Annotated in this window: 21 protein-coding genes (1 of these 21 running past the window's edge); 11 read left to right on the top strand and 10 right to left on the bottom strand. The window is 61.7% G+C overall.

All coding sequences use genetic code 11. The annotated features are described in order from the left end of the window. Positions 1-106: the end of an alpha/beta hydrolase gene (locus ACW9IR_RS04885; RefSeq protein WP_102899157.1), read on the top strand. The gene continues 917 nt to the left of window position 1, outside the view; the window shows 106 of its 1,023 coding nt (coding positions 918-1,023); the start codon falls outside the window, past its left edge; its stop codon occupies positions 104-106. 85 nt (positions 107-191) lie between these two features. Here ACW9IR_RS04885 and ycaC read toward each other — a convergent pair whose 3' ends face one another. Next, positions 192-824 carry an isochorismate family cysteine hydrolase YcaC gene (ycaC, locus tag ACW9IR_RS04880; protein WP_007916011.1) on the bottom strand — a complete coding sequence of 211 codons (633 nt, stop codon included), beginning with the start codon at positions 822-824 and terminating at the stop codon, positions 192-194. Between the two features lie 211 nt (positions 825-1,035). On the opposite strand from ycaC, the gene ACW9IR_RS04875 reads away from it, so the two are divergent. Then, positions 1,036-2,622 carry a sensor domain-containing diguanylate cyclase gene (locus ACW9IR_RS04875; RefSeq protein WP_457461934.1) on the top strand — a complete coding sequence of 529 codons (1,587 nt, stop codon included), beginning with the start codon at positions 1,036-1,038 and terminating at the stop codon, positions 2,620-2,622. 135 nt (positions 2,623-2,757) lie between these two features. Continuing rightward, on the top strand, positions 2,758-3,504 hold the full coding sequence (locus tag ACW9IR_RS04870; RefSeq protein ID WP_457461932.1) for a response regulator transcription factor: 747 nt from the start codon (positions 2,758-2,760) through the stop codon (positions 3,502-3,504). A gap of 258 nt (positions 3,505-3,762) precedes the next feature. On the opposite strand, the gene ACW9IR_RS04865 is transcribed toward ACW9IR_RS04870, so the two are convergent. From ACW9IR_RS04865 to ACW9IR_RS04845, 5 genes are all read right to left on the bottom strand, one after another. Continuing rightward, the gene (locus tag ACW9IR_RS04865) at positions 3,763-5,721 is read right to left on the bottom strand and encodes a MacB family efflux pump subunit (protein ID WP_457461930.1); all 1,959 of its coding nucleotides are present in this window, start codon (positions 5,719-5,721) and stop codon (positions 3,763-3,765) included. A 2-nt stretch (positions 5,722-5,723) separates the two neighbouring features. Further along, complete coding sequence (macA, locus tag ACW9IR_RS04860; protein WP_102899161.1) at positions 5,724-6,872, bottom strand: macrolide transporter subunit MacA; 1,149 nt, start codon at positions 6,870-6,872, stop codon at positions 5,724-5,726. Between the two features lie 66 nt (positions 6,873-6,938). Beyond that, positions 6,939-24,785: a non-ribosomal peptide synthase/polyketide synthase gene (locus ACW9IR_RS04855; RefSeq protein WP_457461928.1), complete on the bottom strand. Its 17,847-nt coding sequence runs from the start codon at positions 24,783-24,785 to the stop codon at positions 6,939-6,941. Further along, a complete protein-coding gene (locus ACW9IR_RS04850) occupies positions 24,782-37,798 on the bottom strand; it encodes an amino acid adenylation domain-containing protein (RefSeq protein WP_457461926.1) in 13,017 nt (4,338 codons plus the stop codon). Before ACW9IR_RS04850 ends, ACW9IR_RS04855 begins: the two co-directional genes overlap by 4 nt. A gap of 246 nt (positions 37,799-38,044) precedes the next feature. Further along, entirely contained in the window at positions 38,045-44,455 is a 6,411-nt protein-coding gene (locus ACW9IR_RS04845) for an amino acid adenylation domain-containing protein (RefSeq protein WP_457461924.1), read from the bottom strand. A 477-nt stretch (positions 44,456-44,932) separates the two neighbouring features. On the opposite strand from ACW9IR_RS04845, the gene ACW9IR_RS04840 reads away from it, so the two are divergent. The 4 genes from ACW9IR_RS04840 to ACW9IR_RS04825 all read left to right on the top strand — a co-directional run bounded on the left by ACW9IR_RS04840 (position 44,933) and on the right by ACW9IR_RS04825 (position 48,397). Continuing rightward, positions 44,933-45,727, top strand: a complete 795-nt coding sequence (locus ACW9IR_RS04840) for a helix-turn-helix transcriptional regulator (RefSeq protein ID WP_102899165.1) — start codon at positions 44,933-44,935, stop codon at positions 45,725-45,727. Positions 45,728-45,760: 33 nt separating this feature from the next. Further along, positions 45,761-47,155 (top strand): efflux transporter outer membrane subunit, encoded by a 1,395-nt coding sequence (locus ACW9IR_RS04835; protein ID WP_457461921.1) that lies wholly within the window; start codon positions 45,761-45,763, stop codon positions 47,153-47,155. A 157-nt stretch (positions 47,156-47,312) separates the two neighbouring features. After that, a complete protein-coding gene (locus ACW9IR_RS04830; protein WP_008079652.1) occupies positions 47,313-47,918 on the top strand; it encodes an SCO family protein in 606 nt (201 codons plus the stop codon). Then, positions 47,918-48,397, top strand: coding sequence for a copper chaperone PCu(A)C (locus ACW9IR_RS04825; protein WP_102899167.1), 480 nt, complete (start codon positions 47,918-47,920; stop codon positions 48,395-48,397). The genes ACW9IR_RS04830 and ACW9IR_RS04825 overlap by 1 nt, the downstream gene beginning before the upstream one ends. A 79-nt stretch (positions 48,398-48,476) precedes the next feature. Here the strand turns inward: ACW9IR_RS04825 and ACW9IR_RS04820 are convergent, their stop codons facing one another. Next, positions 48,477-48,974: a hypothetical protein gene (locus ACW9IR_RS04820; protein WP_102899168.1), complete on the bottom strand. Its 498-nt coding sequence runs from the start codon at positions 48,972-48,974 to the stop codon at positions 48,477-48,479. Between the two features lie 234 nt (positions 48,975-49,208). Between ACW9IR_RS04820 and ACW9IR_RS04815 the strand changes: the two genes are divergently transcribed. Together ACW9IR_RS04815 and ACW9IR_RS04810 are read left to right on the top strand one after the other, a co-directional pair. Then, positions 49,209-49,583, top strand: coding sequence for a hypothetical protein (locus tag ACW9IR_RS04815; RefSeq protein ID WP_102899169.1), 375 nt, complete (start codon positions 49,209-49,211; stop codon positions 49,581-49,583). Further along, positions 49,580-49,786 (top strand): helix-turn-helix transcriptional regulator, encoded by a 207-nt coding sequence (locus ACW9IR_RS04810; RefSeq protein WP_095118435.1) that lies wholly within the window; start codon positions 49,580-49,582, stop codon positions 49,784-49,786. Before ACW9IR_RS04815 ends, ACW9IR_RS04810 begins: the two co-directional genes overlap by 4 nt. 26 nt (positions 49,787-49,812) lie before the next feature. On the opposite strand, the gene ACW9IR_RS04805 is transcribed toward ACW9IR_RS04810, so the two are convergent. Both ACW9IR_RS04805 and ACW9IR_RS04800 read right to left on the bottom strand, forming a co-directional pair. Continuing rightward, entirely contained in the window at positions 49,813-50,517 is a 705-nt protein-coding gene (locus ACW9IR_RS04805; protein ID WP_102899170.1) for a hypothetical protein, read from the bottom strand. A 116-nt stretch (positions 50,518-50,633) separates the two neighbouring features. After that, positions 50,634-51,650 (bottom strand): ABC transporter substrate-binding protein, encoded by a 1,017-nt coding sequence (locus ACW9IR_RS04800; protein ID WP_150794988.1) that lies wholly within the window; start codon positions 51,648-51,650, stop codon positions 50,634-50,636. Positions 51,651-52,084: 434 nt separating this feature from the next. On the opposite strand from ACW9IR_RS04800, the gene ACW9IR_RS04795 reads away from it, so the two are divergent. Continuing rightward, entirely contained in the window at positions 52,085-54,295 is a 2,211-nt protein-coding gene (locus ACW9IR_RS04795) for an LTA synthase family protein (protein ID WP_110719898.1), read from the top strand. 121 nt (positions 54,296-54,416) lie between these two features. Here ACW9IR_RS04795 and ACW9IR_RS04790 read toward each other — a convergent pair whose 3' ends face one another. Continuing rightward, positions 54,417-54,827, bottom strand: coding sequence for a hypothetical protein (locus tag ACW9IR_RS04790; RefSeq protein WP_102899173.1), 411 nt, complete (start codon positions 54,825-54,827; stop codon positions 54,417-54,419). Between the two features lie 274 nt (positions 54,828-55,101). On the opposite strand from ACW9IR_RS04790, the gene katG reads away from it, so the two are divergent. After that, a complete protein-coding gene (katG, locus tag ACW9IR_RS04785; RefSeq protein ID WP_102899174.1) occupies positions 55,102-57,372 on the top strand; it encodes a catalase/peroxidase HPI in 2,271 nt (756 codons plus the stop codon). The last annotated feature ends 299 nt before the right edge of the window (positions 57,373-57,671 follow it).

The following is a 57,671-nucleotide window of genomic DNA, read 5'->3' as shown; positions in this document are numbered from 1 at the left end:
AGAGCTGCTGATCATTCCAGGGGCCGGCCATGTCGACTTGTACGACCGGGTCAACCTGATTCCCTTCGCCAAATTGACCGAGTTCTTCAGCCATAACCTGAAGTAACGCCATCGCGGCGCTGCCAGCGCTTTAAAGCGCAGACACGACAAAAGCCTGCTTTGAGGGCAGGCTTTTGTCGGGTCGCGTTCGCTTACTTTTGCTGAGCTGTGAGCGCCGAGTAGCTGTTCATCAGGTTGCGGTAGTTCGGGATCCGCTGCGACAGCAAATTACCCAGCCCTTCAATGTCGTTGCGCCAGTCGCGGTGCAGCTCACAGGCCACCGAGAACCAGTTCATCATCTGTGCACCGGCCTGAGTCATGCGGCTCCAGGCGGCTTGTTGCACGGTGGTGTTGAAGGTGCCAGACGCGTCGGTGACCACAAACACATCAAACCCCTCTGCCAGCGCCGACAAGGTCGGGAACGCTACACACACATCCGTCACCACACCGGCAATGATGATCTGCTTACGGCCGGTGGCTTTGATTGCCTTCACAAAATCTTCGTTGTCCCAAGCGTTGATCTGGCCTGGACGAGCGATGTACGGCGCGTCCGGGAACATCTCTTTCAGCTCTGGCACCAGCGGGCCGTTCGGGCCTTGTTCAAAACTGGTGGTGAGGATGGTCGGCAGTTCGAAAAACTTGGCCAGATCAGCCAGGGCCAGCACGTTGTTCTTGAATTCGTTTGGAGAGAAGTCCTGCACCAGAGAAATCAGGCCGGTCTGGTGATCAACCAGCAGCACGATGGCGTCGTCTTTGTTCAGGCGGTTGTAGGTTGGAGTGGTCATGGTCTGCTTCCCTTTTGAGTTTTAGAAATTGTTGTTGCGTTCAAGTTGGGTACAGATTACTGACCCACAAGGACGGGATAAATCGGCTGAAAAGCGTTTCACCGTCCACTCAAACAGGACAATTCAACGACGGCGCGCGCTCTGTTCCGAACTTTTTGGCGATCCTTGTCATACTGTTGTGATGCATTACGTATGAGAAAAGGAGATGTTCATGCTCGGACGCCGTCCGCCAGAGCCGAACACCGAAGACCCGGGCAGAGCCGCTTCTGCCCGTAACGCCGTGCGCGCCGGCTCGACATTCCGCCTTACGGTCAGTTTTATGCTGGTGGTGGTGCTGGCCTTTTTGACGGTCGAGAGCTGGCGCACCTGGCGCGACTATCGCGCTGCATTCGCCTCCGCGCGCGATTCGGTGACCAACCTGGCCCGCGCCACTGCACAGCATGCCGAAGACACCATTCGGCAAATGGATGTGCTGACCGCCGCCCTGAGTGAGCGGATCGAAGGCGATGGACTGCAGAACCTCGACGTGCCGCGTATTCACAAACTGCTGGTGCAGCAATCGAAAATCATGCCGCAGTTGCATGGCTTGTTCATCTACGGCGCGGATGGGCAGTGGATCGTCACCGACAAGGAGGTCACGCCCGAGACCGCCAACAACGCCGATCGCGATTACTTTCAATATCACCGCAGTCATGATGATCGACAGGTGCGCATCGGTGAGGTCGTCGAAAGTCGATCGACCCATGATCTGATCATTCCCATCTCCCGCCGCCTGAACAATCCCGACGGCTCGTTCGCCGAGGTGCTGCTGGGCACGGTCAAGGTCAGCTACTTTGTCGACTATTACGGCGACTTCAGGATCGATGACAAAGGCGCCCTGGTGCTGGCCAGACGCGACGGCACCATCCTCGTGCGCCGGCCGTTCATCGCGTCGGTGATCGGCAAAAGCCTGGCCAACAGCGAGATCTTCAAGGTCTACCTGCCCAACTCCAACGCTGGCATCGCTCAAGTGCGCGCGGTGGTCGACGACACTGAGCGGTTGTATGGCTATCGCGCGCTCACCACCTATCCGCTGGTGGTCGAGGCCGGGCTTTCACGGGACTCGATCATCGAACCGTGGCAGCAGGATTTGCTGAAGAACGGCTTCGTGCTGGTGTTTCTGATTTTGGTGCTCAGCGGTTTCGGCCTGGTGGTGCTGCACCAGTTGCGCCAGCGCATGGCCATGGAGCGGGAAATTCGCTACGCGCACCAGACCATGCGTGACATGGCGCTGACCGACAGCCTGACCGGACTGGGCAACCGCCGACGCCTGGACAACGCGCTGATGGACGAAATCCGCCTGGCGCGGCGACAAGGTTCGGCGCTGTCATTGATCATGCTCGATGTCGACCACTTCAAACGCTACAACGACCAGTATGGCCATGCGGCGGGCGATGATTGCCTGAGCGCTGTCGGGCAGGCGATCCAGCAAGCGGTCAAACGACCGAGCGACCTGGCGGTGCGCTACGGCGGCGAAGAATTCACCGTGCTGCTGCCCGACACCGACAATGCCGGCGCCATTCAGGTTACCGAAGACATACTGCAGGCCATCCGCGCACTGAAACTGGAGCACGCCGGGCATCCATTGGGCTATGTCACCGCCAGCGCTGGGATTACCACTTGGCATCCAATCGATGACACGGTAACCCCGGCGACCCTGTTGAAAGCAGCCGATACCTGCCTGTATCAAGCCAAGCAGCAAGGCCGCAACCGCTGGTGCTCACAGGGCAAGCAACCCGACGTCGCGGTTATGAGCTAATAACACCTTCATTAAACCGTCGCTCAAACGTTGTACTAGGATAGGATCCAAGTCTGCGGTATTTCGTCGACCAAGGAGATCGTCGACAGTGCTGCAGACGTTTTTGAATTAACGCCTCTCAGGGATGACACGCATATGAACTCACACTTGTTCCCCCACATCGGCAAGGTCATTGCCAGCACCGGCAGCCGGCACTTTCCGCGCATGCTGCATGACCTGATCCTGACGCAACTGGCGGTAGACGCCACGCACATCCGGCAGATGCGTGTCGAACCGGTGGGCCGCGCGTCGAGCCGCAGCGAGCCTGAGCCGCTGAAAGAGCCGGCCCTGCTCGCCGAAACGGTGTTTTCCGAACACAGTGCAGCGGCCCACCATTTACAGAATCCGCCGGCCGCGACCAGCGCGGACGCCTCGCAACTGCACCTGACCCGGCGCAAGGACGGCTACCGCTACGTGATTTCGGTGTATCGCAACGACGAGTCGCAGCGCTTTTCCGCGCAGGAACGCAGCCTGTTGCAGGACATCTCCCCGGTGCTGCTGCCGATGGTGGAAAAACACATCAACGCCCTGCAACCGGCCAGCCCTGATCCACAAAGCCCACCCGAGTCAGCCGAAGGCAACGGCCTGGAAACCTTGCGCCTGCGCTTTGACGAGCGTCTGGAGCAACTGGGGCTGAGCCTGTCGAACCGCGAAACTGAAGTGTGTGTAGGCCTGCTCGCCGGGCGCACGGCGCCGGAATTGGCCGAGCAGTTGGCGCTGAAGGTCAACACCGTGGAGAGCTATCTGAAACGGGCGGCGATCAAGTTGGGTATCAGCGGGCGGCATTCGTTGATGCGCTGGATGTATTCGCCGTTGGAGGCGTTGGCGTCGAGTGCGGCGTGATACGCAGGGATAGTGAGAGTTTCGGTTTTTTGGGTGTGTCAGTGAGATTCCCCCCTCACCCCAGCCCTCTCCCCCCAAGGGGGCGAGGGGGAAAGGGAGCCGATCTCGGTTGAATTCGAAACTGAGTTCGACTTTTGAGCCGAACTTTGTGCTGTTCAAAACCTGAGTTCGACGCGATATCTCACGTCGGTGCATCTCGAAAGAACACCTCGGTCAGTCCCCTCTCCCCCTGGGAGAGGGCTAGGGTGAGGGCCGCTCTTAATCCCGCGCCAACGCCTCAATCGGATCAAGCCGCGAAGCATTCCGCGCCGGCACAAAGCCAAAAACAATCCCGATCAACGTCGAACACACCACCGCCGTCAACACCGACCCCAGCGAGAACACCATCTCCCACTCCTTGATAAACACCGAAAACAGATGCCCGATCGCATACGACAGGGAAATCCCGATCGCCCCGCCCAACAGACACACCATCACCGCCTCCACCAAAAACTGCTGACGAATGTCCGACTGCCGTGCGCCCACCGCCATGCGAATGCCAATCTCGCGGGTTCGCTCGGTCACCGACACCAGCATGATGTTCATCACCCCGATACCACCGACCACCAAAGAAATCACCGCAATCAGCGACAGCAACAACGCCAGCGAGCGGCTGGTTTTCTGCACGGTCTGCAAGACGCTGTCGAGGTTGTTGGTGAAGAAATCCTTGGTGCCGTGGCGTTGCAACAACAGTTGGGTGACGTGCTCTTCCACCACTTTGCTTGGCTGGCCGTCCTTCATGCGCACGCTGATGCTGTCCAGATAACGCTGGCCCAACACCCGCCCGGCGGCGGTTTCGTACGGCACCCAGACGTTGAGGGTTTTCCCCGAGGCGAACAGGCTTTTATCCTGCGCGGCCACGCCGATCACTGTGCACGGCAGGTTGCCGATCAGGATCACCTGACCCAACGGATCCACGTCTTGCCCGAACAAACGTTGGCGGGTGTTGTGATCGATGACCACCACCTGCGCCTGGCGCCGTGCATCGTTTTCGCTGAACGGGATGCCCGCGGCCATCTTGATCCCGCGCACTTTGAAATACTGATCGCTGACGCCGTTGACCTGCGCATCCAGGTCGATATTGCGATAACGCAACAACAGGCTGCGGCCGATCATCGGCGTGGCGCTGTCGACGTAATACAACTGATTCAGTGCGGTGACATCGGCCGGCGTCAGGGTTTCGATGGCGGCGGCACGTTTGTCGCCGTAACTGCTGCCGGGATAGACATCGATGGTATTGCTGCCAATGGCGGCGATGTCCTTGAGCACGTAGTTCTTCGCGCCCTCCCCGACCGCCGAAATCGACACCACCGAGGTGATGCCGATGACGATGCCGAGCATGGTCAGCAAGGTGCGCATGCGATGGGAAATCAACGCCACCCAGGCCATGGCGAACGCTTCTTTGAACAGCCCGAGGCTGGCGACCAGGCGCCGCGACGCAGTGGCTTTCGGCGTCACCGGTTCATCGCTGAGCAGGTGCGTGGTGTCGCGCTCGTTGGCGCGGTCGCTGAGGATTTCGCCGTCGCTGACTTCAATGATGCGCTCGGCATTGGCCGCGACTTTCGGGTCGTGGGTCACCAGAATCACCGTGTGCCCCGCCGCGTGCAGCTCCAGGAGGATGCGCATGACTTCCTTGCCGCTGGCCGTGTCGAGTGCGCCGGTCGGCTCGTCGGCGAGAATCACTTCGCCGCCGTTCATCAAGGCGCGGGCAATACTCACCCGCTGCTGCTGACCGCCGGAGAGCTGGCTCGGCCGATGCGTCAAATGCCCTTCCAGACCCAGCCGCGCCAGCAACTCGCGGGCGCGGGCATGGCGCTGAAGCTGCGGCGTACCGGCGTAAATCGCCGGCATCTCGACGTTGTGCATCGCGCTCAAATGCGGCAGCAAGTGGTAACGCTGGAAGATGAAACCAAAGTAGTCACGACGCAGTTCAGCGAGTGCCTGATTGTCCAGATCACGGGTTTCCTGGCCGTTGATCTTGTAACTGCCGGCAGTGGCGTAATCGAGGCAACCGAGGATGTTCATCAGGGTCGATTTCCCGGAGCCCGAGGCGCCGATAATCGCGACCATTTCCCCGGCATTGATCGTCAGGTTGATGTTCTTCAGCGCCAGAAATTCGCGGTCACCGGCGGTGAAACTGCGCGTGATGCCGGTGAGCTGCAACAGTGGCTCAGTCATGCTCAGGCCCCCGCCACATTCGTCAGCGGATCACCAATGACCACGCGATCACCTTCCGCCAGACCATCATTGATCTGCACTTTGACGTTGTTGTTGATCCCGGTCTGCACATTGCGCGACTGCGCGTGGCCCTTGGCGTCCAGCACCCGTACCGGAAAACTGCCATCGGCATTGCGCGGCCCGAGCGCCGCCACCGGCACGGTCAGCACCGACTTGGCGGTGTCGAGGATAATGCGCACCTGCGCGGTCATAGATATGCGCAAACGATGGTCGGGGTTCGGCACCTCGAACAAGGCGTTGTAGAACACCGCGCTGCTTTGTTTCGGCGTGCCGGCGGGTGGCGTTTCGAGGAAGTTCTGTGGCGCCGGGTCCGTGCCGCGCAATTTCGCGTAGTAGCGTTTGTCCTCGCCAAGAATGGTGAAATACACCTCTTGCCCCGGGGCAATGTGAATCACATCGGCTTCGGACACCTGCGCTTTCACCGTCATGGTGTCCAGATCCGCCAGTTTCAGCAGGACCGGCGCCAGTTGGCTGGCGATCACCGTTTGCCCTTCCTGAGTGACCACGCCGACCACGTCGCCATCGATTGGCGCGACAATCCGCGTATACGCCAGATTGACCTTGGCCGTGTCGATCTGGATGTGCGCGCTTTTGATCTGCGCGTCCAGCGACATCAGATTGGCCTGTTGTACCTGATAGTCCGACTCGGCGGTTTCAAAATCCTGGCGCGAGATCGACGCGTCGTCCTGCAAATTCTTGTAGCGCTCGTAAATCGCTTTGGTCTGCCTCAGTTGAGCCTGAGTGGCGCGTTTTTGCGCTTGCAGGTTTTCCTCATCGACCTGGGCCTGACGCAGGGTGTTCTGCAATACCAGCGGATCGATTTCCGCCAGCCACTGGCCCTTCTTCACCTTGTCGCCGACCTTGACCTTGAGCGACTTCAACTGCCCGGACACCTGCGCACCGACGTCCACTTGTTTGATGCCTTCGAGCAACCCGGTGGCCAGCACCGCGTTTTCGATGTCACTGCGTTCAACCGGGGCGGTCAGGTATTGCGGCGCCTCGGCCGGTGCCTGCACCGCGTAGAACGCCAATCCCGCTACTGCCACCAACGCCAAACCCATACCGACTTTGCGCAACTTCGACTTTTCCATAAATAACCACAAGTCCGTTCAGGGGTGAGCCCGGCCAGCGGCCAGGCTCTGGTAGATAAACAACAATCAGGAAACCACTTGGCCGGCCGGCACTTTCAGGCCGTCATGCCACCACGCCGCGAGACTGAAGACGTTGGGCGCCTTGAGAATCGTGAAGTGGTTGCCCGGCCCGTACCACACCGCCAGATCCGCAACCTGCCGTTGCCAGCCCTCGACCATCGCCGCTTGCTCGCGCTGATTGCCCCAGGCATCCAGCGTCGGGTCATCGACCAGCGCCAGCCGCACCGGCCCGGTGTAGGCCAGTTGCGGTTGATAGACCGTGCGCAAGGCCGTGGCGAAGGTACGGACCGGGCCGTGCATCGCCTGCGCTGACGAACGCGCAGACAACACACCGGCACGCACCATGCCCTCGTGCAACAGGCGCATTTGCGTGGCGTCGTCAGCCTCGGCGAACGCCAGCGGATCAATGCCCAACGACTTGCCGCTGGACAGTTGCAGCGTCTCGATCAAGCGCTCCAGCGCGGCTGTCGTGGTGTACGGTTTGCCCGCCGTACCGTTGCCGCCGGGCGATTCGCTGTCGATCAGGGTCAACGACGCCACCTCGCGCCCGGCTGCCTGCAACTGCGCGGCCATGGCATGCGCGACCCAACCGCCGAACGAATGGCCGATCAAATGCAGCGGGCCTTGCGGATACAACTGCTCGACGGCTTGCAGATAACACGCGGCTGCCGCCTCTACCTGACTGTGCGGCACGCCGTTGCCATCGAGCCCGCGCGGTTGCAGACCGATGATCGGCCACTCCGGGCCCAAGGCCTCGGGCAAGTGAATGAATCCGGTGACACTGTCGCCCGCCCCCGGCACGCAGAAGATCGGCGCATGCCCGGGGTGTCCGCTCTGGATCGTCAACACGGGTTGATAAGCCGGTGGTTGCGGAGCCTGCGCAGCGGCCATTGCCTGACTCAAGGCCTGGCCGAGCGCCTGGACATCCGGGTTTTTCATCATGCTGCGGTGATCCCCCGGCACATCGATGCAGTGCAGCAAACCTGTACCGACCTTGTTCTCCCAACCACGGCTCGGACTCGGTTGTGCCTGCCCCGGCATCAGTGCCTGAGCGCGGAACAAGTGCACCGGCTGACTGGCCGGGCTGACCCGGTAATGCGCCAGCGCCAGGCCATGAGCGGCCTCTCGATCAAAGTAACTCCAGGCATCCGCTGCACTCAGTGCGGCCAGTTCCGGGTCGGGCAATTGCTGTTCGCAGCAGCGCTGGAACAGTTCATCGAACGCGATGAGTTCGACTTCAGCCTCAAGCTTCTCTACGTCGGCCAACGCTGGCAGCCCTTCTGCACCGCGCATCTGCGAACGCGCGCGGCAATGCTCAAGCAATTGACGCTTGTCGCGATGCTCGCCGCTCCAGCGGGTTTTATCCTGACTCGCAGGATGTGGCGCGTAGGTGTCGAGCAGGCCGACAAACGCCACCGCCTCATCGAGACCGAGCAATTGCTGCGCGACTTCATACGCCAGCAAGCCGCCGAACGACCACCCGGCCAGACGGTACGGCCCATGCGGCTGCACCGAGCGGATAATCCCGACCATCCGCGTGGCCATGCACTCAAGGGTGCGCAGTTGCGGCTGCCCCAGTGGCACACCGGGCAAACCGTAAATCGGAAACTCGCCCTCGATATGCAGGCCCAATGCCGGGAAGTACACGTCCCGTCCGCTGAACTCATGGATCAGGAACAGCGCATTGCTGCCCCTGCCGGGTCGCACCACGACCAGTCCTTCCGGATGTTCGGGCGCTTCGCTGCGCTGACTGAGCAACGTGGCCAGCGCTTCGATACTCGGGCGCTGAAACAGCTCCGCCAGCGTCACCTGTTGCCCCGCACGTTGCAGCAGGTTGACCAGACGAATCGCCAGCAGCGAATGCCCGCCCAATTCGAAGAAGTTGTCGTGACGTCCGACCTGCTCGACATTCAACACTTCACCCCAGACCCGCGCCAGCAAGGTTTCGACCTCGCCTTGAGGTGCTTCGTAATGTCGGCTGAGTACCGCGTCGAGACCCGGTGCCGGCAGTGCCTGACGATCGATCTTGCCGTTGGGACTCAACGGCAGAACCTCGAGCGCGACAAACGCGCCCGGCACCATGTACTCGGGCAACTGCTCGAGAATGAACGCGCGCAACGTATCGATAGCAGGCGCTGCACTGCCCTCTCGCACAGTGAAATACGCCACCAGACGCTCGTCGCGCATCAGCACCACCACTTCGCGCACCTGCGGGTGCTGGATCAACCGCGCTTCGATTTCACCGAGTTCCAGACGCAAGCCGTGCAGCTTGACCTGGAAGTCGTTACGCCCGAGAAATTCGAGGTTGCCGTCGGCGCGGTAACGCACCAGATCGCCGGTGCGGTACAAGCGATCACCGGCCACGAACGGGCTGTCGATAAAGCGCTCGGCCTGCATCTGCGGCAGTCCCATATACCCTCGCGCCACGCCGATACCGCCGATGTGCAACTGGCCAATGACGCCCTGCGGCACCGGTTGGTCATGCGCATCGAGCACATACAGACGTGTGTTGCAGATGGCTTTGCCGATCGGCAATTCCGACGTTGGCACCGGCATGTGCGGTTCCAGTGTCCATGCCGTGCTGTCGACCGTGGCTTCGGTCGGGCCATACACGTTATGCAGGCGCACCCACGGCAGGTGCTGGCGCACAGCAGCGGCCAGCGCCGCCGTGAGTTCTCCGCCACCACAGAAAATATCGCTGAGGCTGGTGCATTCACTGACCTCATGCAGCTCAACAAACTGCTGCAACAGCGCCGGCACAAACTTGACCACGGTAATCCGCTGCTGACGAATCACTTGCGCCAGATACGCCGGCTCCCGATGCCCGCCCGGCCGTGCCAGTACCAGGCGTACGCCGGCCGTCAGCGGCCAGAAGAACTCCCACACCGATCCGTCGAAACTGAATGGCGCTTTCTGCAACAGCGCGCCGTCTGTGGTCGGTGGGCAAATCTGCGAGCCCCAATGCACCAGATTGCACAAGCCACGGTGTTCGAGCATCACGCCTTTCGGTGTGCCGGTCGAACCCGAGGTGTAGATCATGTAGGCCAGATTCGCAGGGCTCAGGCCGGGCACCTGCAGATTGCTTTGCGACTGGTCATGCCAGGTGCATTGATCAAAGTCGATCACGGCCACGTCGCTCCCGGCAAACAGCGATCGGGTGGCTGTGTGGACCAGCACCGCCACCGGCGCGCAGTCCCTGAGCATAAAGTCGAGGCGCTCCGCCGGGTAAGCCGGATCCAGCGGCACGTAGGCGCCACCGGCCTTGAGAATGCCGAGCAACCCGACCACCAGATCGAGTCCACGTTCGACGCACAGCGCCACTCGCGCATCCGGCCCCACGCCTTGCTCACGCAGGTGATGCGCGAGGCGGTTGGCACGGGTATTCAGCTCGCGATAGGTCAGGCTGTGTTCGCCCGACTGCACGGCGATGGCGTCCGGCTGACGCTGCACCTGCGCTTCGAACAGGCTCTGGATCGGTTGCTCGACCGGGCAATCAACTGCCGTCGCGTTGAAATCGCCGAGCAAGCGCTGCTGTTCATCCGCCGCAAGCAGATTGACCTGCGCCAACACCGCTTGGTCATCGGTGACCAGCGCCGTCAGCAAGCGCTGCAAGTAACCGGTAAAACGCCGCACGGTCGACTCATCGAACAACGCCGTGGCATAGCGCAGCGCACCACGGATTCCTTGCGGGTTTTCGCCGAGGCTCAGCGACAGGTCGAACTTCACAAAGTGATTTTCCCCGGCCAGACCTTCCAGCGTTAGCCCGCCCAACGCCAGGGCTGGCGCGACGCTGCTGTCCCAGCTCACCAAGGTCTGGAACAACGGCGTGTGGGAAAGGCTGCGCAGCGGCCGGGTAATTTCCACCACGTGTTCGAACGGCAGATCCTGATGCGCCTGCGCGGCCAGAGTCTGCGCCTTGACCCGCGCCAGCAGCGCCGCACCGGTCAGATCGCCGGAGGTATCGATGCGCAACGCGAGGGTGTTGACGAACATGCCGATCAACCCTTCGATTTCGGCGCGGGTACGGTTGGCCACCGGCGAGCCAATCACCACATCGGACTGCCCGGAGAGGCGCGCGAGTAACATTGCCCAGGCGCTCATGAGCACCATGTACGGCGTCACGCCGTGGCGCTGACACAACGCCTTGAGACCGGCGCTGGTCTGCGCATCCAGCTCGATCTCGACACTGCCGCCGCGGTGATCCTGTTGCGCCGGACGCGGGCGGTCGGTTGGCAGGCTCAACAATGCCGGGGCGCCGGCCAGGGTCTGCTGCCAGTAATCGCTCTGGCGCTGCAGCACCTCACCGCTGAGCCAGCGCCGTTGCCACACCGCGTAGTCGGCGTATTGCAGGGCCAGCGGCGGCAGCGGATCGTCCTCGCCACGGCTGAACGCCTGATACAGCGCCATCAGTTCGCGGGTCAGCACGCCCATCGACCAGCCGTCGGAGATGATGTGGTGCATGGTCAGCAGCAGCACATGGTGCTCATCGGCCAGCCGCACCAGCCGTCCGCGAATCAATGCGTCATCCTGCAAGTTGAACGGCGCGCGCGCTTCAGTTTCGATCAGCGCGCGCAAGGCCTCTTCGCTCTGCGGCTGTTGCCGCCAATCTTCCTCGATCAGCGGCAGGCCACTGTCGACCGGGGCAATCAGCACCTGTGCTTCGTCATTCAATTGGGTGAAACGACTGCGCAGGGTTTCGTGACGAGCGACGATCCGCGCCAATGCCCGTTGCAGGGCCACGGCGTCGAGGCGGCCACGCAAATGCAAGCCCAAGGGAATGTTGTAAGCGGTGTTGCCGCCGTCCATCTGCGCGAGGAACCACAAGCGTTGCTGGGCGAAGGACAACGGCAGCACCTGATCGCGCGGCGCCGGCAGAATCTCCGGCAAGTGGCTGCGTTCGGCCTGACTCAACACCTCGGCGACCGCCGCCAGTTCCGGGTTGGCAAACAGATCGGCCAGCGCCAGTTCCACACCCAATTGCTGGCGCACCTGGGAGAGCATGCGCATGCCCAGCAATGAATGGCCGCCGAGTTCGAAGAAGTTGTCATGGCGCCCAACCTGTTCGACCTGCAACACCTCGGCCCACACCCGCGCCAGGCTCGCTTCCAGTGGATTGGCTGGCGCCTCATAGACCCGACTGAGCAGCGCCTCCTGGGTCGGTGCCGGCAGCGCCTTGCGGTCGACTTTGCCGTTGTTGTTCAGCGGCAAGACATCGAGTTGCACCCACGCTGTCGGCAGCATGTATTCCGGCAGACGCGCGTGCAATTGGGCGTGCAGTTCAGCGCTGTCCAAGTGCTCATCGTGCGCCGTGTAGTACGCCACCAGACGCGGGCTGTCCTGCCCGTCACGGCGCGCCAGCACCACCGCTTCCTTGATGCCCGGGCAATTGAGCAGGCGATTCTCGATTTCTCCCAGCTCGATACGGAAACCGCGAATCTTCACCTGATCATCGTTGCGCCCGATGCAATCGAGTTGCCCCGGTGCCAGCCAGCGCGCAAGGTCGCCGGTGCGATAGAGCAGCGCGCCCGGGGTATCGCTGAACGGATCGCAGAGGAATTTCTCGGCAGTCAGATCCGGCCGGTTCAGATAACCCAGCGCCACGCCCTGCCCGCCAATATACAGCTCGCCGGTGACGCCCATCGGCACCGGTTGCTGATACGCATCGAGCACGTACACCTGCGTGTTGCCGATGGGGCCGCCAATCGGCACGCTCTCGGCGTCGTCTGCCACTTCCTGCACTTCGAACGTGGTGGCGTAGGTAGTGGTTTCGGTCGGGCCATAGCAATGCACGATACGCAGCGCGGGTGCCTCGGCCAACAGTCGACGGAACGCCGCCGGATCACCACGTTCACCACCACACAAGAGGATGCGCAAGCCTTTGAGCGCCTGCGCAATCAGTTGCACGTACTGGTTGAACAGCGCAGTCGTGACGAACAGGATCGTCGCGCCACTGGCACTCAGTTCACGGCCGAAGGCATTCGGATCGAGCAGGGTTTGATGGTCGATGATCACCACGCGACCGCCATTGAGCAGCGGCCCCCAGATGTCCATGGTGCTGGCGTCGAACGCCGGGTTCGAGGCGAACACCACGCGATCCTGTGCATTGAAATCGGCGTAACCGTTGTTGAGCACCAAGCGGCCGATGCCCCGGTGCGGCACCATTACCCCTTTCGGCGTGCCGGTGGAACCCGAGGTGTACATGATGTACGCCAGGGCCTCGGACGACTGCAGCAGGTTCGGGTTGTGCGTCGGCTGACCGTTGAGGGTCAGCGTGTCCAGATCGATACGCGGCGCGGCGTAGTCGATGACTTCGTTGCTCAAAGTCAGCAGCGCCACCGCCCGACAATCCTCGACCATGAACGCCTGGCGCTCGCTCGGTGCATTGATGTCCAGCGGCACATAGGCCGCCGCGCATTTGGCAATGGCCAGTTGCGCGACCAGCAACTCCAGCGAACGCGGCAGCAGGATCGCCACGTGGTCGCCCGGTTGCACGCCCTCTTCGACGATCAAATGATGGGCCAGACGGTTGGCCTGAGCGTTCAGCTCAAAGTAGCTCAGCGAATGTGCGCCATGCACCGCTGCCACAGCTTTGGGATGCGCCGCAGCCTGCTGTTGGAAAACTCCGTGCACGGTCAGCGTTTGCGGGTAGTCACGCGCTGTGGCGTTGAAGTCGCCGAGCAAGCGCTGACGCTCATCCGCCGCCAGCAACGGCACGCTTTCCAGCACCACTTGATCACTGGCAATCATTGCTTCGAGCAGGCGCTCGAAATAACCGATGTAACGCACAATCGTCGACGCATCAAACAGCGCCGTGGCGTAGTTCAGCGCGCCACGAATCACCCCGTTGACCTCACCCAGTGTCAGCGTCAGATCAAACTTGGCGACCTCGCCCGGCCCGGCAATACCCTCCAGCGTCAAATCGCCCAACGCCAGTTGCGGGCCGACGCTGCTGTCCCAGCTCAGCGTGGTCTGGAACAACGGGCTGTGCGCCAGACTGCGCAGCGGCCGGGCGATTTCCACCACTTGCTCGAACGGCAGATCCTGATGCGCCTGCGCCGTCAGTGTCTGCGCCTTGACCCGCGCCAGCAGCGCTTCGACGCTCACCGCGCCCGAGGTGTCGATGCGCAAGGCCAGCGTATTGACGAACATGCCGATCAACCCTTCGATTTCAGCGCGGCTGCGGTTGGCCACCGGCGCACCGATCACCACATCGGTTTGCCCGGACAGACGACTCATCAGCAGCGCCCAGGCGCTCATCAGGGTCATGAACAGGGTCGCGCCGTGACGCTGGCTCAACGTTTTAAGGCCAGTGCTCAAGCGTTCGTCCAGCAACACCTCGACGTTGCCGCCGGTGTAATCCTGCTGCGCCGGTCGCGGGCGATCGGTGGGCAACGTCAACAAGGCCGGCGCGCCGTCGAGAGTCTGCTGCCAATAGTCGCTTTGCCGCTGCAGCACTTCACCGCTGAGCCACTGGCGTTGCCACACCGCGTAGTCGCCGTATTGCAGGGTCAGTGGCGGCAGCGGATCAGGCTGACCGTGGCTGAACGCTTGATACAACGCCATCAGCTCGCGGGTCAGCACGCCCATCGACCAACCGTCGGCGACGATGTGATGCACGGTCAACAGCAACACACAGTGATCGTCGGCCAGGCGCACCAACCGTCCGCGAATCAACGGATCGTTGTGCAGATCAAACGCTGTCGAGGCTTCCTGCGCCATCAATCCCTGCACGGTGTGCTCGGCTTGCAGGTCTTGGCGCAGGTCGTCCACGCGCAACAGCAAACCGCTGTCGACCGGGGCAATCGACACGTGGGCGCTGTCGTCGAGGCTGATGAAACGGCTGCGCAGGGTTTCGTGGCGGGCGACGATCCGTGCCAGCGCCGATTGCAGGGCATCGACGTCGAGGTGACCGCGCAGGCGCAGGCCCAGAGGAATGTTGTACGCCGAGTTGCCACCCGCCATCTGCGCCAGGAACCACAGGCGTTGTTGGGCGAAGGACATCGGCAGCGCTTGATCACGCGGTGCCGGCACAATGTCCGGTAGCACGCTGCGCCCGGCACGATTCAATACTTCAGCGACTGCGCTCAATTGCGCGTCGGCAAACAGGTCACTTAGCGCCAGTTCGACGCCGAGGCGCTGACGGATCAGCGAGACCATGCGCATCGCCAACAGCGAATGACCGCCGAGTTCGAAGAAATGATCGTGACGGCCGACCTGCTCGACTTGCAGCACTTCGGCCCAGATATGCGCGAGTGCGGTTTCCAGCTCACCTTGTGGCGCCACATATTCGCGGGTCGGCAGCGCGGCCAGATCAGGTTTCGGCAACGCCTTGCGGTCGACCTTGCCATTGGCGGTCAGCGGTAAAGCCTCGAGCCGGACGAACGCGGCGGGCACCATGTAATCCGGCAACTGCATGAGTAACTGCGCGCGCAATTCAGCCACCGCCAGTGGCTCGGCCCCCGCCCGTTCGGTGAAATACGCCACCAGTTGCGGTTGACCGGGTTGGTCCTCACGGGCCAATAGCACCGCCTCGTTGATACCGGGGAGCTGATTGAGGCGAGTCTCGATTTCACCCAACTCAATGCGCATGCCACGGATTTTTACCTGGTCGTCGTTACGCCCCAGATAGTCGAGCGAGCCGTCTTCGCGCCAGCGGGCAAGGTCACCAGTGCGGTACATGCGCGCATTCGGCAAGGGGCTGAACGGGTCGTGCAGGAAGCGCTCGGCGGTCATATCGGCGCGGTTGAGATAACCCCGGGCCACCCCCGCTCCACCGACGTACAACTCGCCCATGACGCCCATTGGCACCGGGCGTTGCTGCTCGTCGAGCAGGTAAACCGCCGCGTTCGCCACCGGTTTGCCGATGTGCAACGCTGCGCCAACGTCAACGCGCCCGGAAGTCGCGACCACGGTGGCTTCAGTAGGGCCGTAGTTGTTGATCACAGCGAAGCGCTGGTCGCGATTGAACTGACGCAAGCGATCGCCACCGATCAGCAAGGTACGCAAAGTCGGGTGATCGAGGTGCTGGCTGAACGCGTATTCAGCAATCGGCGTTGGCAGGAAGCTCACCTCCAGTGGTTGCCCGCGCCACCAATCGAGCAGCGCGTCGATGTCTTCACTGCCTTCGTGCACCGGCGCCAAGTGCAAGGTCGCGCCCACACACAGCGCCGGCCAGACTTCCCACGCCATCGCATCGAAGCCAAACCCGGCAAGGCTTGAGGTGTGGCTGTCAGCGCGCAGATCGAACGCTTCACAGTGCCAGTCGATCAGGTTGGATAACGTCTGATGCTCGACCATGACCCCTTTGGGCAGACCGGTCGAACCCGAGGTGTAGATCACGTAGGCCAAATGCGCAGCGCTCAATTCCGGCACCGCAGGGTTGTGTTGCGCCTGCGCCGGCCATGCGCACAGGTCGACATCGATCACTGGCACGGTCAGCAGTGGCAGTCTTTCGTGCAGATCGCTTTGCGTGAGCACCGCGACCGGCGCGCTGTCGCCGAGCAAATAGCTGATCCGCTCGGCGGGATGCGCCGGATCGATCGGCACATAGCCGGCGCCAGCCTTGAGAATGGCGACCAGACCGACCAACGTTTCCAGACCGCGGCGGGCGACGATGGCCACCCGATCATCAGGTTTCACGCCTGATTCGATCAAGTGATGCGCCAACGCATTGGCCTGGCGATTGAGCTGCAAGTAAGTCAGTGGCTGCCCGGCAAACACCGCTGCCACCGCTTGTGGACGCTCGGCGACCTGCGACTCAAAGCGCTGGGCAATCGTCAGCTCACGCGGGTAGTCGGCTTCGGTCGCATTGAAATCCATCAGCAACTGTTCGCGCTCTGCTGCCGGCAGGATCGACAACCGATCAAAGCCCACCTGCGGCGTGTGCTCAAGCGCGTTCAGCAAAGTCATCAACGCACCCTGCATGTACCCGCAGATACGCTGTGCATCAATCCCCGCCCCGGCCAATACCTTCAGGCTGAAGTCTTCGCCGAGATCATCAACGCTGAGGGTCAGGCGATAGTTGGTGTGTTCCTCGGCCTCGAGCAATTGCATGCCGTGCCATGCCGCTTGCACCTCTGCGGATATCGGCCCGACCGGGGTGCTGTGACGATAATTGAGCAATGTGCTGAACAGCGGCGTGCCCGCCGGCATCGCGCTGCACTGTTGCACCTGCGCCAGTTGCGCGTGCTCATGAGCGAGTAGCTGACTCAGGCGTTCATGGGTGGCCAGCGCCGCCCCTTTGACGCTGTGTGCATTGAGTTCGATGCACAGCGGCAAGGTGTTGATGAACACGCCGAGCGCGCGCTCCGAGCCTTCACCGCCCTGCAATCGGCCGAGCAACACAGTGCCGAAGACCACCGCGTCGCGCCCGGACAATTGCCCCAGCACCTGCGCCCAGGCGAGGTGCATCAGGCTGGCGGCGCTGACACCCAAGCGCCGTGCCTGTTGCCGCACGCTGTGGCTGAGGGTGTTTTCCAGCGTCAACTGCGCTTCTTGCGCGGGACTGTCATGGGCCAGATTCTGACCATAGGGCAAGGTCGGTTCATCGATCGCGCCGAGCATTTCGCGGAAGAAGCTTTCGTGCTCTTGCTCACTCAGACCGGCCTGGGTGTGCGCCACGTAATTGCGATACGGCACCGGCTCGCTCAGTTGCCCGGCGTTGCCCAGCAGAAACGCCTGCATTTCGTTCTGCAAGACCTCAAGCGCCACGTGATCCATGACCAAATGATGGAACAGCAACAACGCAACCACGCGTTGATTGGACACATCGCGGCTGTACACCACGCGCATCAGCGGCGCCTCGGTGACGGGCATGCGGTAGTTATCGATGGTGAAGCGGTCACGCAACTGGCTCAGCGCATCGCCCGCGCCGTTGTCCAACTCCAAGGCCTCACAGCTCAGCGAAGCCTGACGCCAGACCACTTGCACCGGCTCTTCAAGGCCCTCCCAGAACAGCGACGTGCGCAGAATGTCATGCCGTTCAATCACCCGTTGCAGGGCGACAGTAAAGGCCTGCAAACGCTGTTCGTCAGCGAAGGCAAACTGCGCCTGCAACACGTACGGATCACCCTGCGCGGCCGACAGATGATGGAACAGGATGCCGGTCTGCAACGGCGCCAGCGGGTAGATATCCTGCACGTTGCGCGCACCGCCGGGGACACTCGCGACGATTCGGTCGATCGTCGCTTGATCCAGCGCCACCAGTGGCAGCAGTTCGGGCGTGATGCGCGTGCAATCGGCCGGAACAAGATTGGCCGGCACCGCTGCCTCAGGCTCTCCCCCCACCGCCGCTGCCAATGCGGCCAGCGTCGGTTGGCCGAACAGCACGCGGATATCCGCCGACAGGCCGGCCCGGCGCATGCGCGCAACCAGATTGACCGCCAGCAACGAGTGGCCGCCCAGTTCGAAGAAATGATCAAAGCGCCCTACCCGCTCAACCTTGAGCAACTCGGCCCAGATACCGGCGATCACGGTTTCAACTTCACCGACCGGCGCTTCGTACTCGCGGGTCGACAGTGCAATCTGCTCGGGAGCCGGCAAAGCCTGTCGATCCAGTTTGCCGTTGGGGCTCAGCGGCAAGGCCTGCAAATGCACAAACACGGCAGGCACCATGTAATCCGGCAGATGCGTGAGCAATTGGCTTCGCAACTGATCGTTCTCAAAACACTCGCCGCTGTAGTACGCCACCAATCGCTGATCGCCCGGCACGTCTTCACGGGCCAGCACCGCCGCTTCACGCACGCCGTCGAGGCGCGCCAGATGCGCCTGAATCTCGCCCAGTTCAATGCGCAAACCACGGATCTTGACCTGATCGTCGTTGCGCCCCAGGTACTCGATGTTGCCATCGGCCAGATACCGCGCGACGTCGCCGGTGCGGTACAAACGCGCGCCGGGCTGATCATTGAACGGATCGTCGAGGAAGCGCTCGGCCGTCAGCTCAGGCCGATTCAGATACCCCCGCGCCACCTGCACCCCGCCCAGATACATCTCGCCGACCACACCCAACGGCGTCGGTTGCTGATGAGCATCAAGGATGTACACGCGGGTGTTGCACAGCGGTTTGCCAATCGGCGGCGCGCCTTGCGGTACCGGCGAATCCGCCTCCAACGTCCACACCGTGCTGTCGACGGTGGCTTCGGTCGGGCCATACACGTTGTGCAGGCGCACCTGCGGCAGACGCTCACGGACGCTGCGCACCAACGCTGCGGTCAGCTCACCGCCACCACAGAACACATCGCTCAGGCTACTGCACTCACCGACTTCTTCCACTTCAAGGAATTGCTGCAACAGCGCCGGTACAAACTGGATGACGTTGACCTGTTGCTCACGAATCAGTTGCACCAGCGCGACCGGATCGCGGTGATCGTCGGGGCCGGCGAGAACCAGGCGCATGCCGCAGCTCAACGGCCAGAATAGTTCCCACACCGAGGCGTCGAAACTGAACGGGGTTTTCTGCAGCAGCGCGGCGCCGGTAGAAAGCGGACACAGTCCGGCGCTCCAGTGCAGCAGATTGCCCAGGTTGCGGTGCTCGACCATCACGCCTTTCGGCGTGCCGGTGGAACCGGAGGTGTAAATCACATAAGCCAGGTTCGCGGCGCTCAGGTCTGGCACTTGCGGATTGCTTTGCTCAAGGTCTTGCCAGGTGCACTGGTCGAAATCGACCCGCACGCCCGCCCACTCGGCGATCAGCGCACGCGTCGGCCCATGCACCAGCACCACCACGGGCGCGCTGTCCTCAAGCATGTAGGCCAGACGCTCGGCGGGATAGCTCGGATCGAGCGGCACATAAGCGCCACCAGCCTTGAGAATCGCCAGTAGACCGATCAACAACTCCGGCCCGCGCTCGACGCAGATTGCCACCCGCGCATCGCTGCCCACACCGCACTGGCGCAGGTGATGGGCGAGTTGGTTGGCGCGGCGATTCAGCTCGGCGTAACTCAAACGCAACCCACCGGCGACCACAGCGTCAGCGTCTGGCGTGCGCAACACCTGCGCCTCGAAGCGGCCATGCACGGTCTGTTCGAGATCGTGGATGACGGCGGTGGCGTTCAGATCGACCAGCAGGTGCTGACGCTCGTCATCCGCCAACAACGCCACCTGCTCCAGTACCGCTTGATCGTTGTTGACCATTGCCTGCAACAGTCGCCGGAAGTAACCGACATAACGCTCAATGGTCGATTCGTCGAACAGGGCAACGGCGTACTCCAGCACACCGCGAATCCCGCCCGGCGCGTCTGCCAGCGTCAGCGACAAATCGAATTTGGCAAAGTGACTCGGCTCGGCGACGCTTTCCAGTGTCAGCTCGCCCAGACTCAGGCTAGCGCCGTGGCCGCTGTCCCAACTGAACATCGCTTGAAACAACGGGCTGTGCGCCATGCTGCGCAGCGGCCGGGTGATTTCCACCACTTGCTCGAACGGCAGATCCTGATGCGCTTGCGCATCCAACGTCCGCGCCTTGACCCGCGCCAGCAGCGCCTCGGTGCTCAAAGCGCCCGAGGTATCGATACGCAAGGCCAGGGTATTGACGAACATGCCGATCAAGCCTTCGATCTCGGCGCGGGTACGGTTGGCGACCGGCGAACCGATGACCACTTCGGCTTGCCCGGACAAACGACTCAACAGACTCGCCCAGGCACTGAGCATGAGCATGTACATCGTCACGCCGTGACGCTGGGCCAAAGCCTTGAGCCCGGCACTCAAGCGTTCGTCGAGCACCACGTCGACGGTGTTGCCGGCGTAATCCTGCTGTGCCGGGCGCACGCGGTCAGTCGGCAGCGTCAACAGCGCTGGAGCGCCCGCCAGGGTCTGTAGCCAGTACTCGCTTTGGCGCTGCAACACCTCACCACTGAGCCAGCGTCGCTGCCACACCGCGTAGTCGCTGTATTGCAACGCCAGGGGCGGCAGCGGATCCGGCTGACCGTGGCTGAACGCCTGATACAACGCCATCAGCTCACGGGTCAGAACCCCCATCGACCAGCCATCGGAGATGATGTGGTGCAGCGTCAGCAACAACACGTGATGATCGTCGGCGAGGCGCACCAACCGACCGCGAATCAGCGCATCGTCCTGCAAGTCGAAAGGCCCCGAGGCTTCGCCCTGAATCAGCGCCGCCAAGGTCTGTTCGGCTTGCGGATGCTGACGCAGGTCTTCGACGCGCAGCAGCAGACCGCTGTCGACCGGGGCGATCAGCACTTGCGCCTCGTCATTGAACTGGGCAAAACGGCTGCGCAGGGTTTCGTGGCGGGCGACGATGCGCGCCAAGGCTTGTTGCAGGGCCGGTTCATTCAGCTGCCCACGCAGGCGCAGGCCGATGGGAATGTTGTACGCGGTGTTGGCGCCTTCCATCTGTGCGAGAAACCACAAGCGTTGCTGAGCGAACGACAGCGGCAAGGCGCCGTCACGGGCCACCGCGACAATCTCCGGTTGCGTGCTGCGCCCGGCCTGCGCTACCGCCTCGGCAACCGCGGCCAGCTCGGCGTTGGCAAACAGATCGCCCAGTGCTAGCTCCACGCCAAGGCGCTGGCGAACCTGGGACACCATGCGCATGGCCAACAGCGAATGGCCGCCGAGTTCGAAGAAATGATCCTGGCGCCCTACTCGCTCGACCTGCAGCACCTGCGCCCAGATCTGCGCCAAGGCGCTTTCCAGTTCGTTGTGCGGGGCCTCGTATTCGCGGGTGAACAGCGCCGCTCGCTCGGGTTTCGGCAGGGCCTTGCGGTCGACCTTGCCATTGGCGGTCAACGGCAGCGCGTCGAGTCTGACGAAGGCCACCGGCACCATGTACTCCGGTAACTGGGTCAACAGGTGCGCGCGCAACTCGGCCACGGCCAACGGTTCGACCTGGCTCTGCTCGGTGAAATACGCCACCAGGCGTGGCTGGCCGGGTTCATCTTCGCGCGCCAGCAACACGGCTTCCTGAATGCCGGGCAACTGATTGAGGCGGGTTTCGATTTCGCCGAGTTCGATGCGCACGCCGCGGATTTTTACCTGATCGTCATTGCGCCCCAGGTACTCGATCGTGCCGTCGGCGCGCCAGCGTGCGAGGTCGCCGGTGCGATACATGCGCGCATTCGGCACGGGGCTGAACGGGTCGTGGAGGAAGCGCTCGGCGCTCAGGTCGGCACGGTTCAAATAGCCGCGAGCGACTCCGACACCGCCAACGTACAACTCGCCCATGACGCCAATCGGCACCGGACGCTGCTGTTCATCGAGCAGGTACACCGTGGCATTGGTCACCGGTTTGCCGATGTGCAAGGCATCGCCTGCCTCGATTCGCCCAGAAGTGGCGACCACGGTGGCTTCGGTCGGACCGTAGTTGTTGATCACGTCGAATTGCTGGTTGCGGCTGAACTGGCGCAAGCGGTCGCCACCGATCAGCAATGTACGCAACGTCGGGTGTTCAAGGTTCTGGCTGAAGGCGTATTCGGCGACGGGTGTCGGCAGAAAACTCACGTCCAGTGGCTGCGCGCGCCACCAGTCGAGCAGCGCATCGATATCCTCGGTGCCTTCGTGAGTCGGTGCCAGATGCAGGGTCGCGCCGGCACACAACGCTGGCCAGACTTCCCAGGCCATGGCGTCGAAACCGAACCCGGCAAGGCTTGAAGTGTGGCGACCGGCGCACAGATCAAACGCGCTGCAATGCCAGTCGACCAGATTCGACAAGGTGCGGTGTTCGACCATCACCCCTTTGGGCAGGCCGGTGGAACCGGAGGTGTAGATCACGTAGGCCAGGTGTTCAGCGGTCAGGCCCGGCACCTGCGGATCAAGGGTCTCGCTCAGTGGCCAAGTGCGCGGGTCGAGATCGATCACCGGCACCGCCAGTGCCGGCAAGCGCTCAAGCAAATTGTTCTGGGTGAGCACGGCGACGGGGGCGCTGTCGCTGAGCAAGTAGTGCAGACGCTCGGCCGGGTGCGCCGGGTCGACCGGCACATAACCGGCGCCGGCCTTGAGAATGGCGACCAGTCCGACCAGCGTATCGAGGCCACGGCGGGCGACGATGGCGACGCGATCGTCAGGCTTCACCCCAAGCGCGATCAGGTGATGGGCCAAGGCGTTGGCATGCCGGTTGAGCTCGGCATAACTCAGTTGCTCACCGAGGTATTGCGCAGCCACGGCTTCGGGCCGCTGCGCCACTTGTGCCTCGAAACGCTGGCCAATGGTCAACGTCGCCGGGAAGTCGGCGTGAGTGGCATTGAACGCCAACAGCACCTGCTCGCGCTCGGCCGCCGGCAGAATCGGCAACTGGTTGATTGCGGTATCGGGCGCCTGCTCCAGTGCCAGCACCAGACCTTCCAGAGCGCAGTGCAGGTAATCGCAGATACGCTGTGGATCGACCTCGGTGGTGGCCAGCAAGGTCAGGCTGAACGCATCACCGTAATCATCAACGCTGAGGGTCAGCGGATAGTTGGTGCGTTCTTCGGAGCTGATCGTGCTGATACCTTCCCAGGCGGCAAGCGTCTCGGCACTTGCCGTCGCTGCGGTATGGCTGTGACGGTAATTGAGCAAGGCACTGAACAACGGCGTCGGCGCGACCACGCCGCTGCAACGCTGGGCCAATGCCAGCGGCGCGTGTTCGTGGCGCATCAGCGTGGTCAGGCGTTTGTGCGTCGCCTCCACCGCCGCACGCACGCCCTGCGCATCGACATCGACCCGCAGCGGTAAGGTGTTGATGAAAATCCCCAGCGCCCGTTCGGTGGCTTCGGCGCCTTGCATACGGCCCATCAGCACCGTACCGAACACTACGTTTTGCTTGCTGGTGAGCGCCGCCAGTACCTGCGCCCAGCCCAGATGGAACAGGCTCGCAGCGCTCACCCCGAGCTGCCGCGCCTGTGTGCGCAGACGCTGGCCGAGCAACGGGTTGATCGGCAGGCTCAGCTCGGCGATGCCAAGGCCGTCACCCTGCACGTCCTGCAAACCGTACGGCAGCGTCGGCTCGGCAATGTCAGCGAGCATCTCGCGGAAAAACCCCTCGTGTTCCGCTTCGCTGATGCCCAGCCGCGCCTGCGCCACGTAATTGCGAAACGGCAGCGGGCGCCCGAGCATTTGATCCTGGCCGGTGAGGCAGGCGAGCAGTTCGTGACGCACCACATCGAGCGCCGAGTGGTCCAGCGCCATGTGATGGAACAACAACGTCGCGACCGCGCGCTGAGCGTCCTCGTCCCACGCGTAGGCCAGACGCATCATCGGCGCACACCGCACGTCCAGACGGAAATGCCGCGCATCGAAACGTTCGTGCAATTGCTGCAGTGCATCGCTTGCGCCGTCTGCCAGCACGACTTCTTCCATCGGCAACTGTGCCTGACGCCAGACCACTTGCAGCGGCACGTCCAGCCCTTCCCAATGCACCGCCGTGCGCAAGATGTCGTGGCGATCGATGACTTTTTGCAAGGCTTGAGCGAAGTCCTGCAGACGCTCACGGCTGCTGAACGCGAAGTACGATTGCATGACGTAGGGATCGCCCTGCTCGTTGCTCGCGTGGTGATAGAGAATCCCCTCCTGCAACGGCGCCAACGGATAGATGTCCTGCACATTCGCCGCGCCGCCTGGCACTTGCGCTACGAGGTGATCGATGCTGGCCTGATCCAGCTCGACCAGGGTCAGCATCGACGGGGTGATCTGCGTGGCGTCGGCCGCGATGCCGTTGACCGGCACCTCGACCTGACCGGCCTTGGTGGCCGAATATTGCCCGGCCTTGATCAGTTCGATCAGCGCCGGTTTATGTTCGCGCAACAGCGCCAGCAACGCCGGATCGCTCAAGGCCTGTTTGTTGCCATTGACGCGCAATTGTTCATCGGTCACCGCCAACTGAATGTCTTTTGCCTTCAGGGTTGCCAACAGTTCGAGCACATTCACAGGACGATCTCCATTCTTTCGGTAATTGCGGCGTAGCCGGCCAGGGTCGGATGTTCGAACAGCGACCTGACATCGGCTTCCATGCCTTCCTGACGCAACCGGCCGATCAGACTGACCGCCAGCAGCGAGTGACCACCCAACTCAAAAAAGTGATCGTGGCGCCCTACCCGCTCGACGTTGAGCAGTTCAGCCCACAGCCGTGCGAGGGTGATTTCCACTTCGCCGACCGGGGCTTCGTATTCGCGGGTTTTCAGCGCTTGCTGATCCGGCGCCGGCAGCGCCTTGCGGTCGAGCTTGCCGTTGGGGCTCAGCGGCAAAGCGTCGAGATGCACGAACACGGCGGGCACCATGTAGTCCGGCAAGTGATCCAGCAGTTGACTGCGCAGCAGGTCGATTTCCAGGCGTTCGCCGGTGTAGTACGCGACCAGACGTTTGTCGCCCGGCACGTCTTCACGGGCCACCACCGCCGCTTCTTGCACGCCGTGGATCTGGGTCAGGCGCGCCTGAATTTCGCCCAGCTCAATACGCAGACCGCGGATCTTCACCTGATCATCGTTACGCCCCAGATACTCGATGTTGCCGTCCGGCCGATACCGCGCGACGTCACCGGTGCGGTACATGCGCCCGCCAGGCTGGAACGGATCGTTGAGGAAGCGCTCGGCACTCAGCTCAGGCCGGTTCAGATAGCCGCGCGCCACCTGCACGCCAGCGATATACAGCTCGCCGACCACGCCTTGCGGCGCCGGCTGCTGTTGCGCATCGAGGATATACATGCGGGTGTTGGCGATCGGTTTGCCGATCGGTGTGTTGTCCGGGGTCTGTTCGATGGAGCCGGCGCAATCCCACGCGGTCACGTCGACGGCCGCTTCGGTCGGGCCGTACAGGTTGTGCAAACCGCTGCCCGGCAATTGCAGTTTGAAGCGCCGCACGACATTGCCCGGCAACGCCTCACCGCTGCACATCACCTGCCGCACACCGTCGCAGCGCGTGGTGTCGCTGTTGGCGAGGAACACGTCGAGCATCGACGGCACAAAGTGCAGCGTGGTGATGTGTTCGCGCTCGATCACTTCGCTCAGGTACTGCGGATCCTTGTGCCCGTCGGGCCGCGCCATGACCAGTCGCGCACCGGTCATCAGCGGCCAGAAGAACTCCCACACCGACACGTCGAAGCTGAACGGGGTTTTCTGCAACACCGAATCGGCAGCGGTCAGGCGATAGGCGTCCTGCATCCACAGCAAGCGGTTGACCACACCTGCGTGTTCGTTGACCACGCCTTTCGGTTGGCCGGTGGAACCGGAGGTGTAGATCACGTACGCGCTGTGCTGTGGCGTCAGCGCCGGGATCTGCGGATTGTCGGCAGACAGGGATTGCCAAGTGTTCTGGTCAAGATCGACCACTGCCGCTTTGACATCCCCCAGCAACCCGCTGGTAGCACCGTGCACCAGCACCACGGCCGGCGCGCTGTCCTCAAGCATGTAGGCCAGGCGCTCCAGCGGATAGGCCGGGTCCAGCGGCACATAACCGGCGCCAGCCTTGTTGATCGCCAGCAGACCGATGACCATTTCCAGACTGCGTTCGACGCAGATCGCCACCCGCGAATCCACCTGCACGCCAAGGCTGATCAAATGCCCGGCCAAGCGGTTGGCGTGTTCGTTCAACTGCGTGTAGCTCAATGCCTGTTCGCCGGCGACGACGGCGACAGCCTGTGGCGTACGTCGCACCTGCGCTTCGAACAAGCCGTGCAGCGTCTGCTGCAAATCGTAATCGACGTCGGTGTCGTTGAGGCCGAGCAGCAACGCCTGCCGCTCCTCGTCCGACAGCACCGTCAGGCGATTCAACGCTTGCTGTGGTGTGTGCTCCAAGGCTTCAACCAGCGCGGTCAGCGCGTTCTCCATGTACTGACCGATGCGTGCTGCGCCGATGCGCGACGGCGTCATCACTGTCAGTTCAAAACCGCTGCCCAGATCGTCGACGTTGAGGGTCAACGGGTAATTGGTGCGCTCCTCGCCGGCCAGGGATTCGATGCCCTGCCAGGATTCACGCTTGGCCTCTTGTCGGGTTTCATTGCCGCTGTGCCGGTAGTTGAGCATTGCGCTGAACAGTGGCGACGGCGCCGCGACACCGCTGCAACGCTGGGCCAGCGCCAGCGAAGCATGTTCGTGAGCCAACAGCGCACTGAGCCGCGCATGGATCGCCTTGACCCCGGCGCGCACGTTGCTTTCGTCGACATCCACGCGCAATGGCAAGGTGTTGATGAACATGCCGAGCCCGCGATCCGCGCCCGCGCCGCCCTGCATGCGGCCAAGCAGCACCGTGCCAAAAACCACGCGTTTCTGAGCGGACGTTGCCGCCAGCACCTGTGCCCAGGCGAGATGGAACAGGCTGGCAACGCTGACGCCGAGCAACCGTGCCTGACTGCGCAGACGCTGCGCCACCACGGCGGGTAGCGCCTGGCAGACTTCCTCGATGTCATTGCCGTCGCCGTGCACGTCCTGCAAGCCGAACGGCAGGGTCGGTTCGTCGATGTCGCCGAGCATCTCGCGGAAGAACGCTTCGTGCTCTTGTTCGCTGACGCCTAGGCGGGTCTGCGCGACATAATTGCGGTACGGCACTGCGGCCACCGGCAGGCGCTCATCGCCCTGCAAAATCGCCTGCATTTCTGCGCTGACCACCGCCAGCGCGGTGTGGTCCATGGCAATGTGATGGAACAACAGCATGGCGACGACACGCTGATTGTCCGGGTCGAGGGCATACACCAGACGCAGCAGCGGTGCCTGATCCAGGTCCAGACGCCAGTGCCGCGCATCGAAGCGCGCCCGCAGTTGATCGATGGCTTCGCCCTGCGCAGGCTCCAGCGCCACGGCTTGGACCGGTAGCTCGGCACGCCGCCAGACCACTTGCACAGGCGCCGCGAGCCCTTGCCAGACAATCGACGTACGCAGGATGTCGTGGCGCGTCATGACCTGACGCAGCGCTGCCGCGAACCCTTGGAAACGCTCGAGGCTGTCGAACGCCAGACACGATTGCAGCAGGTACGGATCACCCTGCGCGGCGCTGAGGTGGTGATACAGAATCCCCTCCTGCAAAGGCGCCAGCGGATAAATGTCCTGCACGTTGGCCGCGCCACCCGGCACCGAGGCGACGATGCGTTCGATGCTGGCCTGATCCAGTTGCACCAGTGGCAGCATGTCCGGGGTGATGTGCGTACAGTCGGTCGCAATCAGATTCTCGGGTACTGCAACCTCGCGACCGCTGCCCACCGCAGCAGCCAGCGCAGCCAACGTCGGCTGGCTAAACAGCACGCGCACGTCGGTGCTCAGATCGACCTGCCGCATGCGTTCGATCAGCGTCACCGCCAGCAATGAATGCCCGCCCAATTCAAAGAAGTTGTCGTGACGGCCGACCTGTTCAACGTTAAGAACGTCAGACCAGATCTGCGCGAGTGCGATTTCCACCGAACCTTGTGGCGCGGCATATTCGCGGCTCAGCCACGCCGTTTGATCCGGCTCCGGCAACGCCTTGCGGTCAAGTTTGCCGTTGGCAGTCAGCGGCAGTGCTTGCAGGCGCACGTAAGCGGCGGGCACCAGGGCCTGCGGCAACTGCGCTTGCAGATGACTGCGCAAATCCTCGATCTCGACGTTCAGCCGTTCGGTAAACCACGCCAGCAACTGGCCGTCGCGCACCAGCACCACGCAATCCTGCACGGCCGCGTGAGCGCTCAACGCCGCTTCGATTTCGCCCAGTTCGATGCGCACGCCGCGCAGTTTGACCTGATCATCGTTGCGCCCCAGGTATTCGACGGTGCCGTCAGCCAGCCAACGTGCGAGGTCGCCAGTGCGATACATGCGCGCCTGCGGTGCGTCGCTGAACGGGTCGTCGAGGAAGCGTTCGGCGGTCAGCTCGGGGCGATGCAGATAACCGCGCGCCACGCCCGCACCGCCGACATACAACTCGCCCGCGACGCCGATTGGTACCGGGCGCTGCTGGTCGTCAAGCAGGTAAATCTTCGCGTTGGCCATCGGCCGGCCGATATGCAGCACCTGCCCGGACTCGACCGCGCCGGAGGTGGCAACCACCGTGGCTTCGGTCGGGCCATAGTTATTGATCACCGCGAAGGTCTGCTCGCGGGGGAACTGGCGCAGTTTGTCGCCGCCGATCAATAGCGTGCGCAAGGTCGGGTGGCCGAGGTCGCGACTGAACGCATATTCGGCGACCGGCGTCGGCAGGAAACTCACCTGCAATGGCTGCGCACGCCACCATGCCAGCAACTCATCGAGGTGCTCATTGCTCACCGACTCCGGCGGCAGATGCAGGGTCGCACCGACACACAGCGCCGGCCAGACTTCCCACGCCATGGCGTCGAAACCGAAGCCGGCGACGCTCGACGTGTGGCTACCGGCGCGCAGGTCGAAGGCCTCGCAGTGCCAGTGCACCAGGTTCTCCAGCGTCGCGTGTTCGACCATCACGCCTTTCGGCTGGCCTGTGGAGCCGGAGGTGTAGATCACATAAGCCAGATGCGCCGGGGTCAGCGCCGGCAATTGCGGATTGCTCTCAGCCAGCTGTTGCCAGGTGGGATTGTCCAGATCAATCAGCGCCACGGTGCCAAGCAAATCAGCCGTCGACGCCTGCGCCAGCACCGCCATCGGCGCGCTGTCCTGCAACAGATAGGCGATGCGTTCCGCCGGGTACGCCGGGTCAACCGGCACATAACCGGCCCCAGCCTTGAGGATCGCCAACAACGCGACGAGCATGTCCGGGCTACGGCGCAGGCACACGGCGATACGGTCATCGGGCTGCACGCCGAGGCCGAGCAAGTGATGGGCCAGGCGATTGGCACGCTGATTGAGCTCAGCGTAGGTCAGTTGCTGCGCGCCCTGAACCACAGCCAGTGCGTCCGGCTGCTGCTCGGCCTGAACCTCGACCAAGCGCTGAATCGTCGCACCACGCGGATAGGCTGCTGAGTGCTGGTTGAAGCCGACCAGCAAATGTTCGTATTCCGCCACCGAGAGCACCGGCAGCCGGTTGAGCGGACGTTGCGGCGCCTCTTCCAGCGCCGTCACCAGATGTTCCAGTGCGGTGTGCATGTAACTGCAAATCCGTTGCGCACCGATCTCGGCGAGCGCCAGCACGTCGAGGACAAAACCTTCGCCCAGATCATCCACCGAAAGGGTCAGCGGATAATTGCTGCGCTCCTCGCCGCCAAGCATGCGCACGCCCTGCCAGATACCCTGGCCGTCGTGCGGCTGCTGCTCGGCGGCACTGTGTCGGTAGTTGAGCAAGGCGCTGAACAGCGGCGCGGAACCGGCCATGCCAGTGCAGCGTTGAGCCAGCGCCAGTGACGCGTGTTCATGGCCGAGCAGTGCCGTCAGCCGCGCATGAGTGGACTTCACCCCGGCGCGCACGCCTTCAGCGAGATCAACCCGCAGCGGCAAGGTGTTGATGAACACCCCGAGTGTCCGGTCGGCGCCCTCACCGCCCTGCATGCGCCCCATCAACACGGTGCCGAAGACCACGTCGCGGCGGCCGGAGACTACGCCCAGCACCTGCGCCCAGGCCATGTGCATCAGGCTCGCCGGGCTGACGCCCAACTGCCGGGCCTGTTCACGCAGGCGCAGATTGAGCGCCGCATCGACCGGTTGCAGCGCTTCTTCGATGCCACGTCCGTCGCCCTGGACATCCTGCAGACCGAAGGGCAAGGTCGGCTCGTCGATATCGCCAAGCATCTCGCGGAAGAACGCTTCATGTTCCTGCGCATCGGCGCCCAAGCGGGCCTGCGCCACGTAGTTGCGGTACGGCATCGGCGGCGTCAGCGTGTCGAGCTGGTCGAACATCAGCGCGTGCATTTCGCGACCGATCACGTCCATGGCGGTGTGGTCGAGAATCGAGTGATGGAACAGCACGATGGCGACGACTTGCTGTTGCGCCGGATCCTCGGCGTAGACCATGCGGATCAACGGTGCCTGATTCAGATCGAGGCGGAAATGCCGCGCATCGAAACGCGCGTGCAACTGCTCGAGGATGTCGCCGTCGTGCGCCTCCAGCGGCACTTGCTGCACGACCATCTGCGCCTCGCGCCAGACCACTTGCTGCGGGCTGGGCAAGCCTTCCCAGACTAGGCTGGTGCGCAGAATGTCGTGACGGGCGATGACCTGCTGCAAGTGCTCGGCGAAGGTTTGCAAACGTTCGAGGCTGTCGAAAGCCAGACGCGATTGCAGCAGGTATGGATCGCCCTGCTCGGCGCTCAGATGGTGATAAAGAATGCCTTCCTGCAACGGTGCCAGCGGATAGATATCCTGCACATTGGCAGCACCGCCCGGCACCGTCGCAACAATACGATCAATGCTGGCTTGATCCAGCGTGGTCAGGGTCAGCATATCGGGGGTGATGTGCGTGCAATCGGCTGGAATCAGATTGGCCGGCACTGCGATTTCCCGGCCACTGCCCAAGGCTCGCGCCAGCGCGGCGAGGCTCGGCTGGTTGAACAGCACGCGCACATCGGCGTTCAGACCGGCCTGACGCATGCGTTCGATCAGGCTCACCGCCAATAGCGAATGGCCGCCGAGTTCGAAGAAGTTGTCGTGACGGCCGATCTGTTCGATGTTGAGTACGTCGGCCCAGATCTGCGCCAACGCGATCTCGACCGGGCCTTGCGGCGCTTCATATTCACGGCTGAGCCACGCGTCCTGATCCGGCTCGGGCAAGGCTTTGCGGTCGAGTTTGCCGTGGGCCGTGAGCGGCAGGCTGTCCAGTCGCACGTAAGCGGCCGGCACCAAGGTGTCCGGCAGCCGCGCTTGCAGATGGCGGTGCAAGTCGCCGATCTCGACCTGCTCGATGTCAGTGAACCACGCAACCAGACGCCCGTCGCGTACCAGTACCACGCATTCGCGGACCGCGTCATGAGCGCTCAACGCGGCTTCGATTTCGCCGAGTTCAATGCGTACACCGCGCAGTTTCACCTGATCGTCATTGCGCCCCAGGTATTCGATATTGCCGTCGTCCAGCCAGCGCGCGAGGTCGCCGGTGCGGTACATCCGTGCGTGCGGCTCGTCACTGAACGGGTCGTCAAGAAACTGTGCAGCGGTCAGTTCCGGACGATTCAGATAACCCCGTGCAACCCCGGCGCCACCGACATACAACTCGCCTTGCACACCGGTCGGCACCGGTTGTTGCTGGCGGTCCAGCAGATAGACTTTGGCATTGGCAATCGGCCGGCCAATGTGCAAAACCCGCCCGGGCTCGATGCGCCCGGACGTCGCCACCACCGTGGCTTCGGTCGGGCCGTAGTTGTTGATCACATCGAACGTCTGATCTCGCGGGAACTGGCGCAATTTATCGCCGCCGATCAACAACGCGCGCAGGGTCGGATGGCCCAATTCACGACTGAAGGCATATTCGGCCACCGGGGTCGGCAGAAAGCTCACCTGCAACGGCTGCGCGCGCCACCACTCGAGCAATTCATCCAAGTGTTCATTGCCGATCGAAGGCGGTGGCAGATGCACGGTCGCGCCGACGCACAGCGCTGGCCAGACTTCCCAGGCCATGGCATCGAAACCGCAACCGGCGACGCTGGCGGTGTGGCTGCCGGCGTGCAGGTCGAAGGCTTCGGCGTGCCAGTGCACGAGGTTTTCCAGAGTGCGGTGCTCGACCATCACGCCTTTCGGCTGCCCGGTGGAGCCCGAGGTGTAGATCACGTAGGCCAGATTCGCCGGGGTCAGCCTCGACAGTGCCGGGTTGGTGTCAGGCAAGTGCCGCCAGTCGTTGGTGCCTAGATCGATCACGGGGACAGCGCCAAGCAGGTCGCGCGTCGAGGCCTGCGCCAGCACCGCGATCGGGTCGCTGTCGTGCAACAGGTAGGCGATGCGTTCAGCCGGGTATTCAGGATCGATCGGCACATAACCCGCGCCGGCCTTGAGAATTGCCAGCAGTGCGACAAGCATGTCCGGGCCGCGACGCAGGCACAGCGCGACGCGGTCATCGGTTTGCACGCCGAGGCCAATCAGGTGATGGGCGAGACGATTGGCGCGCTGATTCAGTTCGCGGTAGCTGAACTGTTGCTCACCCTGCACCACCGCCAATGCTTCGGGATGCGCCAAGACTCGCGCTTCAAAAAGCCGCGGCACTGTCTGCGCGGGCGGATATTCACGACCGCTGATATTGAAGCCGACCAGCACCCGTTGCCGCTCGCTTGGTGACACGATCGATAGCTGTTGCAACGGCGCCGTCGGCGTGTACTCCAGCGCCGTGACCAGGCTGTGCAACGCGGTTTGCAAGAAATCGCAGACCCGCGCACCGTCCACCTGCGGCACGGCTTGTACGCTCAAGCGGAACCCCTCGCCGAGGTCATCGACACTGACCACCAGCGGATAATTGCTGCGCTCGCGCGAGCTGAGAATCTGCACGCCGTCCCACGTTACAGCGGCCGAATCCGGCGCACTGTGGCGGTAGTTGAGCAAGGTGCTGAACAGCGCCTGCGAGCCGGCGACACCACTGCAACGCTGGGCCAGTGCCAGCGAGGCTTGCTCATGGCCGAGCAACTGCGCCAGACGCGCATGGGTGGCACGCACGCCGTGTTCTACCGGGTCAGCAGCGACGCTGACGCGCAACGGCAAGGTGTTGATGAACATGCCCAACGCCCGATCTGCACCCTCTCCGCCCTGCATGCGCCCGAGCAATACGGTGCCGAACACCACGTCTTGCTGGCCGGACACCTGCGCCAACACCTGAGCCCAGGCCTGATGCACCAGACTGGCCACGCTGACACCCAGCCGCCGTGCTTGCTCGCGCAGACGCTGACCAAGGCTGGCGTCAAGATCGGAATGACTGTCGAGGATCGCGCTGCCGTCGCCGTGCACGTCCTGCAAACCGAAAGCCACGGTCGGCTCGTCGATGTCGGCGAGCATCTCGCGGAAGAACGTCTCATGGGCCTGATCATCGGCGCCGAGCCGCGCCTGCGCGACGAAATTACGGTACTGCACCGGCGGCGGCAGATCGCTGCTGACGCCGCGCATGACGTCGTTCATTTCCGCCACCAGCACGTCCAGCGCGGTGTGATCGAGGACGATATGGTGCAGCAGGAGAATGCCGATCCAGCGCTGGTGTGGCTGATCTTCGGTGTAGACAAAGCGCATCAGCGGCGCGCGATTGAGGTCGAGACGATAGTGGCGTGGATCGAAACGCGCCTGCATCTGCTCGAGCACGTCGCCGTCGAGTTCGTCGGCATCGACACGTTCCAGCGCCAGTGGCGCCTCGCGCCAGACCACTTGCACGGCTTCCTCAAGCCCCTCCCAGACCACGCCGGTGCGCAGAATGTCATGGCGTTTGATCACGCCGTTCAAGGCGCGGACGAAGGTTTTGATCTGCGCCAGACCGTCGAAGGCAAATTGCGCCTGCAACACATACGGATCGCCGGCGCTGGTGGCCAGATGGTGATAGAGAATCCCCGCCTGCAACGGCGCCAGCGCATAGATGTCCTGCACATTGGCGATGCCGCCCGGCACGCTGGCAACCACGCGGTCGATAGCGGCTTGGTCGAGATTGACCAGCGGCAACATGGCTGGGGTAATACGCGTGCAACCCGGTTCGATCAGGTTGTCTGGAACGACAATGCCGCGTTCGCTGCTCAAGGTCGCCGCCAGCGCTGCCACGCTCGGCTGACCGAACAGCACGCGCACGTCGCAATGCAGATCCTGTTGGCGCATGCGCTCGATCAGCTTCACAGCCAGCAGCGAATGACCACCGAGTTCGAAGAAGTTGTCGTGGCGGCCGACCTGTTCGACGCCAAGTAACGTCTGCCAGAGTTCGGCAATCAGGTTTTCCACGTCACCAACCGGCGCCTCGAAACCACGCCGGGCGAATGCATCGCTGTCCGGTGCCGGCAAGACTTTGCGGTCGAGCTTGCCATTGGTGGTCAGCGGCAAAGCGTCCAGACGCACGAAGGCGCTCGGCACCATGTAGTCGGCCAACGTGGCCAGCAAATGATCACGCAATTGCGCCACATCCGGCGCCACACCTTCATCGGCCAGCCAGTACGCGACCAGACGCTGATCACCGGGGCTGTCCTCACGGGCAATCACCACGGCTTCTCGCACGCCTTCGCAACTAGACAGACGTGCCTCGATCTCACCCAGCTCAATGCGGAAACCGCGAATTTTAACCTGATCGTCGTTGCGCCCCAGGTATTCGAGGCTGCCGTCCGCCGCCCAACGTGCAAGGTCGCCGGTTTTATACAACCGCGCCTCGGCGTTTTCGCCAAACGGATCATTGATAAAACGCTCGGCGGTCAGCGCTTCGCGATTCAGATAACCGCGCGCCACCCCGGTGCCTCCGACGTACAGCTCACCGATCACGCCGACGGGAACCGGTTCACGCTGCGCATCGAGGACATACAGTTGCAGGTCGGGAATGCGCACGCCAATCGGGCTGACGCCGAGCAACTGCGCGTCGGCGGCTTGCAGCGGTCGATAGGTCACGTGCACGGTGGTTTCGGTGATGCCGTACATGTTGACCAACCGTGTACCAGCGTTGCCGACCCGCGCATACCACGGCTTGAGCAGCCCCGGCTCCAGCGCCTCACCACCGAAAATCACTTCCCGCAGGGAGTGCTGTAATTGGCTGCGGCCCTGGGCGGCGATCAATTGGCGGAACGCGCTCGGCGTCTGGTTGAGCACGGTCACACCGGTTTCGCACAGCAGCGCATAGCAGTCGTCCGGCGAGCGGCTGACGGCTTGCGGGATCAACAGCAATTGCCCGCCGAACGCCAGCGCGCCCCAGATTTCCCACACCGAAAAGTCGAAGGCGAAGGAATGGAACAGCACCCAGATATCCTGTTGATTGAACTGGAACCAGTCCTCGGTGGCAGAAAACAGCCGCGCCACGTTGCGGTGCTCGACCATCACGCCTTTGGGCAAACCGGTGGAGCCGGAGGTGTAGATCACGTACGCCAGATGCGCCGGGGTCAGCTCGGGGATCTTCGGATTGCTGTCGAGTTCGGCCTTGAGGTGAGCGCTGTCGAGGTCGATCTGCGGCACCTCAAGAGCGGCCACGCGATCGCGGGTCGCCGCCTGCATCAGCAGCGCTGCCGGGGCGCTGTCCTGCAAGGTGAAACTGATTCTGTCGAGCGGATAGGCCGGATCGATCGGCACATAACCGGCGCCCGCCTTGAGCACACCCAGCAGGCCGATGAGCATTTGCGGGCCGCGCTCGACGCAGATGGCGACACGGTCGTCAGGGCGAATGTTCAGCGCCAGCAAATGGTGAGCGACCTGATTGGCGCGGCGGTTGAGTTCGCCGTAGCTGAGCGTCTGTCCTTCGAAGATCAGCGCCGTGGCGTCCGGGCGGGCCTGTGCATGGGCTTCGAATTGCTGGTGGATCAGCGGGGTGTCGGGGAACTGCGACAGCGGCAAATTGCTGCCGTGCAGCAGGTGTTCGCGTTCGCTGGCGGGGAGGATTTTCAGCTCTTGCAGCGCCACATCGGCACTGGATTGCAGGGCTGCCGCCAGACTCTCCAGCGCCGCATTCAAGTAAGCGGCCATGCGCTCGGCACCCAGCGCAGCATCCGCCAGGGCGGTGATGCGCAAGTCCACGCCGAGGTCATCGATGTTGATGGTCAGCGGATAGTTGGTGCGCTCGCGGGCGCCGAGCACCTGCACACCGGGGGCAATGTCGACCACGTCCGCGACTTCTTCGACGCTGCTGTGTCGGTAGTTGAGGATCGCGCTGAACAGCGGCGTCGGCACCGCGACGGCGCTGCAGCGTTGTGCCAACGCCAGCGAAGCTTGCTCATGCGCCAGCAACGCAGTCAGGCGCTGATGGGTCGCCCGCACGCCGGCGCGCACGCTTTGCTCGCCAACATCAACGCGCAGCGGCAAGGTGTTGATGAACATGCCCAACGCCTGTTCACCGCCCTCGCCCGCGTCCATGCGCCCCAGCAACACTGTGCCGAACACCACCGCCGTACGCCCGGACAATTGCCCGAGCACCCGCGCCAGCGCCAGATGTGTCAGGCTCGCAACGCTCACGCCGAGCTGCCGCGCCTGCTCGCGCAACTGCCGGCTCAAACGGCTGTCGAGCATTAACGAAGACTCCTCGATGGCATGACCGTCGCCCTGCACATCCTGCAAGCCACATGGCAGCGTCGGCTCGTCGATATCAGCGAGCATCTCGCGGAAAAATGCTTCCTGCGCCTGCTCACTGCCGGCACTGCGCGCCTTGGCCAAGTGATCACGATACGGCACCGCCGCTGGCACTTGCGCAGTCTGCCCGAGCAGGCAGGCCTGAACTTCCCGGCGCAGCACATCCAGCGCCACGTGATCCATGATCATGTGATGAAACAGCAACAGCGCGACCACGCGGCCCTGAGCGGGATCCTGCGCATAGACCATGCGCAGCAGTGGCGCTTGCTGCATGTCGAGGCGGAAGTGCTGCGGGTCGTGGCGTTCGAGCAGTTGCGTGAGCACGTCGGCACCGCTGTCGACGCGGATTTCCTCACACACCAGCGGCGCCTCGCGCCAGACCACTTGCACCGCTTCGTCGAGGCATTCCCAGACAAACGAGGTGCGCAAAATGTCGTGACGCTTGACCACCCAACGCAGCGCGTCGGCGAAGGCGTTCAGGCGCTCCTGGCAGTCGAACACGAAACGCGCCTGCGAGATGTAAGGGTCACCGGCAGCGGCCGAGAGGTGGTGATAGAGCATGCCCTCCTGCAACGCGGACAACGGATAAATGTCCTGCACGTTGGCGGCGCCACCCGGCACCGTGGCAACGATGCGGTCAAGGGTGTCCTGATTCAGCGTCACCAGCGGCAGCATGTCCGGGGTGATGCGAAAGGCCGGGCTCAGCCAGTCGCCGCCGTGTTCGGCGACCAGCTCCAGCAGTTGCGCCTTGTGCGCCGCGAGGCTGTCCCACAACGCGTCATCCAGCGCGTCGTCGCTGCCCAGAATGACCAGGTCTTCATCTTCCTGTTGAAGGCGGATCGCATGGGTGGAAATGGCAGCCATCAGTTCGCTGAAATGCATGAGGTAACCTGCTGTAAATACGGAAAAAAGGAGCGCGCAGCAGCGAGTCCGTGCACGCGGCGCGCAGCCTGGAAAAACTAAAACATCGGGGCGTGGGTGTCTGACATGGGAAGCGGGGACAAGCCGCCCTGCTCGCTGTTCGTCTCTGTAGGAGCTGCCGAAGGCTGCGATCTTTTGATTTTGCTTTTAAAAACAAGATCAACAGATCGCAGCCTTCGGCAGCTCCTACAGGGTTTGTGGTCGCCGTCAGAGACGGCGTTTTCGATTGAGGCTCGGGATGGTGGTCTGGGCGATTTCGACCTGCTTGGCCTGCCGCGAGGTCTGTGCCGCCAGCGCCGCCAGCGTCGGCTGACTGAACAGCGTCCGCGCGTCGACATGCAGCCCGGCCAGACGCATGCGCGCGACCAGACTGACCGCCAACAGCGAATGCCCGCCCAGTTCGAAGAAGTTGTCGTGGCGCCCGACCTGCTCGACCTTGAGCACCTGCGCCCAGATCTGCGCCAAGGCTGCTTCCACGTCGCCTTCGGGCGCCTCGTAAGGACGGCTGAGCAACGCCTCCGCCCCCGGTTCCGGCAACGCCTTGCGATCGATTTTGTCGTTGGGCGTCAAGGGCAGCGCCGCCAGCATCACGTAAGCGCCAGGCACCATGAATTCCGGCAACTGCGCCAACACATGTGCTCGCAATGCTTCCAGCGTCGGTGCAGCCTGCTCGGCACGCACGCTGTAATAAGCCACCAGCCGCTCATCGCGCACCAGCACCACCGCTTCGCGAATGGCCGGATGTTCGAGCAGCCGCGCTTCAATCTCGCCCAGCTCAAGGCGCACCCCGCGCAGCTTGACCTGAAAGTCGTTGCGACCGAGGAATTCAAGGTTGCCATTGGTGCCGTAGCGCACCAGATCACCGGTGCGATACAAACGATCACCGGCCACGAACGGACTGTCGATAAAGCGTTCGGCCTGCAATTGCGGCAGGCCCAGATAGCCGCGCGACACGCCCACTCCGCCAATGTGCAAATGCCCACTGACGCCAAGCGGCACAGGCTGATCAAAGGCATCAAGGACATACAGCCGCGTATTGCTCAGGGCCTTGCCGATAGGCACCAGCGTCTGCGGCACAGGCTCATAGGGTTGCAGCGTCCAACCGCTGCTGTCGACCGTGGTTTCGGTCGGCCCGTAGACGTTGTGCAGGCGCACCCACGGCAGGCGCTCGCGCACTTGCCGGGCCAGCGCAACGGTCAATTCGCCGCCACCGTTAAGCACGTCGGTGAGGCTGGTGCACTGGCTGACATCGTCCTGCTCGATGAACTGCTGTAACAACGCCGGCACGAACTTGACCACCGTGATGTTCTGCTCGCGGATCACTTGCGTGACATACGCCGAATCGCGATTGCCGTCGGCCCGCGCCAGCACCAGGCGCATGCCCGAGCACAGTGGCCAGAAGATCTCCCACACCGAACTGTCGAAACTGTACGGGGCCTTTTGCAGCAACGCCCCGTGTTCGCTGGGCGGTGACAACTGCGAGCCCCAGTGCACCATGTTGCAGGCGCTGCGGTGCTCGATCATCACGCCCTTCGGCGTGCCGGTGGAGCCAGAGGTGTAGATCATGTAGGCCAGATTCGTCGCGCCGAGACCCGGCACCTGCGGGTTGTCGTGCGGCTGGTCCTGCCAGACGCCGAGGTCGAGATCGATCAGCGGCACGCCGGGTTCGCCGAGCAGATCGCGCGTCGCGGCATGCACCAGCAGCGCGACCGGTGCGCTGTCCTGCAACATGTAGTTCAGGCGTTGCAGCGGATAATCGGGATCGAGCGGCACATAGGCACCGCCCGCCTTGAGAATGCCCAGCAGTCCGATCACCAGTTCCGGCCCGCGCTCGACGCAGATTGCGACTCGCGAATCCGGCTGCACGCCGAGCCCACGCAGATGATGAGCCAAGCGGTTGGCCTGCTCATTCAACTCGCGATAGCTCAGGCGTTGCTCGGCGAACTGCACGGCGATGGCATTCGGTTTGCGCTGCACCTGTTGTTCGAACAGCGTCTGCAGCGGCTGGTCCATCGGGCAATCGACCGCCGTATCGTTGAACTCGATCAGCAGCCGTTGCAGTTCTTCTTCCGGCAACAATGGCAAGCGATTCAATGGCTGCTGCGGCGTGTTTTCCAACGCCTCGACCAAGCCTCTCAGCGCTGACTGCACATAAGCGCAAATCCGTTGCGCACCGATGCTCGACAGGGTTCGGGTAGTCAGACGCAAGCCTGTGCCGAGGTCATCGACACTCAGGGTAAACGGGTAATTGGTGCGCTCCTCGTTGGCCAGGGTCTCGATGCCCTGCCAGCTCTGCCGGGAGGTTTTTTGCTCGACATCATCGCTGTGCCGATAGTTGAGCAAAGCGCTGAACAGCGGCGCCGGCGCGACAACGCCGCTGCAACGCTGAGCCAGCGCCAAAGAGGCGTGTTCATGGGCGAGCAACGCAGTCAGGCGGGCATGCGTGGATTTCACCGCTGCGCGCGCACCCTCGCCGACATCGACCCGCAGCGGCAAGGTATTGATGAACACCCCCAGCGCCCGGTCGGCACCCGCGCCGCCCTGCATGCGCCCCATCAGCACCGTGCCGAACACCACGCTTGGCTGCCCGGATGTCGCCGCCAACACTTGCGCCCAAGCGAGGTGAATCAGGCTGGCGACACTCACGCCGGCCAGACGCGCCTGCTGCTGCAAGCGCTGATAGAGGTCGCTCGTCAGCGTTTGCTCGGCCTCCTCGATGTTGCTGCCATCGCCCTGTACGTTCTGCAAAGCGAACGGCAAGGTCGGCTCGTCGATGTCAGCGAGCATCTGGCGGAAGAACGCTTCATGCTCCTGCTCGCTGACGCCGAATCGCGTCTGCGCCACATAGTTGCGGTACGGCACCGGTACCGCCAGCGGTTCAGCGCTCCCGGACAGGCAGGCGTGGATTTCTTCGCGCATCGCCTCCAACGCGATGTGATCCATCGCCAGGTGATGGAACAGCAAGATGCCGACCACCCGGTTATGCACGGGGTCACGGGCATACATCAGGCGCAGCAGCGGTGCCTGACTGATGTCGAGGCGATAACGCCGCGCGTCGAAGCGTTCGTGCAACTGATCGATGATTGCGCCACCAGCAGGGTCAAGTTCGACTTCCTGCACCGGCAAAATGGTCTCGCGCCATACCACTTGCACCGGCGACGTCAGCCCTTCCCAGACCACCGCCGTACGCAGGATGTCGTGCCGTGCAATGACCTGACACAACGCAGCGGCGAAGGCCTCGACCCGCTCGAGACTGTCGAACGCCAGCAGTGATTGCAGCAGATACGGATCGCCCTGCGCAGCAGTGATGTGGTGATAGAGAATGCCTTCCTGCAATGGTGCCAACGGGTAGATGTCCTGCACATTGGCGGCACCACCCGGCACTGTTGCGACGATACGCTCGATCATCGCCTGATCCAGTTGCACCAGTGGCAGCAGGTCTGGCGTGATGCGCGTGCAATCGGCGGCAATGCGGTTGACCGGCACCTCGACTTCGCGGCCACTGCCCTCCGCTGCTGCCAGCGCCGCCAGTGTCGGCTGGCTGAACAGCACGCGAACATCGCTGCTCATGCCAATCTGGCGCATGCGTTCGATCAAGCCCACAGCCAACAACGAGTGGCCGCCCAGCTCGAAGAAATGGTCGTGACGCCCTACCCGTTCAACCTGCAAGACCTCGGCCCAGATCTGCGCCAGGGCGATTTCGACGTCACCTTGTGGCGCCTCGTATTGACGACGGATCAACGCGTCCGGCCCCGGTGCCGGCAACGCCTGGCGATCGAGCTTGCCGTTGGCGGTCAGCGGCAAACTCGCCAGGCGCATGTAAGCGGCCGGCAGCATCGTGGCCGGCAAACGCGATGTCAGATGCGCATGCAGTTGCAGGATGTCCAGCGCTTCACGCTCGGTGAACCATGCCAACAGTTGACCGTCACGCACCAGCACCACGGTTTCCTGCACCGCAGCATGGCTGGCGAGTGCCGCTTCGATTTCGCCCAGTTCGACACGCACGCCACGGACCTTCACCTGATCGTCGTTACGACCGATGTACTCAAGGTTACCGTCGGCGCGCCAGCGTGCGAGGTCGCCGGTGCGGTACATGCGCGCATCCGGCTGTGCACTGAACGGATCGTTGAGGAAGCGTTCGGCCGTCAGATCCGGACGATTCAGGTAACCCCGGGCAACCCCGGCACCGCCGACATACAGCTCACCGATGATGCCGATCGGCACCGGGCGCTGCTGATCATCGAGCAAATACGCGGTGGCATTGCTCACGGGTTTGCCGATGTGCAACGCCTGCCCCGGCGTGATCAACCCCGAGGTGGCGACCACCGTGGCCTCGGTCGGCCCGTAATTGTTGACCACCGCAAAACCCTGCGCACGGTTGAACTGGCGCAGACGATCACCGCCGATCAGCAAGGTGCGCAAGGTCGGGTGATCGAGTTGTTTGCTGAAGGCATATTCGGCAATCGGCGTTGGCAGAAAGCTCACGTCCAGCGGCTGCGCACGCCACCAGGCGAGCAGCGCGTCGATGTCTTCGCTGCCTTCGCTCGCGGGTGACAAATGCAACGTCGCCCCGGCGCACAACGCCGGCCAGACCTCCCAGGCCATCGCGTCAAAACCGAAGCCGGCCAGACTCGAGGTGTGCTGCCCGGTAGCGAGTCCGAATGCCGCGCAGTGCCAGTCGACCAGATTGCCCAGCGTGCGGTGTTCGACCATCACGCCTTTGGGCAACCCGGTCGAGCCGGAGGTGTAAATCACATAAGCGAGGTTGCTCGTGGTCAACCCCGGCACGTCGGGATCGGTCACGTTGTCGAGCGACCATTCTCGGCGATCAAGCTCGATCACTGGCAGCGCTGTGGCGGGCAAGCGATCACGTAAATCACTTTGCGTCAGCAGCGCCACCGGAGCACTGTCGCTGAGCAGATAACTCAGGCGCTCGGGCGGATGTGCCGGGTCAATCGGCACATAGGCGGCGCCAGCCTTGAGAACCGCCAGTAGCCCGACCAATGTCTCCAGGCTCCTGCGCGCGACGATCGCCACCCGGTCATCCGGCCGTACACCGAGGCCCAGCAGATGATGGGCCAACGCATTGGCTTGCTGGTTCAGCTCGGCATAGCTCAGGGTTCGTCCCTGATACGTCGCGACCACGGCGTCCGGTTGTTCGGCCACTCGGGATACGAATCGCTGATGAATCAGTGGGCCTTGCGGATAACTGACGCGGGTGTCGTTCCACTCATCGAGCAGGGCCAGCTCTGCCGGGCTGTTGAGGTTGAAATCGGCGATTGCGAGCTCCGGACATTCCAGACCCTGCTCCAGTATCAGCAACAAGCGCTCGGTCAACGACGCGATCTCGTCAGCCGAGAAATAGGCCGGCGAGTACACCAGATGCAGCCAGGCCTTGTCGTTGTAACGGTTGCTGCGCAGGTGAAGGGCCAGCGGTGTCGCCTCGTGCTGGTTGGAGACCTTGACCGAGTGTCCCGACGCCTCACCGTAGCGATAATCATGGTCGTCCTGTTCGTAGGACACCGACAGCTCGAACAGTTGCGAGCGGTCTTCACGCAATAGGCCGAGCGCGCGGTTCATCTCGCTCAGCGGGTAGCGTTGATGACGAAAATCCTGCTTCAGGCTATCGCCGATTGCCTTGATCAATTCGCCAAATGACAAAGCCCGGCCAAACCCCATGTGCATTGCACTGACCTGGGTGAACAAGCCCAAGGTGCTTTTGAAGCGGGCACCGGAACGATTGAGAATCGGCAAGCCGACCACCCACTCGTCACGCTGGGCGGTACGACTGAAATACACATGCAGCGCCGCCAGCAAGACATGAAAGGCCGAGCCACCAAATCGTCGCGCGCAGTCTTTCATACGCTCGTGCAGCACGGCAGGAAAAGCCTCGACGTGGATGCAGCTTGGCGCCGATTCAGCATCGAGGGGTTCGTGATGACGGGGCGTCAACAAGGGCTCGGGCAAGCTGCGGTACTTGTCCAGCCAGTAGCGTTGATCGCGCTCATAGCGAGGTGACTGATGGTAGCGCGCGTCATCTTCGATAAAGCCGACATAGGACGGTGCCGCCCTGCGCGGATGCTCGCCACGGCACAACGCGCTGTAGATCTCGCCCACCGACTTGAACAGCAGCGCAAACGCCCAGCCATCGATGATCAAGTGATGGGCCTGGGCCGCCAACCAGTGGCGATGCCGATCGAGGCGAATCAGGCTGAAACGGAACAACGCTTGCCCGCTCAACACAAAGGCCTGCCTCATATGCGCTTCGACCAGCGCCCGGGCTGCCGACTGCGGATCGGGTTGCCCGCTGACATCATGCACCGGCATGACCACCCGCAGCGCCTGCGCAAACCCTTGCAACGGCAGCCCATCGTGACCAACGTCCGCCAGCAGCACAATGCGCAAGGCGTCGTTCGCTGCCACCAGAGATTCAAGCGCCGATTGCAGCAATGCCGGATCCAGCGGCCCGTTCAGTTCGACGTAACCGCCAATGTTATACAGCGGCGAATCACCGCGGCTGAGTTGGTCCAGCCAGATATCCCGTTGGGCGGCAGTCAGCGCGAATGTCTCGACAGGCACGGACAGATCGCCCGCCACGTTGGCAGAAGTAGGCTGCATAAGATCCTTCTCATGAAATTTTGCCGGTATTCAAGCATCGGCCCCGCCACCGACATGACACCTGAAACCCGGACAACCAACACCCTGATACGCGCCATGGGCGTGCTTATCGCAGGCAAGGTCTAATAATTCGGAGAGGAAATACTGAAAAGCTTGTAGGAAAAAAGCCACATACCAGCGCCGCCATTTGCCCGAGCGCCACCGATCAGAAATCAGCATCTGCCGGTTTTCCGGGGCCTGAGCGTGACTGAACAGTCACGCTCGCCGTTACGCCGGTGTTCAACACCGTCAGAACCCCGGCGCCAACAATCAGAAATAGTGGCACTTTGTGTCCCTGTTTTCCCCTACAGACGTAGGACAAATCCATAGGCTTAAATCCCGCTCCAGATCGTGTTCAAGGAGAAATGACGGCGTGGGTGGCTTTTGCATAGACGGCAGACGATTCAGTGAAGGTTCTGAACCAGGGATGACAAGGATATGAATCTGACCGGCAGTATTCGCAATATGGAAAACCCGCATTTCTACTGGCAACTGGGTGAGCTGATTGCCAGCACCGGCGATGATCACTTCGCCACGAACATGTTCCAGTTGGTCGACACGCTGGTGCCGGTCAATCGGGTCGATCTCAGTGAGTGGACGCTCGATGAACGTCAGGCCAGCGTGGTTGAAATCAAGCCGTTGGGCAGTGCCGGCTTACCGCAGACTTTCCCCCCGCCCGATCCACTGGAGAGACTGGACGATCATCCGTTGCTGCAGAAAATAATCGAAATGAATGACTCGTTGCTGATTCAGTTAAAAGCCTCACTGCTACCGCGTCATCCGCAGCACAGCGTGCATCAGTGCAACCTGGTGTCGCGCACTTCAAACCGCCGCTGCGTCATCTCGTTTTACCGTCCGCACACCCAGCGAGTTTTTTCTCTGCCGGAGCTGTCGTTTCTCAAGCACCTGTCCGACACCCTGCTGCCGCTGATAGAACGACATGCGCAAATCAGCCGACAATCCCTCGCCAAACAGCCACGCCAACCTTTGGCCGAGCTGGATCAGGCTCCGCTGGCGCAAGTATTCGATGAGCGCCTGGCGATCAGCGACATCGCCTTGTCGGTGCGTGAGAAAGAAGTCTGCCTGGGCCTGTTGACCGGCGGCACCGTGCCGCAAATGGCGGAGAAACTGCGGGTGAAAAACAGTTCGATCGAGACGTACCTGAAACGCGCCACGGCCAAACTCGGCGTCAGTGGCCGCCATGGTCTGGCGAAATGGATGGCCGGGGCCTGAGCACAACGCTCTCTATATGCATGAGGCAGTTCGATGTTGACGTTGCGACTTTCCCTGCTGTCCATCGCGGTGCTGATGGGCGGTTGTTCATTGATTCCCGAGTATCAGCGCCCCGCGTCCCCCACTGCCGCGCAGTATCCAACAGCGACGCAGGTAGCCACGGGCAGCGAGGACTGGCGCACGCTGTTCACCGATCCGGCGCTGCAACAGTTGATCGAAAGTGCGCTGGTCAACAACCGCGACCTGCGCGTGGCGGCCCTCAACGTCGAAGCCTTCCAGGCGCAGTACCGCATTCAGCGCGCCGACCTGTTCCCGGCGGTGTCGGCCAACGCCAACGAGTTACGCCAGCGCATGCCGCCGAGCGTGACCCAAGGCAAGGCGCTGATCAATTCGACGTACTCGGTCAATCTCGGCATCAGCGCCTATGAGCTGGATTTCTTCGGTCGCGTACGCAGCCTCAGTGAGCAGGCGTTGCAGACCTGGCTCTCGACTGAAGAGGCGCGGCGCAGTGCCGAACTGAGTCTGGTCGCCAACGTCGCCAACGCCTACCTGACCTGGCGTGCCGATCAAGAGCTGCTGGTTCTCACTCGCGAGACCCTCGCCGCCGATGAACAGAGCCTGCACCTGACCACCCGCAACCGCGAGGCCGGCAAGTCGTCGGCGCTGGAGCAGGCGCAGGCCAAAACCAGCGTCGACAGCTCACGGGCCAATCTGGCGCGCTATCAGCGTCAGGTCGCTCAGGACCTCAACAGCCTGACCTTGCTGGTCGGCGCACCGGTGCCCGAAGCCCTGCCCGCCCGACCACTGGCCAGCGATCTGGTGCAACAACTGCCGGCCGGGCTGCCATCGGATCTGCTGCAAAGGCGTCCGGACATTCTTCAAGCGGAGTACAAACTGAAAGCGGCCAACGCCAATATCGGCGCAGCGCGCGCGGCTTTTTTCCCCAGCGTCAGCCTGACGGCGAATGCCGGCACCTCCAGTCGAGACCTTTCCGGTTTGTTCGGCGCCGGTTCCGGGGCCTGGACCTTTCAGCCGCAGATCAGCCTGCCGATCTTCAATGCCGGCAGCCTGCGCGCCAGTCTGGATTATTCGAAGTTGCAGAAAGAAGTGGCAGTGGCCGAATACGAAAAATCGATCCAAACCGCGTTTCAGGAAGTCGCCGACGGCCTCGCCGCACGCAGCACTTATCAGCAGCAATTGCAGGCGCAGCGCGATCTGGTCGCGGCCACGCAGACTTATTACAACCTGGCGCAGAACCGCTATCAGAATGGCGTCGACAGCAGCCTGACGTTCCTTGATGCGCAGCGTTCGCTGTTCAGTTCGCAGCAGGGTCTGATCACCGATCGCCTCGCGCAACTGGTCGCCGAGGTCAATCTGTACACCGCGCTGGGCGGGGGCTGGAGCGTTGAGGATTCGCGGGTGCAGTGAGTCCGTCGTCACTTTTTCTTACACCTTTTGTCGCTCGATCCTGTGCCGTGCGGCGATCCATGGCCGGCCTCTGCCCTCAGTTTGGTATCATGCGCCGCTTTTACGGTTAACCCCCCGCCAGTCCTGCCGACTGACGGGCTGCAAAAGGCGGTATTAGATGACGGCTTTGTTGACTCGCCGCAAGGTGCTTGCGGGAATGGGCGTGCTCGGGCTCGGCCTGCTCGCCGGCTGCGACACCCGCGGCCAACTGTCGTACAAGTACGGCAAGGATCTGAGTAACAAGATCATGGGGCGCACCTTCAAACTGAAGAACACCGATGGCGAAACCATGACGCTGTCGAGCTTCCGCGGCATGATGCCGATGGTCTTCTTCGGCTTTACCCAGTGCCCGGCAGTCTGCCCGACCACCCTCGCCCGCGCGGCGAAAATCAAGAAACTGATGGGCGCCGATGGCGACCGCTTGCAGGTGATCTTCATCAGCCTCGATCCCGAGCGCGATACGCCAGAAATCCTCGACGCCTACATGAAAGCCTTCGACCCGACGTTCGTTGCGCTCTACGGCACGCTTGAGGAAACCGCAGCCACGGCCAAGGAATTCGACGTGTTCTACGAGAAAGTCCCGGCCGGCGACACGTACACCATCTCGCACACCGCGACCAGTTACGTTTACGACTCCAACGGCGGCTTGCGCCTGGGTCTGTCCACCTCGCTTTCGGCAGAACAATGCACGGAAGATTTGCTTACTGTTATGGAGGTTTGCTGATGCAACCTGTTCTGAACCACATCAAACGTGCCGTACTCGCTCTGTCCCTGCTTGGCCTGGCCTCGCAGGTCTCGGCGCAGACCAAAGTCGACGATGCCTGGGTGCGCGCGACCGTGCCGACCCAGTCCGCCAGCGGCGCGTTCATGACCCTCACCGCCGACAGCGACAGCAAGTTGCTCAGCGTCGCGACGCCAGCGGCCAAAGATGTACAGATCCACGAAATGACCATGAAGAATGACGTCATGAGCATGGGCCCGGTGAAGTTTGTCGAGCTGCCGGCCGGCAAAGCCGTCAAGCTTGATCCGAACGGCTACCACGTAATGCTGATGGGCCTGACCGCTCAGCTGAAGGAAGGCGACAGCGTGCCGCTGACCCTGACCGTGGAAAACGCCAAGGGCGAGAAAGAGACCATCGAGGTTAAAGCGCCGGTTCGCGCGCTGACCAACATGGAAGGTCACGATCACAGCAAGATGCATTGATCTGACTGAGCGGCAATAAAAAAGGGGCGGCCTGATCGATGATCAGGCCGCCCCTTTTTTGTTTTTGATGTGTGCCGAATTAACGATTGCGGGCCAATGCCCTGCGCACGCTTTCCCGTGACATCCGCGAGCCGGAACGGGGCACGGCTTCAACAACGGTTGCCTTGGCCAACTGTTCCTTGCGCTTTTCCACCTCACGCCACTGGTAACCGAGATATCCACCTGCCGCCACAATCCCCAGCCAACCGAACACCGAACTCACGAAGAACCACAGTGCCAGTGTGATCCACACGGTTTTCGAGGTGAACAACTTCAAACCGTCATCGACAGGCAGCGGTTCCTCCGGTTCAACCGCTGCTTGCGTCACCGGTACTCTATGCACCCCATCCAGATCAATGCGCCAAGCAAAATCCGCCCCGGCCACCGGAATGTCTAGCTGATTGCCTTCAGCACGATGCACGCGAATTTCGCCATCGACGAGCGACGTGGAGCTGAAACTGATCTGGGTTTCATAGTGAATCTCGCCGCTGACCTGGGTCACGACCGTTCGTTTTTGGTCAATGGGGGTGTCGCGCATGTCGATTCCTTGAGCGTTCCACGTCGGACGACGTGCGAAGGGATAATCCGTTGGGCTCGAATGCTACTGAGTGGTTATTACGCTGTCCAGAAAGCGTGCCCCTTAGCTGCAGACCTACGCGAAAATCCTCCGGCATGAGTCTGTTCGCGGCTACCAGCCATGATGGAAAGCGTGCTTTACATCGGATAAGTCTTCGGCGACCATGTAAAGGGTCTTTTACATAGGAAGTAAAGAATGAACCGGTACTACCTCGAATTGGGCGCTGCATTAATCATCTACATGCTGGTCCTGACAGCTTCATTGATTGCCTCGCAATACCTGATGGACGCCCCCATCGTGCTGCGCTCGGCCGTCGCACTGACGCCGATCATTCCGGCGGGACTGATGTGCTGGGCCATCGTGCGCAATATGCGGCGCATGGACGAAATGCATCTGCGCATCCAGTTCGAAGCCTTGGGGTTTGCCTTCGCCGCCTCGGCACTGTTGACCTTCAGCTACGGTTTTCTGGAAAACGTCGGCGCTCCGCACATTCCGTGGACGTGTGTGTGGCCGGTGATGGGGCTGATGTGGATTGTCGGCCTGCAAATTGCGCGACGCCGCTACCAATGAAAAACCGCCTCAAGGAATTGCGCGCCGAGCGCAAATGGTCGCAGGTCGACCTGGCGGAACGCCTGAGCGTGTCGCGCCAGACCATCAACGCGATTGAAAACGAACGCTACGACCCGAGTCTGCCATTGGCTTTTCAGATTGCCCGGGCGTTCGAGATGCCGATTGAAAGCATTTTTGATGATGGCGAACCTGCGCGCGACTGACCGTCGCACGCGGCTCGACGACGTGCTCAGCCGTTGCGTGACAACGCCTTGCGCACATTGATGCTGGTCACGGCTGCGGGCTGGGTCGGTGCCTGCACCTCGGGCTGATCGGGCGCTTGTGCCTGGGCAGGTTGCGGTGCGTGATATTGGCTTTCGACCCGCTGATTCAATTGGGCAAGAAAGCTATCCAGTGCCGTGATCAGCAGTTTCTTGCGCTTGGAACCTTTGACGCACTGATAAATGTAGTAGCCCGCCCCCACCAGAAAACCCAGTACGCCTGAAACGAAACCGATGCCGACCCACAAGACAAAAGCAATCAGCAAAGGCTTCCAGCGAAACGGTGACAGTTCGAGTTCGGTGTTCAGCGCCTTGCCATCGCGAATCTGATATGTCTTGGCTGAGGTCTGGTTTTGCAGGTGAGTGTGCAAAACGGTCTTGCCATCGTTGCTGACGGCGCTGATCAGCGAAATGTCCTGCCCGCTGCGCAGAGGAATATCGAGACCGCGCAAATGGATATCGTGTTCGATGCCGTCGGCCGTTTTGATCCAGAACTCATGATTGACGACCAACACAGTGTTGATCTGAAGTGCGACAGATTGGCCAAGGCTGTTGACTTGTCCGTTACCACCGGTGGAGGTGATGTGGGTTTCGCTCATTTTTTCGCTGCCCACCACTTCACCGGTCAACACAGTGAAGTCAACGGTCAGATCGCCATGGGTGAACTTGTGCATTGGGGGTCCTTGATGCGTCGGCCGACGTTCGGGATAGAAATCCATAAGCCGCGAATGCTACTAAGTGGCCATCTCCCTGTCCAGAACGCCACGCCCCCTCGTCATCAATCGCCCACTTAGCTCCCCGCACCACCATGCGCCTCTTCAAAAAAGTAATCCTTCCAGCTGTCAGCCTTGTTCTTCAGTACGCCCAGCTCCTGCAACTTCTCGGCGTAGATAAAGGTGCGCTGCGGCACCACGGTGAAATCGATTTCCGGGTCCTTGACGATTTGCTCAACCAGGGCCAGCGGCAACTTCGACTGTTCGACACGAATGTACGCCTGAGCCGCCGCCGGCTTATCAGCCTTGATAATCTTCTCGGCCTCGGCCAACGCGTCGTAGAACGCCTTGTAGGTTTTCGGGTTTTCGTCGTGGAATTTTTCCGTGGTGTACAGCACGTTGAATGTCGCCTGACCGCCGAGCACATCATAAGAACTCAGCACTTTGTGCACGTTGGGATTCTGCAACGCCTGGTACTGGAACGGCGGGCTGGAGAAGTGCGAGTTGATTTCCGAGCCGCCGGCGATCAGCGCGGCCGTCGCATCGGGGTGCGGCAGGCTGACCGAGATGTCGTCGAATTTCTTGTATTGGGCGTCGCCGAATTCCTTCGCGGTTTCGATCTGCAAGGTGCGCGACTGGAAGCCTACGCCGGCGGCAGGCACGGCAATCCGGTCTTTGTCGGTGAAGTCCTTGAGGGTCTTGATGTTCGGATTGTTGGTCAGCAAATAGTTGGGCATCGAGCCCAGTGCGGCGATGGCTTTGACGTTCTGTTTGCCCTTGGTGCGATCCCACACGGTGAGCATGGGTGGTACACCGGCGGAAACCACGTCGAGCGATCCGGTGAGCAGCGCTTCGTTCATCGCCGTGGCACCGGAGATGCTGTTCCAGTCGACCTTGATGTCGAGGCCCTGCGCCTTACCGTGTTTTTCGATGAGGTTCTGGTCGCGCACGACATCGAGAATCAGGTAACCGATGCCGAATTGCTGGGCAATGCTGATCTTGCCCTCGGCCTGAGCGCCGGTGCTGAACAGCACACTGGCTGCCAGAGAAGCGGCCAACAGAGTCAGTGCGGAACGTTTGAACGGTGTGGCCATGACAACCTCGCAGCATGGGGTGGTTTGCTGAAAGGCCTGACTTTATAGATATAAAAAACAGAAATTAAATATCTTTATCGCATATCGATAGCACGGGTTGTTGAGCGGAATGAGGATGAGAGCTTTTGATTCCGGGTTCCGATAACAAGATCAAAAGATCAAAAGATCAAAAGATCGCAGCGTGCCGCAGCTCCTACATCGGAATTCGGTGGCGGCTCGAAAGGTTAAACAGCCTGAAACAATAAATCTACCAGCCTCAATATCGCCGATTGCCGTGTGACCCGAGGCCCGGTGAGGGCTGCAGACGCGACATCACCTTCGAGAGCTCGCGTACCAGCGCATCAGTTGAGCGTTTAAAAGGGCGATCAGACAGCCCACCCTTGGTATCATCGCGCACACTTTTATGACGATTTAATGGCTGGAAGGTCTTTTTTGTGAGCGCTCTTTTTAACCGGTTGCGGCAGCCACATGCCCGCCTCTTTTCGTTGATCTTTCTCGTGCTGATTGTGCCGGTGTGCCTGCGTGCGGCACTGGGCTGGTCGGCACCGCTGGGTTATTTGTCGGACCTGGCCATTGGCAGTCTGTTGGTGGTATTGCTGCATCGTCGGGCGTGGTGGCTGGCCTTGCCGGTGTTGCTGTTCTGGGGTTTGCTGGCGGTGGCGACCGCTGAACTGGTCAGCGCTGTCGGTCGTCTGCCGACACCTTCCGACATTCATTACCTGATCGATCCGCAGTTCGTGGAAAATTCCACGGGTGGCGGGCTGGCGCACCCTGCGCTGGGTATCACCTTGTTGCTGGCCCTGCTGTTCTGGTTGCTGACCCGGTTTGCCAACCGCGATCTACCCCGCCCGCCCCTGCCACGCGCCGCCTGGAGCGCACCGCTGGTGTTGTTCGCCGCGCACTGGGGTGCGCAGAACCTGTGGCCGAGCGAAGCCGATCCGTGGCGCCAGTACAACCTGCCGCACCAGTTGCTGGCCACTGAAGTTGCTGATCTGCAGATTCGGGGCGAGGAATGGCTGGACGGTGATGTCGAAGAACCCGCGCCGGCCATGGCCGGGCTCACCGATGTCGACCTCAATGGGCAGAAACTGCTGGCCGCACCGGGGCAAGCGCGCAATGTGCTGGTCATCGCCCTGGAAGGCATTCCCGGCGCCTATATCCGCGCCAACCGCGAGGCCATCGGCAGCCATTATCAGGAAGACCTGATGCCCAACCTCAGCCGCTGGGCCGAGCGCGGCATGAACACTCCGGATTACGTGCTGCACACGCACCAGACCATTCGCGGTCTGTACGCGATGCTTTGCGGCGATTACGACAAACTCAACAACGGCACGCCCAAAGGCGTGGAGATGCTCACCCTCAACGAGCGCAATCAGGCCTGCCTGCCGGCACAACTGCGTGAACACGGCTTCAGCACGCACTATCTGCAAGGTGCCGGGCTGCGCTTCATGGCCAAAGACAAGATCATGCCGCACATCGGTTTCGATGCGACTCATGGTCTGGAATGGTTCAGCAACAGCAACTATCTGGAGTTCCCGTGGGGCAAGGATGACAAGGCGTTTTTCGAAGGCGCGCTGGATTATGTCGGCCAACTGAAAAAGCAGAAGCAGCCGTGGATGCTGACATTGCTGACCGTCGGCACGCATCAGCCCTACTCCGCGCCCGAGCAATACCTGGAGCGCTATGAAACGCCCAAGCAAGCCGCCGTCGGCTACCTTGACGATGCGCTGGAGCAGTTCCTCAGCGGCCTCGAACGCCAAGGCGTTCTGAAAGACACGCTGGTAGTGATCACCTCGGATGAATCCCACGGCATCGACGGCGTGCGCCTGGCCTCGTCGTGGGGTTTCAATCTGACCCTGGCGCCGGAGCATGAACAACTGCCGCGCCTGAATGCCGGGGTTTACGGCCACGTCGATCTGAGCGCCTCGATCCTCGACTATTTCGACTTGCCGGTACCCACCGCACTGAGCGGCCGCTCACTGTTTCGCGACTACGATACCGGTCGCGAAATCATGTCGTTCACCAACGGCAAGCTGCGCTATCACAACGGTCAAGGCATCTTCTCCGAATGCGACATGCCGCGCCGCTGCCGCTACTACGAAAGCGCCGGTTTCATCGCCGAAAGCGCCAAATACAAAGGAAACTACAGCGGCCACCCGGCCCGGCAGATCGCTGCTCGCGCCAACGCCCTCGACCTGTCGCTGCTGCGCACGCCGCTCAATCACCGCTACCAGTTCGGCAGCACCAACGTCATCCCGCTGCAAGCGCAGATCAACGATGACTGGGCCGACAACCTGATCGGCGCGCAGTACCTGGAAATGCCCAAAGGCTCGCACACCCGCGTGCGCCTGACCGTACGTTCAGTCGATCCGCAGCAGGCGGCGTACATTCAGCTCAAGGCCAAGGAGTTTGAACAGGACGTGCAGATCGGTTTGCCACAGGAGATGGTGGCAACCGCCGACCAGCCACTGGAAATGAACTTCAGCTTCGACAACCCGCAAGAGCGCAAAGCGTTTTCTTTCCATTTGCTGGGTTATGGGCTGGGCGCGGTTGAAGTGACGGATTTCAGTGTGATTACGGAATTGCCGGGGCAGGAGGACACTTTGGATGAGTCTCCGCAGGTTGATGAAGAGCAAGCCAGTTGAGCAAATGTTTTCCTGAAAAAATCCATTTAAAAGTATGGGGGGCCAAATGACGGCACCCCACACACACCCAAACTAGGCAATCGTAATATAGAATCCGCCGACCATTGTTACACCTTTCTGATTAATTCCAGATATTAAAGTCGCCGTGGACTTTACTGTCATCTTCGAGGACAAAATCAAGAGAACCGGCTATGCCATTCCGGCTTTCATCCTTGAACGTAAAAGTTACGGACCCCGACTTTAACTTGAGACGTTCTTCTTCGAATCGCACCTCCCAGACAAGAAAAAGACTCTCGTTTTTTTCATACAGGGGTACTTTATGGGGACCAAGCCCCTTCAAATCAGTTGGAAGAGAGAAGGTGATCCATCTCTCATTTTTCTGACTTCCAATGACGGCATAATCCTCTCCCCAATTGGCGAAAAATAGAAAATCGCTTTTAAGAAATAGCTTTCCATCACGAGAAGCTGTGAACTTACCCTCTGTAGCTGTCTGTTCTTCAGAAAGTTTTTTAATATCTTCATAAGTTTTCATATTTTTATCCTTGCTTCCATTAGGTGGTTTTATCGGTTTCTCCGTTGCAATATAGGAAAACTTTGATTTTTTTCGCACTGTCAGAAATGACAGTTTTTTAGTTTTTATTGGAATAAGTGGCACAGCCGTTATTAAATTTAATTTTATGATGCGAGAGATTCTGCCTATCACCCTCCAATAGTCGGCCTATTAGCTGACTTCCCAAGTCGGGTCTAGCCTTACTAGTCCGAAGTCGGCACGAGCCGGCCGTAGCAGACCTGATAAGGACCCGAACATGGCAAACGAATCGAAATGCCCGTTCAACCACGCCGCCGGTGGTGGTACGACGAACCGTGACTGGTGGCCGAATCAACTCAACCTGAAAATCCTGAGTCAGCACTCGCCCAAGTCCGATCCGTTGGGCAAGGACTTCGACTACGCCAAAGCTTTCAAAAGCCTGGACTTCCAGGCACTGAAACAAGACCTCAACGCGCTGATGACCGACTCCCAGGACTGGTGGCCGGCCGACTTTGGCCATTACGGCCCCCTCTTCATCCGCATGGCCTGGCACAGCGCCGGCACCTATCGCACCGCTGATGGCCGTGGTGGCGCCGGCTCCGGTCAGCAACGTTTTGCGCCGCTCAACAGCTGGCCGGACAACGTCAGTCTCGACAAGGCCCGCCGCTTGCTATGGCCGATCAAGCAGAAATACGGACGCAATATTTCCTGGGCTGACCTGATCGTTCTCACCGGGAACGTCGCGCTGGAATCCATGGGCTTCAAGACCTTCGGTTTCTCCGGTGGCCGTCCCGATGTGTGGGAACCGGACGAAGACGTCTACTGGGGCTCCGAGCACGAATGGCTGGGTGGCGACAGCCGCTATGGCAAAGACAAGTCCGCCATGCAGGAGCCCGGTGACGGCACGCTGGTGGCCGAGCCGGATTTGCACGGCAAAGAAGAAAGCCGCACCGATCAGGGCGAACGCAATCTGGAAAACCCCCTCGCTGCGGTGCAAATGGGCCTGATTTACGTGAACCCGGAAGGCCCTGAGGGCAATCCCGATCCAGTGGCCTCGGCCCACGACATCCGCGAAACCTTTGGCCGCATGGCCATGAACGATGAAGAAACCGTCGCCTTGATCGCCGGCGGTCACGCCTTCGGTAAAACTCACGGCGCCGGCCCTGCCGATAACGTCGGGCCGGAACCGGAAGCGGCCGGCCTCGAAGAACAGGGCCTCGGCTGGCGCAACGCGTTCGGCACCGGCAAGGGTGGCGACACCATCACCAGCGGCCTGGAAGTGACCTGGACCACCACACCGACAAAGTGGAGTAACAACTACCTGGAAAACCTGTTCGGCTTCGAGTGGGAATTGAGCAAAAGCCCGGCAGGTGCGCATCAGTGGATTCCGAAAAACGGCGCCGGTGCCGGCACTGTTCCCCACGCCCATGATCCGAACAAGAAACTCTCGCCAACCATGCTCACTTCTGACCTGGCGCTGCGTTTCGACCCTGCCTACGAGCAGATCTCCCGGCGCTTCCTCGCCAACCCGGATCAATTGGCCGATGCTTTCGCTCGCGCCTGGTACAAGCTCATCCACCGTGACATGGGCCCTCTGTCGCGCTACCTCGGCCCGGAACTGCCGAACGAAGAACTGCTGTGGCAGGATCCGATTCCGGATGTCACTCACCCACTGATCGACGACAGCGATGCCGCAGCGCTGAAAAGCAAAGTACTCGCCTCAGGCCTGTCGGTGTCGCAACTGGTCTCCACCGCCTGGGCGGCACTCTCGACGTTCCGCGGTTCAGACAAGCGTGGCGGCGCCAACGGCGGCCGTCTGCGTCTGGCGCCGCAGAAGTTCTGGCAAGCCAACCAGCCTGAGCAACTGGCCAAAGTGCTGCAAACCCTTGAGGGCATTCAGGGCGAGTTCAATGGCGGCGCCGCCGGCAAGAAAGTCTCGCTGGCAGACCTGATCGTGTTGGCGGGGAATGCCGGGATTGAGCAAGCAGCGAAAAACGCCGGGCACTCCGTCTCCGTGCCGTTCAATCCGGGGCGTACGGACGCCAGCCAAGAGCAAACCGACGTCGACTCGTTTGGCTTCCTTGAACCGATTGCCGATGGTTTCCGCAACTACAGCAAGGGCAAATACACCGTGTCGGCAGAGGCGCTGCTGATCGACAAGGCACAATTGCTCACCCTCACCGCGCCGGAGATGACTGTGCTGCTGGGTGGCTTGCGGGTGTTGAACACCAACGTCGGGCAAACCCGGCATGGTGTGTTCACCTCGCAGACCGAGGCGCTGACCAATGACTTCTTCACCAACCTGCTGGACATGGGGGTGGAGTGGAAGCCAACGTCACGGGATGCGGATGAGTTCGAAGGACGCGACCGTAAAACCGGCAGCGTGAAGTGGACGGCGACGCGGGTTGATCTGGTGTTTGGTTCCAATGCGCAATTAAGGGCGTTGGCTGAGGTGTATGCCAGTTCGGATGCCAAGGAGCAGTTTGTTAAGGACTTTGTCGCGGCTTGGACGAAGGTGACGAATCTGGATCGGTTTGATTTGAAGTAATTTTCGGTAGATAAAAACGCCGCATTTTTTAATGCGGCGTTTTTTGTGTGTACGGCTTGGGTTTTGTGGTGATGCGTGAATCCTACCCCCTCACCCCAGCCCTCTCCCCCAGGGGGGCGAGGGGGAAAGGGAGCCGATCTTCGTGTTGTTCAAAACCTGAATTCGACTCGAACTTTCAGGTCGGTGTATAGCGCAAAGACACCTGAATCAGTCCCCTTTCCCATTGGGAGAGGGCTAGGGTGAGGGGGCTTTTCAGACCCTGAGTTCGACTCCGGACTTTCAGGTCGGCGTATAGCGCA

Source organism: Pseudomonas sp. SDT291_1_S447 (assembly GCF_054070155.1).
Note: the sequence above shows the minus strand (reverse complement) of the source record. Positions and strands in the feature narration are given on the sequence as shown.

Bases quoted from the DNA above. Each gene is read 5' to 3' on its own strand.
- ycaC (WP_007916011.1), bottom strand. From the start codon at position 824: ATGACCACTCCAACCTACAACCGCCTGAACAAAGACGACGCCATCGTG.
- ACW9IR_RS04875 (WP_457461934.1), top strand. From the start codon at position 1,036: ATGCTCGGACGCCGTCCGCCAGAGCCGAACACCGAAGACCCGGGCAGA.
- ACW9IR_RS04870 (WP_457461932.1), top strand. From the start codon at position 2,758: ATGAACTCACACTTGTTCCCCCACATCGGCAAGGTCATTGCCAGCACC.
- ACW9IR_RS04865 (WP_457461930.1), bottom strand. From the start codon at position 5,721: ATGACTGAGCCACTGTTGCAGCTCACCGGCATCACGCGCAGTTTCACC.
- macA (WP_102899161.1), bottom strand. From the start codon at position 6,872: ATGGAAAAGTCGAAGTTGCGCAAAGTCGGTATGGGTTTGGCGTTGGTG.
- ACW9IR_RS04850 (WP_457461926.1), bottom strand. From the start codon at position 37,798: ATGCATTTCAGCGAACTGATGGCTGCCATTTCCACCCATGCGATCCGC.
- ACW9IR_RS04845 (WP_457461924.1), bottom strand. From the start codon at position 44,455: ATGCAGCCTACTTCTGCCAACGTGGCGGGCGATCTGTCCGTGCCTGTC.
- ACW9IR_RS04840 (WP_102899165.1), top strand. From the start codon at position 44,933: ATGAATCTGACCGGCAGTATTCGCAATATGGAAAACCCGCATTTCTAC.
- ACW9IR_RS04835 (WP_457461921.1), top strand. From the start codon at position 45,761: ATGTTGACGTTGCGACTTTCCCTGCTGTCCATCGCGGTGCTGATGGGC.
- ACW9IR_RS04830 (WP_008079652.1), top strand. From the start codon at position 47,313: ATGACGGCTTTGTTGACTCGCCGCAAGGTGCTTGCGGGAATGGGCGTG.
- ACW9IR_RS04825 (WP_102899167.1), top strand. From the start codon at position 47,918: ATGCAACCTGTTCTGAACCACATCAAACGTGCCGTACTCGCTCTGTCC.
- ACW9IR_RS04820 (WP_102899168.1), bottom strand. From the start codon at position 48,974: ATGCGCGACACCCCCATTGACCAAAAACGAACGGTCGTGACCCAGGTC.
- ACW9IR_RS04815 (WP_102899169.1), top strand. From the start codon at position 49,209: ATGAACCGGTACTACCTCGAATTGGGCGCTGCATTAATCATCTACATG.
- ACW9IR_RS04810 (WP_095118435.1), top strand. From the start codon at position 49,580: ATGAAAAACCGCCTCAAGGAATTGCGCGCCGAGCGCAAATGGTCGCAG.
- ACW9IR_RS04805 (WP_102899170.1), bottom strand. From the start codon at position 50,517: ATGCACAAGTTCACCCATGGCGATCTGACCGTTGACTTCACTGTGTTG.
- ACW9IR_RS04800 (WP_150794988.1), bottom strand. From the start codon at position 51,650: ATGGCCACACCGTTCAAACGTTCCGCACTGACTCTGTTGGCCGCTTCT.
- ACW9IR_RS04790 (WP_102899173.1), bottom strand. From the start codon at position 54,827: ATGAAAACTTATGAAGATATTAAAAAACTTTCTGAAGAACAGACAGCT.
- katG (WP_102899174.1), top strand. From the start codon at position 55,102: ATGGCAAACGAATCGAAATGCCCGTTCAACCACGCCGCCGGTGGTGGT.